The organism is Desulfurobacterium atlanticum (assembly GCF_900188395.1).
GTDB classification, from domain to species: domain Bacteria; phylum Aquificota; class Aquificia; order Desulfurobacteriales; family Desulfurobacteriaceae; genus Desulfurobacterium_A; species Desulfurobacterium_A atlanticum.
In genome coordinates this window covers 1-50,095 of sequence record NZ_FZOB01000013.1, presented here as the reverse complement: position 1 = coordinate 50,095, position 50,095 = coordinate 1, and the positions used below count along the sequence as shown (strand labels likewise).

Genomic DNA, 50,095 nt, shown 5'->3' with positions numbered 1-50,095 from the left:
CGTGGTATAGGTTTATATTTAGCTGCATGGTTGTCCTCCTGGTAGTGGTTTTGGTTTTCTGAAAATTTGAATGTTTAGTGCTCTTAATATTTTAACTACCAGGTGGGCAGCCTTTTTCCTTTGGTGTGGGTGGGGAGTATGTGTATACCTATGCAGGAAACACTCTCCTTTTGTAGTTGACTTTTCCTCTTTCTTCAATATAATTTCAACCTTGCCTGAACCGTTAAACAGAACTATGGAGGTTTTAGATATGGCTGGAATGGACGAACTTATGCAGGCGGTTAAGGAGAAGTACACCGCAAAAGTCCCGCTTCCTGATTTCAGGCCTGGAGACACAGTAAGAGTTTACGTAAAAGTAAAAGAGGGAGACAAGGAGAGAATCCAGGCTTTTGAAGGTGTTGTTATCAGGAAAAGAGGAAACGGAACAGACGGAACATTTACCGTAAGGAAAGTTTCCTACGGTATTGGTGTTGAAAGAATCTTTCCTTTCAATGCTACTGTTATTGACAAAGTGGAAGTTCTCAAGAGAGGTATAGTAAGAAGAGCAAGGCTATACTACCTAAGAGAGCGTAAAGGTAAAGCTGCAAGAATTAAAGAGAAGAAAGAGTGGATGACCAAAAAGAAATAATTTTTTTTGAAAAGAAACTGTGGCAGTCGGGAATAAAGCTAATAGCTGGTATAGATGAAGCCGGACGGGGTCCTTTAGCAGGCCCCGTTGTTGCTGCCGCAGTTATCTTTCCCAAAAACAGCACACCGTTTCTTAACAGAGACTCTAAAAAAATCACAGAAAAGCAGAGAGAAAAACTTTTTAAAAGAATAATCCACGAAGCAGTTTCAGTTGGTATAGGATTTGCGGACAGCATAGAAATAGACGAAATAAATATTTTAAACGCTACAAAATTAGCAGTAAAAAGGGCAATAAACTCCCTCAAACAAAAGCCTGAATTTCTAATCACTGACGCTCTTAACATTGAGGAATTTTCAGATAAACAGTTAACCCTTATAAAAGGGGATGAAAAAAGTTTCTCCTGCGCAGCTGCAAGTATAGTTGCAAAAGTAACAAGAGATTACATTATGAAATCCCTTGATTCTATCTTTCCAGACTATAATCTTAAAAAACATAAAGGTTATCCAACAAAAGAGCACATTTCGCTTATAATTAAAAATGGAATTTCACCCATCCACAGGAGGAGCTTTGGGAGGGTTAAAGAATGTCAAATCTGGAATAGAAGGGGAGAGGAAAGCTTTCCGTTATCTCTTGAAGAAAGGCTACTATATTATAGAGAAAAATTTCAGGAGCTTATCGGGGGAGATTGACATAATAGCCTTTGACCCAATATCCAGAACAATTATATTTGTTGAAGTCAAACTCCGAAAAGAAAATTCTCAAGTATCCCCAGAAGAAAGTATAACACCTGCAAAAATAAAAAAGATAAAAAGAACAGCTATAGAATTCCTTCAGAAAAAGCAGATAAAATACAATGCAATCAGATTTGACTTTATAGGTATAACTACCGAAAATGGAAAAGAAATTATAAATCATATAGAAAATGCCTTTTAGAAGTTGATATAATTGGGGGAACATTTATATTTAACAGGTAAACATTTTCGGAGGTTGTAAATTTGGCAAAGACAAGGGTATATCAGCTTGCTAAAGAGCTTGGCATGAGTTCAAAGGAGCTGATAGAAAAACTTAAAAATGAGCTTGATATTCAGGTTAAAAATGCCCAATCAGGGCTTGATGAAAAGCAGGTGATGCTTGTAAAGGAATTTATAAAGCCACCTGAAAGGAAAATAGAAAAGAAACCTGAAAAGACAAAAAAAGAAGAAATAAAAAAAGAAGAGGTTAAAACAGAAAAACCACAAACGCAAGTGGAAACTTTGTCAAAAAAAGAAGACGCTGAAAAAGAAAAGAAAGAGCTTCCACCTCTAAAACCAAATGTTCCTGCTGAAAAAAGTTCAGAAAGAAAGCGGGATAAAAAACCGAGGAAAAGTGAAAGCGCAAAAGATAGAAGAAAGAAAGATATAAGAATTTTATCTCCTGAAGAACTCGCAAAAAGAAGGAAAAGAAGACGACCTATCAGGAAAAGAGAAGAGAAAGAAGAAAGATCTCTCAGAGATAGAGAAAACAAAAAGCACATTCACAGAGATAGAAAGCCACGCCCTGCTCCAAAACCAAAAGAGGAAGAAAAAATCACAAGAGAGCAACTTGAAAAACTTGTTGCATCCACTAAAGAACAGAGAGAAAAAGAGAAACCTAAAACTGAAGAAGCCATAATCGCCGAAAGAAAGAGGGAAGAGAAGGAGAAAGAAAGCGAAAAGCATTTTATGGAGCTTATGCGTAAAATAGAAGAGAAAAATAGAGCAAAAGCAAAGAAACGTAAAAAGAAAAAGAAAAAAGAAGAAGTGGTTGAAGAGGTTCCTTTTGAAGAACTTTCTGAAGAAGAGCAGCTTCAAAGGCTTATTGAAGAGGAAGAAAAAGCCAAAACTGTAATTGTTCCTGAGGTTATCTCTGTTAGAGAGCTTGCAGAAAAAATGGGAGAAGACCCAAATAAATTGATTTCTGACCTTATTGCCCTTGGGAAATTTGTAACCATAAATCAGGCAATAGACTTTGAAACTGTAAGCAAGCTTGTTGAAAAATATGGAAAAGTTGCAAAACTTGAAGGAGCAGAAGAGGAATCTGAAGCTCTCCTTGAAAAAGAACTTGAAGAAACTGAAGACAGACCTGAAGACCTTAAGCCAAGACCTCCTGTTGTTACAGTAATGGGACATGTTGATCACGGAAAAACAACTCTTCTTGACTATATAAGAAACACAAAAGTTGCAGAGCGTGAAGCAGGCGGAATAACTCAGCATATAGGTGCATCTGTTGTAGAAGTGGAAACTTCAGAAGGAAAGAAAAAAATCACATTTCTTGACACACCAGGGCACGAAGCGTTTACCGCAATGAGGGCAAGAGGTGCTCAGATTACAGATATAGCAATTCTTGTTGTTGCAGCAGATGACGGAGTAATGCCTCAAACTATTGAAGCGATAAACCACGCACAAGCTGCTGGTGTCCCAATAATCGTTGCAATAAACAAAATAGATAAACCGGGAGCAAATCCTGACAGAGTAAAGCAGGAATTAACACAACACGGACTTATACCTGAAGATTGGGGTGGAACAACAATAATGGTTCCTGTATCTGCTAAAACAGGAGAAGGAGTAGATGAACTGCTTGAAATGATAGCACTTCAAGCAGAATTAATGGAGCTGAAAGCGAATCCTAATAAGAAAGCAAGAGGTGTTGTTCTTGAAGCAAAACTTGATAAGCAGAGAGGGCCTGTTGCAACGTTATTGATACAGTCAGGAACGCTCAAAGTCGGCGACCCAATAGTAGCAGGTCTTTACTCTGGAAAAATAAGAGCAATGTTTGACGATAAAGGAAAACCTGTAAAAGAAGCCGGCCCTTCAATGGCAGTTGAAATTTTAGGTCTTGAAGATGTTCCACTTGCAGGAGATAAATTCTACGTTGTAAAAGATGAAAAAACCGCACGGAAAATAGCCGAGAAACGTCAGGAACTTGCAAGGGAATCTGCTCTTGAGAAAGAGAAAAGGGTATCTCTTGAAGATCTTTTTGCTCAGATTAAAGAAGGGGAAGTTAAAGAGCTTAACGTAGTATTGAAAGCTGACGCTCAAGGCTCTATAGAAGCTATAAGGAAATCCCTTGAAGAGCTCTCAACAGATGAAGTAAAAGTTAAAATCATACACGCCGGAGTTGGACCGATAACAGAAAACGATGTTCTTCTTGCAGCAGCATCAAACGCAATCATTGTAGGGTTTAATGTAAGACCTGACTCTGCTGCAAGGAAAGCGGCAGAGAGAGAAAAAGTTGATATGAGAACATATAGAGTAATTTACGATATAGTTGATGAAATTAAAAAAGCTATGCAGGGTCTTCTTGAGCCTGAAGAGAAAGAGGTTTACCTTGGCAGTGCTGAAGTAAGAGCTACTTTTAAAGTGCCAAAAGTTGGAACAGTTGCAGGATGCTATGTTAAGGACGGTGTTATTAGAAGAAATGCAAATGTAAGGCTTGTAAGAGATGGTGTAATAATCTATGATGGTAAAATAGCATCATTAAAAAGGTTTAAAGATGATGTGAGAGAAGTTCAGGCAGGATATGAGTGCGGTATCGGACTTGAAAACTTTAACGATATAAAAGTTGGCGATACAATAGAATGCTACACTGTTGAAAAGGTTGAAAGGAACATATAGGAAGGGGGATTTTACTCCCCCTTTTTTTATGATTAGATGCTTATGGATAGATTGTTAAAGTTTCACATACACCATTTTCATTAAGGTAGCTGATAAGTTCATCCTCAAAGTTCTCAAACGTTCCAGTATAGATAACTGAGCCGTTATACTTAAGGTCAAACAGGATGTTATTTTCATCAGTATTATTATCAGCATCCCAAGTAGCAACAATAGTGCCATCTGCTATTTTTATATAACCTGTTACCGTGCCGTTTTCATAATCCTGGCTCCAAAGCTCATAGTCCATCATAACAGGAGCATTTATAAATGGAGGCCACTCAACTTTGTAAGAATACTCTTGAGAATAAGTGGAGTTGTCTTCTTTTATAGTTGCAGTTACATCTGTAAGAGTCGCTGCTATATCTGTCTCGTTAAAGCAGGGTAAAGGAGTGGTATAGTTATCATCTGGCAGATAACGATACTCTATCTTATCAGCTTTAATGTTATAAGTATCACCATACCAGGTTCCACTATCATCATAACTAGATTCAGCAGATACTGTCGCTCCGTAGAGTGTGTTTTTATAATCATAAAGGTAAGAAAATCCATCGGATAAACTGATATTAACAGATGAGATTGTTCTGTTAGCTGTTTGATAAGAACCTGAAAGTCGTCCAGAAATGAAACTCAAGCCATAGTCAGAACAGTTATCAAAGTTAAAAGTGAAAGTTCTGTTATCAGTATCTACTGTGTAGTTTCCACAAATGTTGCTATCAGAACTATACAAGTTGTTGTCATTAAAAATACCTTCTATTTTCATAGTTAAATAGTAAGAAATAAGACTTGTCAAATTTTCCAGATTATAAAGTCTGTTAGTGCTAAGAGCCTTATAAAAAGCTATCTTAGCGCTTTGCTCGTCTTTGATAACGTCTTTAAGGTAAACTGTTGACGTATCGGTAGTTGTATCTGTTGTTGTGTCTCCACCGCCACAACCTGCAACCATAAAAGATGAAATCCCTGCTACAAGAACAAGCGACATCAACTTTCTCATTTTTGCCTCCCCTTTAAAAAGATTTTCTAATGAGTTAGTATAACAAATAAAAATTTTAAAAAATTTTGAAAGATTCTTCGGTTGTAATATACTTTTCTTCCCTTTTGCCATCAACAAAATTTTCAACCATGGCATCTTCCTTTATTTTGGAATAAATTGAAAATTAGAAAATTTTTATATCAGTTAATTTTTAAATTGAAAAGGAGGGAGAATGTTCTACAGGAAAAATACTCGGCTCATTCTGTTTTTTTTATTTGCATTTCTATCAACACTCTTTTTATCTACATCATCTTTTGCCTATACCGAAAGATGGGCAAACTACTGTAGTATTGTGAAAAACATACCAACACCAATTTACAATAGTAGTGAACATTTCGGATGGAAACCGAGAATAAGGCAAATCGGTGATGCTATGCCTCCTCCCGGTGGAAACGGAGGAGCTTTCTATCTGCATCCTGTATCAACTACCGAACCAGCTCATCTGAAATGTAGATTCCCGGCAAATACTAAAGCTGTAAAGCTTAAAGTGGCAGGTAATAGAAACGGCGATTGGATCATGATCCTTAAGGTGAATGGAGAAACTGTTAAAACAGCCACTATAAATGGGAGAAAATGGCATACTTTTACTATTCCTGTTAACTCTCGAAATAAACCGGTAATTGTGGATCTATTTGTTAAAGCTAACGGCTGGTATTATGAGTATGCTTTTATTGATGAAATAAAACCTACTCCTGCCAGACCGCAACAACTAAAAGAAAGAAAACATACCGAAAGATGGGTAAACTACTGTAGTATTGTGAAAAACATACCAACACCAATTTACAATAGTAGTGAACACTTCGGATGGAAACCGAGAATAAGGCAAATCGGTGATGCTATGCCTCCTCCCGGCGGAAACGGAGGAGCTTTCTATCTGCATCCTGTATCAACTACCGAACCAGCTCATTTGAAATGTAGATTCCCGGCAAATACCAAAGCTATAAAGCTTAAAGTGGCAGGTAACAGAAACGGCAATTGGGTTATGATCCTTAAGGTGAATGGAAAAGAAAAAATAAAAAGTTTAATTAACGGACTTGGTTGGCACACCTTTACTATACCAATTAGATCTTCCGGGGGCTATGTTAACATCGATTTGCTGGTAAAAGCTAACGGCTGGTATTATGAATATGCTTTTGTTGATGAAATAAAGCCCGTTTTTTTAAACAGCCAATAAAATTACTAAGGGGGAAATTTCCCCCTTCCCAACATAAACCCCTACTCTCCAATTGTTCCTATCACATTAACCTTAGCACCTGGTTCAACTTCTGCATAAGATATAACTGCAATATTTGCTGCATAAGGCTCAATTACCTTTCTAACAAACCTTCTAACCGCAGGAGATGTAAGAACAACAGGAATTGCCTGTTTTCTCAAAAAACTCTCTCTAAATTTTGTTATATCACCTATAAGTTTTTGAACAAAAGAAGGCTCAAGAGGTGGTAAATATCCATCATTCTGCTTCACTTTTTCAAGAATGTAACTTTCCGCTTTTGGCGTTAATGTAACAACCGTAAGCTCTCCATCCACACTGTAAAGATTTGTTATCAACCTTGCAAGAGATTGTCTGACAAACTCTGTTAATATATCAGGGTCTGCTGTTTTCCCTATATTATCTGCAAGAGATTCAAGAATGGTCATTAAATCTTTAATCGGAATTCCCTCTTTAAGAAGATTTTGAAGAACTCTGTGAACAACTCCAAGAGGGACCTGTTCAGGAACAATATCCTTAACAATAGAATATTTTTTGGCAAGTGCATCTATAAGCTCTTTGGTTTCCACCCTTCCAAGAATTTCATGGGCATGCTTTTTAATCACTTCTGAAAGATGGGTGATTATCACAGTCGGAATATCAACCACCGTATAGCCAAGAAGCCTTGCCTTGTCTTTTAACTGAGGAGATATCCAGTAAGCTTTAAGACCAAACGCCGGCTCTACGGTTTCTTTACCTTCTATTTTTCCTTTTGAAGTTCCCGTATCTATTGCAAGAAGATGATTTGGCTCAACATTACCCCTTGCCACTTCAACATCTCTTATTAAAATCCGATACTCTCCCGGTTTAAGTTCCAGATTATCCTTTATGTGGACAAGCGGAACAACTATACCAAGCTCTTTTGCTAACTGTTTTCTGAGAGATTTTATCCTTTTAACAATCTCTCCCTTCTCTTTATCTTCAACATACGGGATAAGAGCATAACCTATCTCCATTGAAAGAGTATCAGGCGGTCTTATAAGCTCTTCTTCTTTTGTCTCCTCTTTCTGAGCAGTTTTAAGAAGCTCTTTTGCTTTCTCCTCAGCTTCAAGTCTCTCTTTCTCTTTTGTCGCTTCATAAACCATGTAAGCTACAATCGCTATTAAAGAAGCAACAAGAAGAAACGGTAAGGTTGGCATTCCAGGAACAATACCCATAACAGCAAGTGTTCCGGCTGCCATAAAAAGAGCTTTATGATAACCTGTTAACTGTTTGAAAATCTCTGTTCCAAGGTCTGTTTCTGCTGCAGCCCTTGTTACCATTAAACCGGCAGCAGTAGAAGTTATAAGAGATGGAATCTGCCCTACAAGACCATCACCGACGGTTAATATAGTAAAAGTTTTCGCCGCATCAGCAATACTCATATGGTGTTGAAATACACCTATAGCAAGACCACCAATAATATTTATCAAAGTGATAATTATCCCGGCTACCGCATCTCCCCTTATAAACTTTGAAGCACCATCCATTGCTCCGTAAAAATCTGCTTCTCTTGCTATTTCCTGACGTCTTTTCTGTGCTTCCTGTTCACTTATTAAACCGGCATTAAGATCAGCATCTATGGCCATCTGCTTTCCCGGCATAGCATCAAGGGTAAATCTTGCAGCCACTTCAGAAATTCTTTCTGTTCCTTTAGTAATAACAATGAAGTTTATAACAACAAGAATGAGAAAAATAATTATTCCAACAATATAGTTTCCACCTACAACAAACTGCCCAAAAGCTTCTATAACCTTACCGGCTGCCGAAGGTCCTTCATTTCCATGAAGGAGAATTCGCCTTGTAGTAGCTATGTTAAGAGACAGGCGAAATAGTGTGGCTATAAGCAGTAAAGAAGGAAAAGAGGAAAGCTCTAAAGGGTGGTTGATATAAATTGTGGTCATTAAAATTAACAGGGAAAGGGTAATACTGAAAGTAAGTAAAATATCAAGAACCATCGGAGGAATCGGAAGAACCATAGAAGCAAGAATCGCAAGAAGAAGAAGGACAAAAAGAATATCGGAATACTTGTAAAGCTTATTTACATAAAGTAGCAGAGTTTCTTTCATAAATCCTCTGCCTTTCCGTAAGCTTTTAAAGCCTGTTCAATATAATCTGATAAACCAAGCCTATCTGAAGATGCAAGCGTCTTTGCAACTGTCATATCAAACATATCAAGATACATTTTATCTGAGAAAGATGAAAAAAGGCCACTTTCAGGAATCCCCTTTCTCATCTCTTTCAAAAGGATTCTCAAAAATGTAGCTTCAAACTCTTTGGCTACATCCTTTTCATTCTTTATGCTTTCTATCCCTTTAACATCCCAGTAAGGAATAAGTTTAATATTTTCCATAGCACACTCCAAAATCACATAACAACTATTTTAGCATGAAGTTTACCGGCAGCTTTTATCGCCTGAATAATAGCTATCAAATCTCTCGGAGAAACTCCAAGGTCATTAAGTGCCTTAACAAGATCTCTTAAATTTGCAGATTGAACACCGAAAATCCTTCCTTTCTCCTCTTTAACGGTTATAGTTACATTCTCTGTAACTGTTGTATTTCCACCTGAAAGTGGCGGTGGCTGAGAAACTTCAGGCTTTTTCATAACAGACACATAAATATTGCCGTGAGCAACATAAACAGGCGGATCTATCTTTATATCTCCGCTCATTATAACTGTTCCTGTCCTTTCATATATAACAACAACAGGTTCTGGTTTTGTTTCTATTGGAAGATTAAGAATCTGAGAGATAAAACTAACCTTATCCACTCCTGCAGGGAAAAGAACCTTTACCGTTGAAGAATCAACAGCATAAGCAACACCCTTACCAAACTGACTATTGATAGCATCAGCTATCGTTGACGCAAGCGTAAAAGAAGGATGTTTTAAAGTTAGCACAATCTCATTCTCATTTGCCAGTGAAAAAGGCAACCCTCTCTCAACTATCCCGCCTGACGGAATAATACCGGTAGTTGGAAAATTCTTCTTCACCTTTCCACCTTTGTTAGATTCAGAATATCCTCCACCTGTGGAAACAGGACCCTGAGCAAAAGCGTAAATCTTTCCGTCAGGACCAAGAAGGGGTGTTCTTATTAAAATTCCGTTTGATAAATCTTTCGCATCCCCTATAGAAGCCACATTAACATCAAAAGTCATCCCTGGCTTTGCGAAAGGAGGAAGTTTTGCAGTAACTATAACAGCAGCAGCATTTTTCGTTTTTACCTTTTTAGGGTCAACATAAATTCCCATCTTTCTTAACATATTTGAAACACTCTGAAGTGTAAAAACACTTGAAGAACCATCACCTGTTCCATCAAGTCCCACAACTATCCCATAACCGGTAAGAAAGTTTGGTCTTACTCCTTCTATATTAACCTCTGTTCCTATCTTTGTTAAAACCGCCTCTGCATTTGAAACAAAAATAAAAAACAGCAACACAAAAAAACAGAAAAATCTTTTAACCATAAAACACCTCAAAACGGCCATATCTTCATAAGAAATCTTGCAAGCCAGCCGGGCCTTTGACTTTCAGCCCAGAAACCTTTGCCGTTATATTCTACATACATATCGGAAATCTTAGAAGAAGATATAGAGTTATCCTGCTCTATATCTGTAGGGCTTATCATTCCTGAAATTTTTAAAATCTGAACATCATCATTAATCCTTATAACCTTCTCTCCTTCTATATAAAGGTTTCCATTAGGATAAACTTTTGTTACCCGTGCAGTAATAGTTGCAATAAGTTTTGTATTTCTTTTAGTTGCACCCTGACCGGAAAAACTGCTTTGAGGATTAGCCTGAAATCCAAGCAAAGGATTAAGACTATCTCCAGGTATTTTCTTCCCAAGAATAGTAGGAGATTGAAGGTCAATACCCATCTGCGTTTGCTTGCCTACAGAATTTGAAGAGCTTCCTTCACCTGAAAGAGACTCAACAACCTTTATCGTGATAATATCCCCAACCTGATGAGCTTTCGGGTCTGAAAACAGATTGTCATAACCTGTGTAAAGAGACCCTTTGGAAACAGGCTTTGCAACCTCAACCGGAGGTGGAGGCGGAGGTTTAACAACAACCTCTTTTCTCCTTTGAGATGAACTACATCCTGAGAAAAAAAATAGAAAAACTACTAATGCATAAATTTCACAACGCCATTTCCTACAACTTTGCATAGTATCTTTTTCCCTGTAGATATATTTTTCACCTCTATTATATCCCCTAAGGCTCCATTTTGAAGAGCCAATCCCATCATCTCTATTCTTATTGCTCCACTTTCATAAACCACTTTAACAGGAGTGTTCTTAAAAACTTTATAATCAGGTTCAACATCAGTAAATTTTATGATTCTCTCACTCTTTATGAGCCTTTTCGCCCTTTTCCCAGAAACTTCATTAATAGACGAAAAAGCGTTTCCTGCCTTAAATTCTGAAACCCTTTTAAGTTTTAACAGATCTTTCGTAATAAGCTCTCCCGGCAAAATATCTTTTGCAGCAACAACAACGTTCTTTAACTTTACAACTCTTACACTAACAGGAACAACTTCTTCCTTGCCGTTAAAATATCCGAAAACCTTAAACCTTAAATAATACCTATCGGAAGATTCAAGAGATACTTTAAATTTAGATTTCTCATCCACCTGTAAATTTGGAGCACTAACTCTTAAAACTTTATACTCAGGATACTGCTTTTCAACGTAAGTTTTCATGAAATCTTTTAAAGTTTTGCCACAGGCAACAGATACAAACAAAACAGTAAAAAATAGCGTTTTAAAGAAAATACGCAAAACAACCCCTTCTAAAAGTCATTCTAAGCCTTAAGTCCACTGACAACCCTTAACATCTCATCAGCAGTAGTTATCCCTTTTGAGTTTATTTCATAAGCTCTTTGAGCAACTATAAGATTAACCATCTCTTCAACTATATTAACATTTGAAGCTTCCAAGAACCCCTGAGCAAGCCTGCCAAATCCATCAGTATTCGGATCACCTTCCACAGGTTCACCTGAAGCATCAGTAACAGCATAAAGATTTCCACCTAAAGATTTAAGACCTGCCGGGTTAATAAATTTATAAAGCTTTATTTTTCCGACTTCTTCTACCGTTTGCTGACCGCCACTGTTTCTTATAACATACACGCTCCCACCAGGACTTATAGAAACGTTTATCACAGTTTCAGGTGAAGAAATCTGAATATTCGGACTTAACCTATAGCCTTCAGGTGTTACAAGATAACCTTCACTGTCAACCTGGAAATTGCCGGCTCTTGTGTATGCTTCTCCACCGCCTGGAAGTTCTATCTTAAAGAAACCTCCTCCCTGAATGGCTATGTCAAACTGTTTATCAGTCTTTATTAAACTACCCTGTGTGAAAATCTTACTTGTATCAGAAAGTTTAACTCCAAGCCCTATTTGTATCCCTGAAGGAATCATAGTTTCGTCAGAACTCATAGTGCCCGGATCTCTTATTGTCTGATATATCAAATCTTCAAAATTTGCCCTTGAACGCTTAAATCCAACAGTATTAACGTTCGCTATGTTATTTGAAATAACATCAAGATTTGTTTGCTGAGCTTCCATTCCTGAAGCTGAAGTCCAAAGTGCACGAATCATCATACGCCCCCTTTATTAAACTTTCCCGATTTCCACACTTTTCATATTCATTCTATCAAGACCTCTTATCAAATTACCGTAAATTTCAAACCGTCTTTGTGTTTCTATAAGATTGACCATCTCTTTTATCGGCTCAACGTTTGAGCTCTCCAAAAATCCCGTAAGCACTTTATACTCTGCAGGTTTAACATCGCCAGCAGGCACATAATAACTATTTCCCACAGGTTCAACACTTTCATAATCCTCTATACCAAGAACAGCTACCTCAATAGCTCCCTGTAAAACCCTACCGTCAGAAGAAACATTGAAAGGCTGATTTGTATCAATTATTATTGGATTGTTTTCTTTTGAAAGAACTTTATTCCCATTTGCATCAACAAGATATCCATCTTTATCTATATGAAAATGGCCATTCCTTGTAAGCAAAATTCCCGACTTTGTCTCAACCTTAAAAAAACCTTTTCCTGAAATTGCAAAATCAAGTGGAGAATCTGTTTTCTGAAGAGAACCTTGAGAAAGGACAGGAAGAGTTTCTCTAAAGCGGGGAAATGTTAGAAGCTTACCTGATTCCCCTCTATTAACAGGAATATCCTGATACATCTCAACTTCAAGAAGCTTTTTAAAACCAGGAGTATTTACATTCGCAATGTTGTTAGAAACAGTATCAAGCTGCTCAAGTGCTCTTTTTCCACCACTTGCCAGCATATATATAGACTGAATATCAACAGCCATTTTTAATCCTCACTTTTTATAAGCAGAGAAGATTTTCTCTATTTTCTCCTTCAAAGTTTCCGCGGTAAACGGTTTTACCACATAGTTGTTAACTCCCGCTTTTATAGCAGCAAGAACGTTCTCTTTTTTAGCTTCTGCCGTAACCATCAAAACAGGTAAGTGTTTCAATTTCGGATCTTTCCTTATCTCCTGAACAAGTTCAAGTCCTGTCATATTTGGCATATTCCAGTCTGTTAAAACAAAATCGTAATCTCCCTGCCTTAACTTTTGCAGGGCAACCTTTCCATCCTCAGCTTCATCTATGTTCTTAAAGCCAAGCTGCATAAGAAGAGATTTTTCTATTCTTCTCATTGTAGCCATATCGTCAACTATCAAAATTTTTATATTCGGATCAGGTAGAGGCATCTACATTCCTCCTTATAGCATATTTGTGAACCAACTTTAACAGATCCGGAGCATCAAACTTAACAAGATGAGCATCTGCTCCAACAAACTTACTCTTACTCATATTCGCCTGGTCACTAAGTGAAGTATTAATTATAACAGGTATTTTGGAAAGTTCAGGATTCTCCTTCACCTTTTTAGTAAAGGTTAAACCGTCCATACCGGGCATTTCAATATCTGAAATTATAAGCTGAACGTAATCTGTAATATCCTGTCCTGTAGCTTTTGCTTCCTTAAGCCACTCGTAAAGTATCTCAAGCCCTTCTATACCGTTTGTTGCCTCCACAACCGTATGTCCATCTTCTGTAAGAATCTTTTTCATAATCCTTCTTGCGACAGAACTATCATCAAGAATAAGAATTTTAAAATGCTCATCAGAAGTTATTCCAAGCTTTCTTTTCTGAATTTCGGAAACTTCTATTATCTTTATCATTCCAAGTTCATCAAGAATACCCTCAAAATCAAGCAAGAGTAGGAGCTTCCCATCCTCTATATCAATAACACCAACTATCTTACCGCCAAATCTATTGTTCATACTGTCTGGAGGAGTTTTTATCTCATTCCATCTTAAACGGCGAATTCTTTTAGCTTCATGTATGGTTATACCTACTGTTTCTCTTAAAAATTCCATTACAATTGTATATTTTTCCTCAGCCGCAGGCTCAATCTTCATCCAGCGGGCAAGAGAAATAAGAGGAATATTTTTCTCCCTTACCTTTGCGATACCAAGCACCTCAGGAATTGACTTTGGCGTTTTCGCAAGTCGTTGAGGGGTAAATATAACCTCTTTAACCTTGGCAACATTCACTCCAAGAGCCCATTCATAAACAGAACCATCATCAAGCTTCTCATACATTCTAAAATCAACTATCTCAAGCTCGTTGGCTCCTGTTTCAAGAATTTTTGGCAAAAGCTCTTTCTTTTTAGGCATTAACTGTTGCCTCCATCAGATGAGTTAAGAAAAGTTTTTATACAGACCACAACTTTAGTGGTTATCTCATTCGCCACTTTTATGAGTTTTTCTGCTTTTTCAAGAGTTTCTTCAAAATCTTTCGCCTGAAGTGCAACAGCTATCTCTTTTGTTTCAACAAGCAGGTCTTCAAGTAACTCTTCTATCTCTGTTACAACAGAAGTCAGTTCAGGATAATCTTTAGTAAGTCTGTGGAAAACATGAGTTGTAGCTCCTATCCTGTTCATCAGCGAAGAGGTATTTGAAATAAATAACGTATCTGCAGGTAATCCCATAACAAACACTTTTCTTATGTTATCCTCAACAGATTCTATAATATCAAGCACTTCTTTTACAATATCTATCATATCTTTCGCATCGCCAAGGTCAACCATATCAAATGTGGCAAGCACTTTTTTAATTTCCGACTTGGTTCTTTCAGAATTCTTAATAACATCATCCATAGATTCACCAAGCGACTTAACAATAGAAGCTGAATCTTTAATTTTTTCAACTATTATCTTAATATGCTTCTCTTCTTCCTCTACAGCATCAAAAAGACCATTAATTATATCAAGGGTATTTTCAGCTGCTCCTTTTATATTTGAGTAAACTTCTCTGTTTTTGCTAAACATCTCCATCCCATCATTAACAGCTTTTGTAGCTTCTTCAGTAATCTTTGTTGTCTTAGCCATCTTTTCACGCATATTTTTAACAACTTCTTTTATCTCAACAGCAGACTTATTGGTTCTCTCTGCAAGCTTTCTAACCTCATCAGCAACAACTGCAAAACCCCTTCCTGCCTCCCCTGCTCTTGCTGCTTCTATCGCAGCGTTAAGAGCAAGAAGATTCGTCTGCTCGGTAATAGACGTAATAACTTCAACCACCTGATCTATCTGTTCTGTCTGCTCCTTAAGGTCACTTACAACCTCCTGCAAATTACCTGTAATTGAGTAGATATATTTCATCTGCTCTATAGAAGAAAGCGTTTTCTTCTCAGCCTCTTCAAGAAACTCAAGAATCTTATTATAGTTAACTTTCAATTTACCAGATATTTCAACAAGTTCCCTTATCTGCTCTTTTATGAAATTGGCAGCTTTAGATTCTTCCTCTGAAGTTTTTATCACCTGCTGTATAGAACGTAAAGCGGCTGATATTGAAACCGCAGTATCTATAGCCTGAAACAGACTCTCTTTAGCAGCCTTAAGATTTGAAATTATCATCTGCTGTGTCGTTCTTATCTTCTCTTTAACTTCTCTCTCAGCAGTTGCATCTTTCCATGTGGCAAGATATCCCCTTACAGAGCCATCTTTATTAAGAATAAGGTGTCTGTAAGAAGCCATTACATAAGGACCTACAGGAATATCTGCATTTTTAAGATGCTCACCCGGTCTTAAAGCTTTAAGAAGGGATTTAACCCTTTCAGGATCTTTGTGCATTACATGAATGGATGTTCCTATAATATTATCTGGATTTACACCCCACTGCTTTATAAAGATATCTTTCCACTTTGAAGCAAGCTCCAAAGCTCTTCTATTTGCAAGGATAATTTCGTTTCCTGCTTTACCGGGTTTAAATTCAGGTGAAGCAAGGAAGAAAGCTTCTTCCATAAAACAATCAACTATCTGTTTATACATGTAAAGATCGTTATCTATCTCCTCTTTCTCTTTTCTAAGCTGTTCTATCTCCTGTTCAAGAGCTCTTTTCTCACTCTCAACTAAAGATTTTACTTTTTCTACCTCATCCAGCGCCTCTTTCTTCTCTCTTTCACAGCTTTCAAGCTGCTCTTTTAACCTTTCTATCTCTTTTTCAAGGTTTGAAATTGTCTTTTTTAAAAAAACCACAGACTCTCCGTTTCCGCTTCCTCTACTGCCAAACATTTAACTCTCCTCCCGGGAAAAGATTGTTTTGGTATTTAAGATTATAAGAAGTTTATTATCTTCAAGTTGAACAACCCCTTTAATATGCTTTATTTCTATCCCTATTGTTCCTGTTGGTTCAGGTAAAACATCATCCTCAAAAAACTTTATAGAACCAACTATCTCATCAACTATTATACCCACTTCTCCAAATTCTGTATCAAGAATGATTATTTTGTTCCGTGAATAAATATCTTCGGGCAATTCTTCAGGAATTCCCAACTTTTTCTTCACAGTTGTTACAGGAACTATCTTTCCCCTTAGATTCATAACACCAAGAACAAACTCAGGGGATTTAGGAACAGGAGTTATATCCTTATCGGTTGTTATCTCTATAATCTCCTCTATAGGAATACCAACAAGCTCCCTTCCAAGCTCAAAACCTATAACCTGTATCTCTTTTGAAACTGTAGCTCCTACTATCTCTTCTATCTCAAGCTCTTTTTTCTTCCCATCCTCTATTTGCATCACAGCACTCCTAAAAGCTGTTTTTTAATATCACTTAGTAAAGAGTTGATATCAAGTATTAAAATAACTCTTCCATCACCTGCGATAGTGGCACCAGCTATACCCGGAACATCTTCAAGAAGCTCACCCATAGACTTAATAACTATCTCTTCCTCACCGTAAAGTTTATCCACCGCAACAGCTATAAACTTCTCTCCCACCTTAACAACTACAACAAACTTTTTATCTTCCGACTCCTCAATACCCAATAACTCATTAAGACTAAATAGTGGTAAAACCTCATCCCTTAAAACAAGACTTTTGAACCTACCAACACTTTTTACCTTATCCTCCTCATACTTAACTATCTCTATAATTGCATGAAGAGGAATTGAGAATATTTGATTGTTTACACCTATAATAAGCGTTCTTATAATTGCCACAGTTAACGGAAGTTTTAGGATTATTGTTGTTCCTTTACCTTCCTCACTGTCTATCTCTATTGTTCCCCTTAAAGAGTAGATAACAGAAGCAACAACATCCATACCTACACCACGACCGGAAAGCTCTGTAACCTGGTCTTTAGTAGAAAATCCCGGCATCAAGATAAGGCTGTAAGCGTCTTTATCACTCATCTGCCTTGCCTGATCAGGAGTTATAAGCCCCTTTTCTATGGCTTTCTGCTTAACTTTCTCAACGTTTATTCCTCTTCCATCATCAGAAATACCGATGATTATGTGATCACCCTCATGGTAAGCAAAAAGTTTTATCGTTCCAACTTCAGGTTTGCCCATCATCACTCTTTCTTCAGGTGTTTCAAGTCCGTGGTCAAGAGAGTTTCTAACAAGGTGAATAAGAGGGTCTTCAAGTTTATCAAGAATTGATTTATCAAGTTCTGTGTCTTCACCTTCTATAACAAGATTAACCTTCTTACCAAGTTTTTTGGACAAATCCCGAACAATACGGGGAAATTTTGAAAATATCTTTTTAATAGGTTGCATTCTAAGCTTCATTACTGCAACCTGAAGATCACTTACAGTTCTGTCCATACTTATAACAGTTTCATTAAGCTGCTCTATAGTTTCAGAACGCACTTCTTTCTCAAGCTGAGAAATAAGTCTCATAATTCTGTTTCTATCAAGAACTATCTCCCCAACAAGATTCATAAGATTCTCAATTCTTTCTACATCAATTCTTATAACATCACTGCTTTTTTTCTTCTCTTTGGATACTGATTTGGCCTGGCTTTTTGAGGTTTGCTCCTTGGAAGTTTTGGTAGTTGAAACTTCTTGAGTATCCTGCTGAGGTTTATTTTGTAAACTTTCAGATTTAGTAGTTTCCACTTTTCCAGATCCAAAATCTGTTTTTTCCTCTTCAACCTCAATCAAGTCTTTTATTTCTTTTCCCTCCTCTATCAGTTTCTCTATCACAGGAATAATATCCATAGGCCTTTCTTCTGGAGGCATAAGAATTATCTCTTCAAGAAGGCCAGCAAGATCTTTATCAGGATACTTCTCTATAAGTTTTCGCAACTCTTCAGGCACATCCGCCTTGAATTTTATCTTTTTATTCTGAGCTTTCTCTTCATTTTCAGAATTTGTATCTTCAGAATTTTCAGAACTTTCAGATACACTTTCTTGACTTGAGTTTGCCGTTCCATCCCCCTCAAGAATAGAATCAAGTTTTTTAAGAATGTCATCTATATCTTCAGGATCAGGTATCTCTGTTTCCTCTTTAAGCATATCCAAAGCTTCTTTTAACCTGTCAAGTCCTTCAAACAGTATATCAAGCTGGTCCGAGGTGATTTTAAGCTCACCGTTCCTTACCTTATTAAATATATCTTCCATTCTATGAGCAAGCTCTACAATAGTGGTAAGATTAAGAAATCCTGCTCCACCTTTAAGAGTATGCATTCCTCTAAAGATACGGTTTATCAAATCACTATCTTCAGGAGAATTTTCAAGGTCTATTAAATCCTGGTCAAGGTTATCAAGAATTTCTGATGCTTCAACAAGAAACTCCTCAAATATCTCCTGCATATCAGGTGGAATATTTATTTTCATAATAGCTACTCCTCACCAAGTCTTTTAACACAATCTTCCAGAATTTCAACTTTCTCTTTAACCTTCTTAGATGCCTCTTTAACACCTTCGGCACTTCCCTCAAGAGCAGCGACATAAAGATTTATCTTTTCCGTTAAAGCTTCCTGCTCAGAAACAACTCTAACAACATTCCTTGTGCTTTCCTTAACAGTCTCTATACCTTCTTTTATATTTTCACTTTCCTCTTTTTCACTCTCTATAATTTTAGCTATATCTTCTATCATACTGTTTGTTTCTTCCAGTTTGCCTTTAATACTATCTATAGCTTTTAGGGCAACCTGCGAGGATTCCTTGCCTTTTTTAGATAAATTCTGGGTCTCTTTTGCCACATCCACCGTTTCCTGAACAACATTTTTAATCTCATCAATAAATTTACTTATCTCTTTAGCAGCAGTTGACGAGAGCTTAGCAAGTTTTCTAACCTCATCAGCAACAACTGCAAAGCCTTTCCCTGCCTCTCCTGCCCTTGCTGCCTCTATTGCAGCGTTAAGAGACAGTAGATTTGTTTTCTGTGTTATGTTTAAAATTGTCTGAAGAATTGAATCTACTTCATCCGCTTTCTTCTTCACCTCATATATTCTGTTTATAGCTCTGTTTGTTGACTCACTCATCGCATCAATGATATCTATAGTGCCAGTAATCTTATGAGTGTTCTCCATAATATCCTGAATGTTTTGCGCAGATGCTTCTTTTATTCGCTCTATACTTTCAGATAAAACAGTTATATCATCAAAAAGTTTCTGCAAGGATTCTATCATTCTATTTATATTCTCTTCCTCTTTCCCCGCCTCCTCTTTTATTTTGTTGAAATTTTCAATAAAAGAATCTACCTGGTTTTTAAGTTTTTCTATTTTTGTCATACTGTAGCATATATTGGCTGAAAGCTCTCTATAAACTTCAGATAGATCCCTGACCAATGATTTCTGCTCTTCCACCCCTATACTGAGTGATTTTTCATAAAAGATACAGTTCTCCCTTTTATTCAAACCGTTAAATATAGCAATAGCCATCTCTCTACACCCGGGATAACCGCAGGCTGTGCAGTTTTTAATATCCTCTTTGGAAAATTTATGCATTTTTCTGAATATGTCGTAAATCTGCTCCTCTGTAGGAATCTTTATTTCGGAAGTGAAATTATCGTGAAGATTTTTAAAGCTCCTTTCATAAAGACCGGGTCTCCAGTATTCTTCTAAAATATCATCTATCGCCTTTTCAGGAGGTTTCTCTTTATAAAGTTTCTTTAAATTTTCAATCTGCCTTTTAAACCTTTCTTTTATATAGTTTTCAGCTTCATCAAGGGTGAATCTCTCTTCTGTTGTTGTTGCAGGTCCCCCAACACACCCCCACTCACAGTTTAAACAGTCAACAAGAAGTGGCTGAACACCCTTTTCAACAGATTTTTTATAGGAATCAAGATACTTGTAAACAATTTTCGGAGCTTCTATCTTACGCGTTTTCTCTCTTATCCCGGGCATAAATCTTTCCGCCGTTTTTAAAAGCCCTCCCGGTTCTGGAAAAAATACCGCTCTTTCTGCCGGTGGATTATCATACTCAACTTCTGGAAACAGTTTTAAATCAATAAGGCTTCTCTCAAAAAACTTTCTAATCGAGTAAAAAGTAACATTGTAATCAGCAAGACCAACTTCATCAAACTCTCTTCGTTTAGCTACACACGGAGATATAACAACAACCTTACAGTTTCTATATTCTGGCAAAAACTCTTTTACCCACTTAACAGTGCAGAGCATCGGACTTAAAACAGGAGAAAGATACTTTAAAAGCTCCGGTCTATAAAGCTCTATGTATGTTACAAGTGCAGGGCACGGTGAAGCTATAACAGTATCAGGATTTTTCTCTTTTATATACTCTATGTAGGTTTTAGTGCAAAGCTCTGCACCAAAGCTAACATCAAAAACAGCTTTTACCCCTATAGATTTAAGCCAGCCGTTAAGCCTTAAATAATCTTCTGGAAACTCAGCAGCTACAGCAGGCGCCACTATAGCAACCATAGGAACACCTGCCTTCAAATCCCTTACAAACTTATCAAAGTCATCTTTTGGATAACGGGCTCCGTGCTCACAAACCTTTATACACTCTCCGCACCCAACGCAAAGGTCAGAATTTATCTCTGGATGGTCACCAGAAACATCGTGACAGTATTTGGCAACACACGCTCTTAAACATGCATTACAGTCAACGCACTTGGAACTATCTACACCAACTACTGAAGAAAGTTTCTGATTCATAATACAACTCTCCCTAATTAGCTAAATAGCTTATCCACATCAGACTGTGAAACCACCCTCCCCTCATCAAGCCGCCACTGCATATCAATTTCATTATCGCCGGTAAGTAGAAATTTTTTAACCCTATCAAGTCTCTGTGAAACCACATCCTGCTTCCCGGCTGCCGCAACTATATCCTGAAGATACTTTGCCACAATATCCCTGCTCTCTTCCGGAAGCTCATAAAGAATGTTCCTGAGCTCTTTAACCGCTTCAAGAATCTCAAATACCATCTTATCCCCTTCTTCCCTTGCTTTCTCAAGCTGTTTAACGGCAAGTTCCATCTCTTTCTCCATAAACTCCCCCTTTGCTTTTAATAATCCAAACATTTATAATTTACCACAACACAACATTAAATAAAAGTTTGATATTTCCCGGAGAAATTAGTTATGAAAGAGATAAAAACAGAAAAAGCTCCATTACCTGTTGGGCCTTACTCTCAGGCAGTAACTGTAAACGACTTTCTATTTATATCAGGACAAATAGGCATAGACCCTGAAACAGGAAAACTTAGGGAAGGAATAGAAAAACAAACAGAGCAGATTTTAAAAAATATTGAAGAGATACTTAAAGCCGCAGGGACTGAAAAAGATAAAATCGTAAAAACAACCATATTCGTAAAAGATATAAAAAATTTTCAGAAAGTTAACGCCATCTATAAAAAGTTTTTTGAAAATTCATCTGTTTTCCCAGCCCGCTCCACAGTTGAAGTTTCAAACCTTCCACTAAACGCAGAGATAGAGATAGAATGTGTGGCAATTCTTTAAAAGGCACTCTTTATGTAGTAGCAACACCTATAGGGAATCTTAAAGATATAACATTAAGAGCTATCGAAATCCTTAAAAATTCTGACATTATTGCTGCTGAAGATACAAGAAGAACAAGAGAACTGCTTTCAGCACTTGGAATAAAAGGGAAAAGGCTCATCTCCTGCCACGAACATAACGAAAAAGAGATAACCGAAAAAATACTAAATTATCTGAGAGAAGGTTTATCGGTGTCTCTTGTCTCTGATGCAGGAACACCAACTATAAGCGACCCCGGATATAAAGTGGTAAGAGCGGTAAGGGAAGAAGGATTTAACGTTACACCCATCCCGGGAGCATCAGCTGTTATAGCCGCTCTTTCAGCTTCAGGATTTCCTACTGACAGATTTCTCTTTTACGGATTTCTACCTAAAAAGAGGAAAAAACGGCAGGAAACATTAAAAGAGATTCTCTACATGCCGTGGACAGTAGCGGTATATGAATCACCACACAGAATAGAAGAAACACTAAAGGAAATAGCCACGCTGATGCCAGAAAAGAGACTTGGAATTTACAGGGAGATAACAAAACTTTACGAAGAGTTTCTGGAAGGAACAGCCGGTGAATTGATTGAGAAAGTAAAACCTAAAGGAGAGTTTGTTCTTCTGTTTTATCCTTTTAAAGAAGAAAACAAAGAGGAAAATATAGAAGAATTAATTCTGTCTTTTAAAAAGGAAGGGCTATCTCTAAAGGAAGCTGTAAAGAAAACCTGCCAGATAACAGGCAGAAAAAGAAACGAAATCTACCAAAAAGCGCTGGAAATATACAAAAAATAGAGAGAAAACCCGGAGGTTTCCTCTCTACAGTTTTACTTTATTGAAGGTTCACATGGCCTTAGTTCACCGTTCTTATATTCATAAGCTTTTATTTTGCAGGGACCGCCTATGTATCTTTCAACATCAACAAAAGAAGCATACTCAACCTTAAACCACTTAACCGTAAGCTCAAAAGCAACCATAGGGTCAAAATCTTTACAACTGTAAGCGTCAAGGCTGAAAAACTTCTCTTCAGGCCATGTGTGAATTGTGCAATGGCTCTCAAGCCATATTGAAACACCTGACACACCGCTGTCTTCTGTTGCTCTTCTTTTTAATACCTCTTCCATAAACTGCAAAGTGGCACTTTTAACATTCTCTTCAGAAAGCTTTTTAACAAACTGCTCAAGCTCGGATTGAGCAAAAGGAAAACGTGCCACAATAGGAGGATAAACAAGAGTCATATCAAGCTGTCTCGCCATCTCCTCCATATAGTCATATATAGGCTGTATTGCGTTTATCCTTCTAATATCTGAAACAACAGCATCCATCATTATATGTCTTCCGACAAATTCCATCTTCAAACCTCCACTATTAGATTAACAAACGCTAAATCTATTCTCAGAAACTCTGACAGCAAGATAGATTTTAAATCTTTAGAAAAAAGTTTTCCACAAACAAAATGTATAATCACCTTAAAAAGGAGCTGCCCCATGAAAAAGGCAATTTTTCTTGACAGAGACAATACACTGATTGAAGATGAAGGATACATCCATGAACCTGAGAAGGTTAAGCTACTGCCAACTGTAGGTGAAGGATTAAAACTCCTTAAAGAGAAAGGATTTCTTTTAATCGTTGTCTCCAACCAGTCAGGAATAGGAAGAGGATATTTTAAAGAAGAAGATTTCCACGCTGTCAATAAAAAGCTCAACAGTCTGCTTAAAGAAAACTTTAACGTTGAAATTGATGACTTTTTCTTCTGTCCTCACAAGCCTGATGACAACTGCCTGTGCAGGAAACCAAAAACGCTGCTTTTTAAAAAAGCCGCAGAAAAGTGGAAAATAAACATATCAGAAAGTTTTATGATAGGTGACAAAGAGATAGATGTGGAAGCTGGAAAAAATGCAGGATGTAAAAGAAGTTTCCTTGCAAAGGATAAACTCTTTATAGAGATTGTAAAGGAGATTTTAGAAAAGATATGAAAAAACTGCTTATAGTTACAGGAGAGCTTTCAGGTTTTAATTACGCAAGGGAAATTGTTAAACGGCTAAGGGGAAAATATAAAATAACCGGAGTTTTTCTTGATGATATTGATGGTGCAGAAACTCTTTTTAGTGCAAAAAATATAACCGCTTTCGGGCTTTTTGAAGCGATAACCAAACTTCCGGCAATAAGAAAAGGGCTAAAAACAATTGAAAACTACCTTAAATCTGGAAAACCTGACGCAGTCCTTCTTATAGATTTTCCGGGATTCAATTTAAAGGTTGCTGAAATTGCAAAGTCTCAAGGTATAAAAGTTCTTTATTTTATCTCTCCAAAATTCTGGGCATGGAACTACAAAAGAGGAGAAAAAATTGTAAAATTTGTAAACAGAATGTTTGTAATCTTTCCTTTTGAGGTAGAGCTTTATAGAAAGCTTGGATTTGATGCCACTTATGTAGGTAATCCTCTTGTTGAGATGGTTAAACCTTCAAAGGGAGAAAGGGAGTTTCTTGAAACATTAAGATTAAAAAACAACCCGATACTCCTAATGCCTGGAAGCAGACCCTCAGAAATCAGATACCTTCTAAAACCGCTCCTTCTAACAGCAAAAGAGATTAAAAAGCAGTTTCCTTACATAGAGTTCGTTCTTCCTGTTGCTGAAAGCTTATCCTTTGAAAGCATCAAAAATCTCACTCAAAACGTCTTTAACAACGTAAAACTTGTTAAAGGTGAAGAAGCTTACAACTGTATGTTCTATTCACAATTTGGAATAATAGCCTCAGGAACTGCAAGCCTTGAAGCAGCAATAGCAGGTCTTCCTCATATAGTTGTTTATAAACTGCACCCTTTAACGTTTATGGTGGCAAAAAGGGTTGTTAAACTTCCATTTATCTCTCTTCCCAACATCATAGCCGGTGAAAAAGTGGTGAGAGAAGTTTTACAAAAAGATGTAAATCCTGCCAATCTTACAGAAATATTTACATCAAACTTCAAACAAAAAGAGAAAATAAAAGAAAAACTTAAAATGAAAGTAAAACCAAAACTTAAAGGAAACGCCATAGAAAATCTCTGTTTGGAAATAGAAAAAGAACTTAAGTAAGATATAATTAAAATCTATAAAATCGCTAAAAGGAGTAAGTTATGGCATACAACGTTGCTGTTGTCGGTGCAACAGGTGCTGTGGGAAAAGAGATGATAAAAATCCTTGAAGAGAGAAATTTCCCGGTTAAAAATCTCAAACTTCTTGCATCTGCCCGGTCTGCAGGGAAAAAACTTCTATTCAAAGGTGAAGAGATAACCGTTGAAGAACTAAAACCTGAATCTTTTGAAGGTATTGATATAGCGCTCTTTTCAGCAGGAGGAGACAGAAGCAAACAGTTTGCACCAGAAGCTGTAAAAAGAGGAGCCGTTGTAATAGACAACAGCTCAGCATTCAGAATGGATAAGGATGTCCCTCTTGTTGTGCCGGAAGTAAACCCTGAAGATGTTAAATGGCACAAAGGAATAATAGCAAACCCTAACTGCTCAACAATTCAGATGGTTGTTGTTTTAAAACCTTTGTATGATTTATCAAAAATTAAAAGGGTAGTTGTTTCAACATACCAGGCTGTTTCAGGAGCCGGAGCTGAAGCGATAGAAGAACTTAAAAAGCAAACAGGAGCCATCTTAAATGAAAAAGAACCGCCAGCACCACACAAAATACCAAAACAGATAGCGTTTAACTGTGTTCCACAGATAGATGTATTCTTTGAAGACGGCTACACAAAAGAGGAACACAAAATGGTTAATGAAACAAAAAAGATAATGCATGATGAAAGCATAAAAGTATCAGCTACCTGCGTGAGAGTGCCTGTTTTCATCGGCCATTCTGAAAGTGTTAATGTTGAATTTGAAAAACCAGTTTCTGTAGAAACAGCAATGGAAGCTCTCAAAAAAGCTCCTGGAGTATCTGTAGTTGACGACTTTAAAAATGGCATCTATCCTACACCTGTTGACGTCGCGGGAAAAGATGATGTTTTGGTCGGACGAATAAGAAAAGATGATACAATAGATAACGGCTTGAACCTGTGGATTGTAGGAGATAATTTAAGGAAAGGAGCAGCTTTAAACGCTGTTCAAATAGCAGAAATCTTGATACAGGAAAACCTTATTTAAGGAATAGAAAAATGAAAGATATTCTGAAAAAGATAGCCAGAGAGAGTGAAGAGATTTTAGCACTTGCAATTGTTGATGAAGAGGGGCTTATTATCTCTCAATACTCAAAACCGAATATAAACTTTGATATTGAGGAGATGGCAAGCCTTATAATCACTCCTTCCATGCGTCTTGCCGAAGCTCTTTCAGATGTTAACAGCGAAGAAAAACTTGAAGAGATGGTTGTTTTTCTTACAAACACCATTGTAATACTATATAAACTGGCTTATGAAACTTACCTTGTGGCAGCTCTTAAGAAAACTCCTCTTTACGGAAAAGTTAGATTTATAGTCAGGAAAAATCTTGTAACACTTAAAGAAACCCTTTAAAGGAGGGAAACATGGCAAAGCTAAAATATCTCGGCCATGCAACATTCTATCTTGAAGGAGAAGAAATCAAAGCTATCATAGACCCGTTTCTCTCTCAGAATCCCTGGAACATAGCAAAGCCAGAAGACTTTACAGACCTTAACTACATATTTGTAACCCACGGACACGGAGACCACTTAGGTGATGCAGTTGAAATAGCAAAAAGAACCGGAGCAACCATAGTTTCAATCTTTGAAGTTGCAAACTACTGCAATAAAAAAGGAGCAAATATCCATCCAATGCACATAGGCGGAACATATAACTTCCCTTTTGGAAAGGTGAAGTTAACTCCTGCAGCCCACGGAAGTGCAATTGTTGAAGGGGATGAACTCCTTTACGGTGGAAATCCATGCGGAGTTATAATAGAAGTTGAAGGAAAGAAAGTTTATCACGCTGGAGATACCGGTCTTATAGCAGACATGGAACTTCTTGGTAAGTATGAAAATATAGATATAGCCCTCCTTCCGATAGGCGGAAACTTCACAATGGATCCTGAAGATGCAGCTATTGCCGCGTCAATGATAAAACCTAAAATTGCCATTCCAATGCACTACAAAACATGGCCAATAATTGATAAAGAACCGGAAGAGTTCAAAAAGTTTGCCGAAGAAAAAGGTGTAAATGTTAAAATTGTAAAACCAGGTGAGGAGATAACTTTTTAAATGAAAAAAATAGGAGTAGCTTTATCGGGAGGTTTCCTGCGTGGTATTGCCCACGCAGGATTTCTAAAGGGTCTTGAGCAGAAAGGTATATCTCCTGCCGTTATATCTGGAGCAAGTGCAGGAGCAATAGTCGGAGCTTTGTATGCCCACGGTTTCAGCCCTGAAAAAATAGGCCAAATAGCCCGAGAGCTAAACTGGAAAAAACTTGCAACCCCATCTTTTAAAGGGGGACTGTTTAAACTTACAAAGCTCAAAACTAAACTTGAAGAGTTTATAGGCGATGTTGACATAAAAGACTTAAAAATTCCTTTTGCTCTAACGGTTGTTGAGCTAAAAACATTGAAAACAAAGTTTGTGACAGAGGGAAAAGCTTCAGACTGGATAGTTGCATCCTGCTCCATTCCCCCGCTTTTTGCTCCGTGGAAGATAGACGGTAACTACTATATTGACGGTGGAATAAGAAACTCAATGCCTGCAGAATTTCCGAAAGCTGCAGGTTGTGACATAGTTATCGGTTCAAGTGTTCATTTCGTTGACACCAGATACGATCCTGAATCTCTAACCGATGTTGCATTAAGGGTTGGAATGGCTCAGTGTATTGAAAATGAAACATACAGAGCACCTTTCTGCGATATTGTTGTAAACCATTACCTTCCCGGTTCTCCATTTGATTTTAACAACGTTGAAAACTTTTTTAAAACAGGTTATGAAAACGGGATAAAAGTAGCTGAGGAGGTTAAAAAGTGGCTTTAAAAACCCTTCACGCTTTTGTTTCTGGAAGGGTGCAGGGAGTTGGATTCAGAGCGTTTGTAAAAAGAAAAGCGGATATGCTTGGAGTTAAAGGATTTGTCAGAAATCTCTCCGACGGACGGGTTGAAGTTGTTGCTGAAGGAGAAGAGGAAAAACTGAATAAATTACTTGATTTTCTCCATCAGGGACCTTCACTATCAAAAGTTAAAAGTGTAGAATATTCCTACTCCGACTATAGAGGCGTTTATGAAAATTTCGAAATTTCTTATTAATCTCCTTTTTCTACTTGTATTTCTTGCCCACTCAGCTGCTGCACAGGTTACATATACAGTTAAAAGGGGAGATTCTCTCCTTAAAATAGCAAAAAAGTTTAATGTTACAACTACAGACATTATTATTAAAAACAGATTAAAACCACCATACACTATCTATCCAGGACAGAAACTAAAAATTCCTGTAAATGAAAAGATTTATACTGTAAAAAGAGGAGATTCTCTTGAGAAGATAGCAAAGCGATTCGGTGTTTCAGTAAAAGAACTGATAAAACTAAACAGGTTAAGGAAACCTTACCGTATATATCCAGGCCAAAAACTGAAAATCCCTGTAAAGAGAATTTCCAGTAATAAAACTACATCAAAGAAAAAAAGAGAAACAGAGATAATCACATACCGTGTCAGAAAAGGAGACTCTATTAAAAAGATAGCAAGAAAGTTTGGTATCTCTGAAAAGGAAGTAATAAAACTTAACAAATTGAAAAGACCTTACAGAATCTATGTGGGGCAAAAACTGAAAATCCCCGTTTCAAAGGAAACTTATCTAAAAAATGCTCAAACGACAAAGCAAAATTCAAGCAAAACATCTCCACCAAAATATTCAATGCTGAGAAAAGTTCCCATCTACAAATATTACCGGGTAAGACCTGGAGATTCTATAGGAAAAATAGCAAGGAAATTTGGCGTTTCTGTTAAAAGTATAATAAGAACAAACCGCCTTAAAAAACCTTACATCATAAGACCGGGGCAACGTTTAAAAATTCTTATTGGTTACAAAGACCGTCTTGCCCTTAACAGACCCATAGAGTTTAAAATGCCACTTGACGGTCAGATTGACACTACAATAAGAGAAAAAGGTTATAAAGGCATATTTATAATCGCCCCTCCAGGAGAACCTGTTAAAGCTTCAGAAGTTGGTATCGTTAAATTTGCTGGCAAGGATGATAGATTACTGAAAAAATACGGAAATGTTGTTATTCTTGAACATCCACAAGGATACACAACCATTTACGCTTCTCTTGACAAAATCAACGTAAAACCCGGACAGCTTGTTCACAGAGGAGAGGTTATAGGAACTTCTGGAGTTTCAGGCGACTGGGGTAGAAGCGGATTATACTTTGAGATAAGCAGAATCCACAACAAAAAAGCTTATCCTCTAAATCCACTTGAAGTTTTAAGGTGATGTTAAAAGCTGTCAAATACATTTTTATTATTTTAAGTCTTATTCTGATTGCAGCCCACTTTCTCAGAGCCGGTATTCCATCACTTGCTTTTCTTTTTACTTTTCTTTCAGTATTTCTTTTCATCAAACATCCTATCTCAACACTTATTATCAGAATCGCCATCCTGTCAGGTATAGCAGCTTATATAGGCACAGCCTTTAAAATTATTTCTCTACGGAAACAGCTCGGCCTTCCATATCAGAAAGCCGCCTTTATAATGGCAGGAGTAATAGGTTTTATAACCATATCCTTTATTCTTACATTTAAAAAAGAAAAACAGCAGCAACCTTAAATCTGTTAGCACACTCTTTGCCATAAAGTCTGTTAAATTCAAAATCAACATTTAAATGTCTGTTAAGAAAAAACACCTGATTTATAGAAAATTCAACCTCAGGAAAATTTAAAGATTTTCTGAAAGAAAAGTATCTGTTTAAAGAAAAAAGTGTTTTTCCATAGCTAAATGGATAATAGATTGCTCCAGCGGACGGATAAAAAAGAGCAAAAAAACCATCCTCATAAAAACCTGCATCCTGATTAAGCAGAAAATAAACCGTAGCATTCTCCATCGGTTTTAAAGACAATCCTGCACCACCTGAAACGGAAAAAGCGAAAAAACCTGAAGAACCATCAGGATATCTTTTAAATCCGATAAAAAACCTTTTTGTAATCTGCGGAACAAGATATGTAAACTCTCTGAAAGCATTTATCTCATACAATCCAAGCTTATAAAACCTGAGTTTCTTTGTAGAGACACCTATCTCCATCTCTCCAAACTTTACACTTTCCTCTTTGAAGTTGTATCTGTTATCATCAAGAATGTCGTTTAAAACAGGAAAAAATTTTAAATGGAGAAATTTTTCTCCATCAAAATCCTCTATAAAACCTGCAGAAATGTGATTTTCAAAAGGGGCGTTTAAAAGAGAAGATTTTGTCAAAAACTTTTTAAAAACCGTTTCACAAACTTCATCGTTTATATCTTTCTCTTTCAACCTGTAGCACCTGTAAATTTCGGCCAAGAATCTTCCTCTGGCATCCAGATTTTGGTAATTTCCATCTTTTATCTTTAAAACCGTTTTTAATCCCACTTCCCGCTGAAGAGTTCCCATCACGCTTTTTACATCCTGAAAAAACTCTTCATCAGATAAAAGCCTTTCCTTTTCAGCCAACCTGACCACTTTTAAAGGAGTAACTATTAAAGGTTTTTCTTTCAAAAGAGAAGGATTGGCAACAGAAAGAAGATAGTAAACAACCGTAGCACAGTTATAGAAAACATAGTTGTATTTTAGTTTTGCACTTTTTAACTCATAAATATGATAAAGAAGAAGTTTTTGCCTGTAATCTGACAACTTTAACCTGTATCTCCACACACCTCTTCCATCAACCCACAAATACTCATCAAGCTGAGTATTAAAAGGTTCAAGAAAAAACCCTGCATCTATCCCGGTAAAAAGGCTATCCCATCCAAGCTTTAACGGACTTGAAGAATCTATAAGGGCAAGAAAGGAAACCGCATAATCCTCTTTTCCTTCAAACTCAATAAAAAGATGTCCCATCATTTTCGTAACGTCTGTCACATCCTTTGAAACATAACCAAGATAAAGTTTCTCTCCTTCAAGGAGCTGGATAAAATTGTTTAAACCTGTGCACCTATTTATTCCTGCATCAACATCCATTCCCGTTTCTTTTAAAATAAAAAGCCATCTGGCAGGAAAGCTGCAAACTGCTGGATTAGTTGAATTGGCAGTAGAAAGAATAAGATTAACTGTTTTTTCAAGCTCCCTTTTTAAAGAAAACTTATCAGAAGAAAGGATAAAATCCGTATCGTTTATGAAAGAACCGTGACCGTTATAGTGTAAAAGAGCTTTCCACTCAGGCTTTTTGTAAATTTTCTTTTCTAAAGCCACAGAAAGCAGAGTATTTTCTGCAAAAGAGACGGCTGGAAAGAGGAAGAGAAATAAGATGAAAAGGCAGATAGCTCTCATTTTTCCTTTCTAAAAAAAGAAAAAACTAAAATACCCAAAGATATACCTATGCAGTCTGCAACAACATCGTTAAATTCACACGACCGTCCCGGCACAAAAAGCTGAGAAATCTCTATCAAAATACCGTAAAAAAGCAGTCCCAAAAAAATATAAACATTTTTATAAAGGAACTTTCCTAAAAAAGAAAGATAAAAGAAACCTGCAATGTGGTTTAACTTGTCATTTGTCCTGGGCATAGCTTCTGCAGGAGCAATAGATAAAAGGTAAATAACTGCAAGTGATACGAAAAACAGGAAAGCTATATATTTCCTATACTTTTTCAAGTTTTTCTCTCCTCTCCATAAGCTCTTTTGCCGCTTTTAGAGAACCCTGAGAAACTTCACCTGATATCATAACAGCTATTTCCCTTTCAACATCTCCACTTTCAAGTTTTCTTACCGTAATTTTTCCGTCACTTCCCTTTTCAACCTTAAAAACAGCATCTGCAAGTGCAACAACTACAGGAGAATGGGTCACTGCCACTACTTGAGTATTACGAGAAATTTTCAATAGTTTCTCTGCAACCTTTGAAAGAACCTTCCCTGACATCCCTGTATCTATTTCGTCAAACACAAGAACACCTGACTCTTTTCCACTTTCTGAAAGTATTGACAAAAGCAGTCTTGAAAGTTCCCCACCGGATATAGCTTCCCCTACGGGTTGTAAAGGAAACTTTGGATTACCGGAAAACAGAAAAGAAACCCTATCCATTCCGGTAAAAGAAAATTCTGTTTTTTCAACTACAATTTTAAATTTAGAGTGCTTTAGCTCAAGCTCCTCAAGATGCTCTTTTATCCTATTCTCAAGAAGCTTTGCTCCCTTTTTTCTTGCCGAAGATAACTTCTCTCCCAACTCTTCAAGGGTTTTTCTCAAATTTTCAACATCTTTTTCAGCCGTCTCAAGTTCAAAATCTATATTCTCCAGCTCTTCAAGTTCCTTTTTCACCTTTTCATAAAAAAACTTTACATCTTCCCATGAAGGACCGTATTTCTCCCGCAGCTTCCTCAATTTATACAGCTTTTCCTCTATCTCATCCACCGACTCTTCAACATCAGGAATCTGTAAACTTCTCTCAACTTCAAAAACAAAATCCTCAAGCTGATAGTAAACCTCAGAAAGTCTGGACGAAAGCTCCTCAATACCGAGGGATTCAATCTCTCTTAAAACTCTTCCTATCTTGTTTGAAGCAGAATCCTCACCTTCATAAAGCTCAATTTTTACAATTGCTTGTATCTGTTTTATCTTTTCTGCCTGAGAAAGAATCTTTGAAAGGTTTAAAAGCTCTTCCTCTATCTCTTCTCCCCACTCAACACTTTCAAATTCATTTAATTGAAACCTCAAAATATCTATCTTTCTTTCCCTATCAGAAAGCTGTCGCTTAAGTTCATCAAGTCTTGAAACAGCATCTTTATACTTTGAATAAATCTCTCTATACTCTGAAAGTAACTTCCAGTTTTCACAAAAAGAATCAAGAACCTTAAGCTGAACAGAAGGTCTAAGAAGAGAAATGGTTTCATGTTGAGACTGAAAAGTGATAAGTGGTGAAATTTTTTCCTTAATAAACTGCCGAGGAACCCTTTTTCCGTTCAAAAAGAATCGGGAACGTCCACCTTTTATTTCACGGCGAACGATAATCTCCTCCTCACCGTCAAGAAACACAGCTTCAACAACCGTTCCTTCCTCCTTTATACCTTTACCCTTATCACCTTCAAGAAAACTTATAGTTCCAAGGAGAATTGATTTTCCCGCACCTGTTTCACCAACAATTACATTAAGCCCTTTTTCAAACAGAAGCTCGGCACTTTCTATTCCAGAAAAATTGGTAATTGAAAGCTCTGAAAGTATCACTCAAGAAACCTCTCAATCTGCTTTAAAACTTCCACCCTTCCTTCATTTGTCTTTGCAGAAAACTTTATTATGGGAAACTGTTTGGGAAGGTCAAGTCCTTCCCTTATTCTTTTCTCAACAGTTGCTTTTTCAGACTGCTTCTTCAGTTTATCAATTTTAGTAGCCACAACAGCAAATGGAATTCCGTAATAAACAAGCCAATCCTTCATCATCCTGTCCTTATCTGTAGGACCAACCTTTGAATCAACAAGAAGAAAAACACCCTTAAGCTTATCTCTATTTTTCAAATAGCCCTCTATAAGAGAACGCCACCTCTCCTGTTCTGTCTTTGATATTTTTGCAAATCCATAACCTGGAAGGTCAACTATAAAAAACTTATCGTTCACAAAGTAAAAATTAACCGAACGGGTCTTTCCGGGGGAAGAACTCACCTTGGCAAGCTTATAGTTTTTCACAATAGAATTTAAAAGAGAAGATTTACCCACATTTGAACGGCCTACAAAGGCAACCTCCTTATAGGGCGTTTCAGAAAGCTCCTCCGGTTTAAAGACAGTTTTATATAACTGCGCTTTTTTTATATTTATCATCCCTGAAGCAACCGCTCTACCGCTGTTTTATATCTCATCTCATCACCTGGAGCAAAACCTACTCCGTAGTAGCAAACATTTCCGCTCTTATCAAGGAAAAATGTCTGTGGAATTATATCGCTTCCCGTGAAAAATCCTGGATAGTTCATCCATGTTTTACCGTCAACAACAACCACCGGATATTTTATCCCCTTACTCTCCACAAACTTTTTAAGCCTTGGAGGAGGTGTTCCCTCGTAATCGGTATTCATCCCTATAACAACCACTTTACCTTTATATTTCTCATACAGCTCGTTAAGGTAAGGAATCTCTTTCAGGCAGGTGGGACAGAACTCTCCAAAAAACTGAAGAATTACCACTTTACCTTTAAAATCGGAAAGAGAAACCTTTTTCCCATCAACAGAAACAAGTTCAAAATTGTATCCTGGAACACATTTTGGCTTCTGGGATTCTACCGCTTTCTCCTCAACATGTGGCTTTTCCACCGTAGCACTTTTCTCTTCCTTTTTTCCGCATCCGGAAAGAGCCACAGCAAAAATCAGAGAAGCTAAAAGCAGTTTTCTTTTCATTCCTTCTCCTCTAAATATTTTGATGCAGACATGGCAGCTACAGCTCCATCTGCTGTCGCTGTTACAACCTGTTTTAAAGGTTTCCTTCTCACATCTCCCGCGGCAAAAAGACCGGGAGTTGCTGTTTTCATCTCATCATCTGTTATAACATAACCTCTATCATCAAGTTCTACAAGATGGGCAATCGGTTCAGTATTAGGTTCATGACCTATAAAAATAAACACTCCGTCAACATTAAGCTTACTAATCTCTCCAGAAACTGCATCTTTAAGGTCTATAGATTCAACAAACTGCTCACCCTTTATAGAATCAACCGTCTTATTCATCACAGGCTCTATTTTTTCGTTCTCTTTTACCCTGTCCTGAAGTATAGGAACCGCCCTAAACTTATCCCTGCGATGGATAAGATAAACTTTTCTTGCAAACTTTGTAAGGAAAAGCGCTTCCTCAAGAGCCGAATCTCCTCCACCTATTACGGCAACATCTCTATCCTTAAAAAGAGCACCATCACATACGGCACAGTAAGAAACGCCTCTGCCTAAAAACTCTGCTTCTCCTGGAACTCCAAGCTTTTTAGGAGTAGAACCTGCTGCCCATATAACCGTTTTTGATTTTAAACTGCCACCTGATTCCATATCAAGGACAAACAGGTCTCCATCAAGGGAAACCTTTGAAACAGAATAGCCAGTCTCTATAACCGCTCCAAACTTTTCTGCCTGCTTTTTCATCCTGTCAGAAAGCTCAAATCCAGCCATCGGCTCTGGAAAACCAGGATAGTTTTCTATCATCTCTGTAACAAGAAGCTGTCCACCTGGAAACATCGCATCAATAACCAGAGTAGAAAGATTGCTTCTACCTGTATAAATAGCAGAAGCAAGGCCACCAGGCCCTGCTCCCACAACAATTACATCCCACACTTTATCAAACATCTATTACTCTCCTAAATATCTTTCTATCGTTTGCTCAAAAGCAGCTTTTGGCTGAAGCCCAACTTTAACATCAACAGGTTCTCCGTTTACAAAAAGCATAACAGTTGGAATACCTCTAATACCATACTGCATGGCAAGCATAGGAAGGTCATCTGTATTAACCTTAAAAACTTTCACCTTCCCAGCGTATTGTTCTGAAAGCTCCTCTATTGTTGGTGCAAGCATTCTACATGGACCACACCACGGAGCCCAGAAATCCACAAGCACGGGAACATCAGAAGACAAAACTTCCCTTTCAAATTCTTCCACTGTTTGAATCTCTCTTGCCATCTTACTTTTCCTCCTCTTTAAGTATATTCAGTATTTTTACCACCCTTTCATCCTTAATCCTGTAACAGGTTCTAACTCCCTCTTTTTTGTAGCAGATAACCCCTGCATTTTTCAAAACATTTATGTGCTGAGAAGCTGTAGGTTGAGGTATATCAAGCTCCTCCCATATATCTTTCACACACTTCTCACCCTCAGCAAGATACTCAACTATTTGAAGCCTTGTAGGATGTGAAAGAGCTTTCATAATTTCACTAATCTTCTGATAATCCATCTCTCTCTCCAATTTTACACTCCTTTCTCTTTAACTTTGTTAGCTTCTTTCATCACATCATTAATATATGATTATTCCAGCATAACTGACAACCTCTTTGTAATTATTTGTAACATCTCCAGAGGTTCTATACATTACAAGCTCTGCATTTTCAGCTCCTAAAAGTTTTGCTGCTATAATACCAACTGTAGCCGGAATTACGCCACACATAGAAATGTTATACGTGACTACCCTCTCATAAAGCTCGTAAGGGTTAAGATTTAAAATCGCGTCAATCGCCAGCGAATCAAGTTCCTTAGCCTTATCTGCAGGAACATAATGAGAAAAATCTGTACTTATCACAATAAGACCATCCTCATCAGCAATGGCATTGGCAAGCACTTTACCTGCCTGTTCACAAACAGTATAGTCTAAAAAGCTAAAAACAACAGGAACTATTGACAGAGATTCTCTAAAACCTGAACAATATTGAAGGAAAGGCACCTGAACTTCAAGAGAATGCTCATATATGTGAGCGTTCACATCCGGCTCATAAGGGGGATACGAAACAAGCCTGGATACAATCTCCGAATTAACAGGCACTTCGCCAAAAGGCGTAACCCAGACTCCATCTGGGAAAACAGACACTTTTTTCCCAAGACCTGTATGGTTTGGACCTATAATAATGTTATTATCAGGTATTTCAACTCTGCTGTATGTAGCACCTGCAACCTTACCAGAATAGATATATCCAGCATGTGGAACAATAACAGCCTTAGCTTTTACCTTCGGTGCCGGCTCGCACATAGAATCCAACATAAGTTTTAAATCTTCTGGTAACGCAGGATAAAACTGACCTGCCACCGCTGGATAACGTACCATTACTTCCCCCTTTAAAATAAAGTTGTTAATTTAATCTGCATTATTAAATATAACCCTGAAATCTGAGGGTGTTTGAAAATTGCCAAAATCAAGAAAAAAGCCTATCCTCTCCGGTATGAAAGCGAAAAGACTAAATTTCCACAAAGTACTCAACCTATCAAAAACATACATGAACCGGAGAGGACAGGCTGTACTGGTATATTTATATCCTTTTAGAACCAAAAGAGGAAGACCCAAGAAATACCCTGACGAGATAATTCTTACCCTTCTTTTCCTCCAAGTAGCCTGGAACCTATCATTCAGAGACCTTGAATATTTGGCAGTTCAGATATTTGGAAGAGAGAATATTCCTGATTTTTCAACCTATTATTACCGACTCAAGCAACTACCTTCCATTCTCCTTATAGATTTTCTGAACTTTGTTTCCCGAAGACTCTTAGGGAAGTATCATAAGGAACTAAGATTTCTGATAATAGATGGAACTGGTTTCAAATACAATGAGATTTATCCATTGAAAATTCTAAGAGGCAAAGAGATAAAGGAGGTAAAAAGCCACGTTAAAGTTGTTGTATTAAGCGTTCATCTAAAAGATGGAAAAAGGTTCATTCTTACTGCATTACCTGGAAAGAGTTACGCTTCGGAAGTGAAACTTGGAGAGAAAATAGTTAGGTGGTTAAACGAAAGGGGATTTATATGGAGAGCTTTGAAAGGAAAGCCATTTTTAGGAGACAAAGCTTATGACAGCATTAAGTTTATTGAGCTTGTTCTGTTAGCAGGCTTAAAACCTTACATAAAGATGAAAGAAACATTAAGGAAGGGAATTAAATCTGAGATTAGGCTTAAATGCAAAAAGCTTTTAGAATCTGATGAAATTTACAGGTTTAGAGGACTGATAGAGAGTATTTTTTGAGAAGTTAAGCAGGATGTTGGTAGTTACGAGAGAACAAAGAGCTTTCATATAGCTCAACTGTTTGTTTTAGCTAAGTTTATCCTCTTTAACATGGGAGTTTTGTTCTTTGTCTGGATGATTTTTCAAACACTTTCCCCTGAAATCTCAATTTTGCTTGATTTATAAGGTATAATTATTTGTTCAGATTTAGTCAGGAGAATCGTCAGTATGTTCAAATTCAAAACAAAAAATCTTCACTTTATAGGTATCGGCGGGATTGGAATATCAGGACTTGCATACCTTTTTAAGAAAGAGGGATATAACGTAACGGGCTCAGATATAAAAGAGAGCGATACAACAGAATTTCTAAAGAAGGAAAACATTAAAATTTATATAGGCCACCGAAAAGAAAATGTGGAAAACAGCGATGTTGTAATTCACACAACCGCCGCTAAAGAGACAAATCCTGAAATAGTTGCTGCAAAGGAGAAAGGTATTCCGGTAATTCCAAGATGTGACGCTCTTTCAGAACTGATGCGGTTTAAAGAAGGAATTTCTGTAGCTGGAACCCACGGAAAGACAACCACAAGCTCCATGATAGCAAAAGTTCTCTTTGACGCAGAACTTGACCCAACAATTCTTGTTGGAGGAAAACTTGATTTTTTAGAAGGTAAAAATGCACACTATGGAAAAAGCTCACTGATGGTAGCCGAAACAGATGAAAGCGACGGAACATTTTTAAAAATTCTTCCATCTATAAGTGTAATAACCAACATAGATAGCGACCATCTTGATTTCTACAAAACTCTTGAAAATATAAAATCTTCCTTCGTTGAATTTGCAAACAGAACCTCCTTTTACGGAAAGGTTTTCCTGTGTGGTGAATGCAAAAATGTGATGGAAATTCTTCCAAAAATCTACAAAAAAAAGGTAATTTACGGTTTTAATCCGGAATTTGAGTTTTCTGCAAAAAATATAAAATCGGTAAACGGAAAAACCAAAGCCGAAATACTTTACAAAGGGAAAACACTTGGAACACTAACCCTTACCATCCCCGGTAAGCACAATATACTTAACGCTCTTGCCGCCGTAGCCCTTGGACTTGAAGCAGGAATTCCTTTTGAAAAAATAACCTGTTCACTTGAAAACTTTAAAAATGCAAAGAGAAGAATGGAGCTTAAAGGCTGCTGTAACAATATTCTTATATTTGATGATTACGGACATCATCCCACAGAAATAGAAGCAACCTATCAGGGATTAAAGGAAACATTTCCCGAGAGAAAAATATATGTGGTATTCCAGCCTCACAGATACACCCGAACAAAAGCACTCTGGAAAGAGTTTATAAAAACTCTTAAGAAAATAGACAACCTTACAATCACAGCCATCTACTCTGCAGGAGAAGAACCTATAGAAGGTATCTGCGGAGAGATGCTCGCAAAATTAAGCGGTGCAGAGTATGGAAAAAACTTTGAGGAGATAGAATCCCGACTACTCAAAAAGCTAAAGCCAGGAGACATAGTTTTAACAATGGGAGCCGGAAACATATATAAACTTGGAGAAAAAATTCTCTCTAAACTTCAAACTGCAGAATCAAAAACCCTGTAATAAAGTTTTGTAACAGCAACATAGGAAACAGGAATTGTAATAATAAACCCAAGCCCCAGTGGAATTGCTCCTATTATATTCACAATAACAATCACAAGGATAAAAAGAAAATACTGCAACCAATTTTTATGCACCGTTTTTCTACTTGTCTCAAGAGCCTCCCACGGAGACAAACCTTTATCAATCATAAGAAAAGAAGAAAACATATATCCTACTGAAAGATAAATTCCCGGAATAACAAGAAGTAGAAAACCTATAGCGATAAGTATATTTTTTAAAATAGACATCACAACGTAATTTACTCCAAGTCCCATATTCTCAAAAAGAGCGAAAACATCCATTATTTCCGGTTTTCCCCTTTTACAAACCTCAAAACGGCATAGGTAAATCCGCCGCCCAAAAGAATGGAAAATATGGTTGAAATGGTCCACCCTATAAGACCAAGACGAACTGCATAAAGAATCTCAGCAAGTACCTGAACAGCAATCATCGTTATCCCGTAAATGGAAGCTACCGTATAAAAAGGCTTCCAGTTTCCTTTCAAGTCCTGCCACGACTCTTTCAAAAGCTCTACAGCATTGATGTTCATAGTTTTCCTCCTCCTTTTAAGATTTTTATTCCGCAGGATTTTACCATTAAAATGCAAAGAGATTTTAAAAACGACTATCATTTACACCATTTTGTCTATTTCGCATTAAATTTACTCACAACATAAGGAGAAAAAGATGGTTCAGGATAAATTAAATTTATGCATAAAAGTCCTTGGAAAGTATATAAAAGGTAAAGAAACTGTAATCAGAACGGCCTTTTTAACAATCCTTTCGGAAGGGCATCTTTTAGTTGAAGATATTCCCGGCGTTGGAAAAACAACTCTTGCCCTTGGAATAGCAAAAATTTTAAATTTATCATTTGGAAGAATTCAGTGCACTTCAGACCTTATGCCATCAGATATAACAGGCGTTTCCATATTTAATCAAAAAACAAAAGAGTTTGAGTTTAAAAAGGGACCTGTGTTCAACAATATAGTTCTGATAGATGAGATAAACCGTGCAATGCCAAAAACCCAGAGTGCACTTCTTGAAGCTATGGAAGAACGGCAGGTTACAGTTGACGGTAAAACCTACAAACTTCCAGAGCCATTTTTTGTCATAGCCACCCAGAATCCCCTTGAACAGATAGGTGCATTTCCCCTTCCTGAATCACAACTTGACCGCTTCACAGCAAAAACAGCCATAGGATACCCTGACAGGGAATCTGAAATAGCGATAGTTATAGGTAAAGATACCCGGGAAGAGATAGAAACCCTTTCTCCCATCCTTTCAAAGGAAGAGCTTTTAGAAGGAGTGAAAAAAACAAAAGCTATATATATGTCTGAAAAAATCGGGAAATATATCGTTGATATAGGGTGGAAAACAAGAAACAGTAAATTTCTTGAATCTGGACTTTCTGTAAGAGGAACCTTAACCCTTGGAAAAATGGCAAGGGCAAACGCATTTTTAAAAGGAAGAGATTATGTTATTCCTGAAGATGTTTTAGAGGTTGCTCTTTACGTTATTCCCCACAGGGTAGTGCCAAAAGAGGAATACAGTTCCATTCCCAGAGAGGAGGTAATAAAATCAATACTTTCAGAAGTAGAACCTCCCGTTTAAAAGTTACACTGACAGGCTGGTTCTTCATAGCAATAACCATTTTTCTTGGTATCGCAGCGGTAAATACCGGTAATAATCTGCTATACATAATAGTTTCTTTTCTTCTTACAATTCTTGGGATTTCTGGAACAGCAGGGAGAAAAAATATGTCAAAGCTTTCACTAAAAATTGAACCTATAACAGAAGTGTTTGCGAAAAGACCAACACTTTTTAAGCTAACAGTAAAAAACGAAAAAAAGTTTTTCCCATCTTTCCTTATAAAAACTGAAATAGGTCAGAGCACCGCTCTGATACCTGTAGTAGATAATAAAAGTGAAAGCAGTACATTTACAGAACTGACTTTTCCTGAAAGAGGAAGATTACAAGAGATAAAAGCCAGAATTGTTTCTCCATTTCCCTTCGGATTTTTCTACATTGAAAAAGAAACGGTTATAAACGCCGACTTTATCGTATATCCTACACCGCTAAAAACCGAATATCCAAAAAGTGAAGAAGGAAAAAAAGGCGATGAAAAAAAAGCAATCGGAAGCGGCAGAGAGGAGATAAAAAAAATAAGAGAATACGTTTCTGGTGATGAAATAAAGAACATTCACTGGAAAGTTTCGGCAAGAAAAGGAACCCTGTTCACAAAAGAGTTTGAAGGGAAAAACACAGCTAAACCATTAATAATTGAACTTGAAAAACTCACAGGCACTCTTGAAGAGAAGCTGTCAAAAGCAACCTATCTTGCAATAAAAAACAGCAGAACAAAAGGAGTTGGACTAAAAAGCGGTAATGTTTTAATAAAACCTGACAAAAACCCCATAACCCTTAAAAAAATCCTTAAATACCTTGCTCTTTACAAAAAAGAGGAAGCAGAATGAGAAAAATACCTGTTCGCATTATCGTATTTATCCTATCAGTTGTAGCATCCATAATAGGAAGTGCAACTATTTTACCTTTTATAAACCCAATCTTATCTGCTATCTTCATCCTTTCACTAATTGCAGCAGTATATCAGGAAAAAACTGGAAAACAGTTTGAAAACAGAACCGTTTTAAACATAGTATCTATTCTTGGATCCGTGTTTTTTCTTTCAAAACTATCACTAAATAACCTTATAACCCCTATTGCAGAAACACTCACATTTCTTCTATCGGTAAAACTGATTGAAAAGAAAGATGTAAGGGATTTCTACCAGATATTTGCCCTTTCTCTCTTCCTCTTTACAGCATCTTCAATATTTCTTTTAAACATAAAATTTCTCTTTCTGTTCATCCTTGAAGCTATAATCATCATAACAGGCACAGTGCTTTTAACATTTCTAAAAGAGAACAGAAAACTCAAACTCTCAACAAAAGAACTTACAAAAATACTGAGTTTCAGCATCATATTTATAACCGTAGCTATCCCCCTTACCATCTTCTTTTTTATAATACTTCCCAGAACTCAGGCTCCACTCTTTAACCTTATACCCCAACAGAAAAGAGTTATCACAGGATTTTCAAACAGCATAAACCTCGGTGGTGTCAGTGAAATTCAAGAATCAAATACCATTTTTATGAGAGTTTCCGTAAAAAAACTTGAAAAACCGCCTTATTTTAGAAGTATTACCTTTGAAAAATTCTTTAAAAACCGCTGGATACACATTAAAACAGAAAGAAAAAAAATAACCATTAAAGGAGAAAAAATATATCAAACCGTAATTCTTGAACCTTACGGTGATAAATACCTGCCGCTCATCAACATACCCTACCAGATTTCACAGATAAAAGCAAAACGGGAAGGAAGCTTCTTCGTATATCCAAAACCTGTAACAAAAAGAGTCCGATACACGGGAGTATCTGTATTAACAAATGAAATAGAAGAACCTTTAACAGAAAAAGAGAAAAAACTTTATCTTTCCCTACCGCCAATGCCTGAAATTGAAAAATTTGTTAAAGAAAGATTTAAAAACACCCCTGAAAATCAACTACCCCAAGAAATTCTTAAACTTTTTCAAAAAGAGTATAGGTACACTCTTAAAGGATTACCTGTTTCCCTTAAGGATTTCCTTTTAAATGTGAAAAAGGGAAACTGTGAATACTTTGCAAGTGCCGCCGCGGTAATTTTCAGACTAAAGGGAATCCCTGCCCGGCTTGTAGGAGGATTTTATTCAGGAGAGTATAACCCTTACGGAAACTACTATCTGATAATGGGCAAAAACGCTCATGTATGGGTTGAGTATTACAGAAACGGAAAGTGGCATCACTTTGAACCAACATTTGCAGCCGGACAGGAAACTATTCAGGGAACAGGAGAACAAACAGCACAGGCAGTAGCACAAAAAAAGAAAAGTTTAAAAGAGAAATTGTTCCTCCTTATGGATACACTAAACTACTATTTCATAAGCACCGTTATAAACTACGATTTCACAACCCAGATAAAAACGTTCTCAAAACTTAGAACCAGCTTTTCCACATTTAAGAAACTGCCAGACCTAAACGTTAAAAGCCTGCTCTCAAAAGAGGAAACCATTTACACTGCAACACTTCTTCTACTTTTTGTTACACTGATAATCCTTATGAAAAACAGAAAAACGGTTGTGGAAGAGTTTTATGAAACTTTAGAAAAGAAAGGCTACGTAAGACAAGGAAACGAACCCCTTGAAACTTTTGTAAAAAGAATTGATGATAAAAATTTAAGAGAAAAAGCGTTAGAGTTTGTTAGAATCTATCAGGAAAGTTTTTACAGGGATGAACCTATCTGCTGTAAAACCCTTGAAAACCTGAGAAATATAATAAAGGAGATAAAAAAGGGAGGAGAAGATGGACCAGCTTCTTAAAAGCATGGATTTTGATTTCTGGGCAAGCGGAGAAAGCAAAATCTCCGCCGAAAAGTTTTTTCCAATGTGGAAAGAAGGAAAAGCGATAATGATTGATGTAAGAGACGAAAAGGAAACCGCTCTCATTCCACTTGGAAAGTTCGGAATAAACATCCCTATCAATCAACTTCCTGATAGGTTAAGTGAGCTACCAGAGGACAAACTTCTATGTCTCTTCTGTGCTGGAAAATTGAAGGCTGCAATGGCCTATATCTATCTTAAAAGTAAAGGATTTGATAACGTAAAAATCCTTGCAGCAACCCTTGAGGAGTTTGTAAGCTTTATTAAGCCAGGGAAAATAAAAAAAATGGGACTTGAGTAAGGGATAATCCCTTACTCCTTTATAAGACTATAAAGCAGTTTTATCTCTTCTGGCCAAAGTAGCGGTTCTATCGTTTCAAGAACCATAGGAATGTTATTAAACCGCTCATCATTCATTAAAAAGCGGAAAGGCTCAATTCCAAGATTACCTTTACCTATTGAGTGGTGACGGTCAACACGACTTCCAAGCTCAGATTTAGCATCGTTTAAATGAACCCCTTTAAGATACTTAAATCCAACAATCTCTTCAAATTCAGCCATCGTTTTCTCATAAGCTTCTCTTGTGCGAATATCATACCCTGCCGCAAAAAGATGACAGGTATCAAGACACACTCCTATACGACTTTTATCTTCAACCTTATCAATTATAAAAGCAAGATGCTCAAAGCGATAACCAACATTGCTGCCCTGGCCGGCTGTATTTTCTATAACAAGAGTAACTCCGTCTGTAACATCAAGAGTTCTGTTGATAGAATCAGCCACAATATTAAGACACTCTTCCTCAGAAACCATTTTAAGATGGCTACCTGGATGGAAGTTAAGATACTTTAAGCCAAGAAGCTCACACCTTCTAACCTCATCAATAAAAGCATCAAGCGATTTCTGCCTTTTTTCTTTATCAGGATGACCCAGGTTTATAAGATAGCTGTCGTGGGGAAGTATATATTCTATTGGAATACCGGATTCTTCAAGATTCAGATGGAACCTTTCAACCTCTTCAGGTGGAATCGGTTTTGCATACCATCTTCTTTGATTTTTAGTAAAAAGAGCAAAAGCCTTCGCTCCTATATTTTTTGCATTTAAGGGAGCGTTTGAAACTCCCCCTGCAGCACTAACATGAGCACCGATAAACTTCATCTAATTAACTCTCCAGATGGTAAATTTTTTTATAGAAAAAGAACAAACAGGTAACAGCAAAATAGATTAACATTATAGTTACAAGCTCTTCTAAATTACTAAAAGCAAGATAGACAAGTATTGTAGCCACAGTAATACACATTAGAATAAGTCCTAAAATAGCCACATCAATACGCGCTTTCGTTTTATCTTTCAATCTTATATTTGCAAGAGAAACCCCTATGGAAACAAGGAGAAAAGTTATACTTGAAAACTCAGCAATAACACTTAAAGTTCCTGCTGCTGTAAAAAGGATAGCAAAAAACGTCATAACTGCAAGTGCTATAAAAGGAACTCCCGCTCTATCTCTCTTACCAAGAAAAGGTGGCATTATTTTCTCTTCCGCCATCTCTGCCATCATCCTTGAAGCTCCAAAAAGAGTAGAATTAACGGCAGAACTTGTAGCCATCAGAGCAGCAAGGGATATTAAAACCTTACCAAAACTGCCAAGTATCGGTTCTGCAACAGCTGCAAGAGCATATTCTTTCGCTCTTATAAGCTGGTCATAAGAGAGAGCTCCAACAGCAACAACTGCAAGAGTAATGTAAATCAAACCTGTTATAAGAATTGAACCATAAATTCCCCGGGGAATATTTTTATCAGGATTATCCGTTTCTCTAACAGCATTTGTAATAAGCTGGAAACCTTCATAGGCAACAAAAATTACAGCCGCACCAAGGAAAACTGGAGAAACACCTTTGTTTAAAAAAGGAACAAACCTATCCTTATCAACATTTAAAAGCCCTATAAACGCAAAACCCGCCAGTATTGCTATCTTGGTATAAACAATAATGTCCTCAGTAAGCCCAGAAGTCCTTACCCCTTTAAGGTTTATAAAAAAGAAAAAGAGCAGCATTCCCACCGAAAGAACGATTCTTAAAAATAAAGAATCGGAAAGCCCAAAAAGGTCAGCTCCGTAAGCACCGAAAGTAAACGCATAAAGTGCAAGCGTCCCTACATATCCTATAATAACAATCCAGCCTTCAACAGCAGCTATAGAAGGCTTATCAGGAAAAGCTTTCTTAAGATAGGTGTAACTTGCTCCATCATCTCTGAAAGTAAGTGCCAACTTAACATAGTGATAACCAGCTGCAAGAGCTATAAGCATATCTATAAAGAAGGATAAAGGAGCACCATTTCCTGCAAAGCCAACAGCTACGCCAAGAACTGAGAATATCCCTCCACCTATCATTCCACCTACACCAATGGCGATTAACTCTTTTAACCCTAACTTTTCCTCTCTCACCATCATTAAACCTCTAACACTTTTTCGCCGGACAGATATGACGAAAATCACACCATCTGCAGTTTGTGGAAGAAGGAGAAGGAACAAGCTGTGAGAAACTTTTATCCGCCAGTTCCATTTCTATCATTTCAATTATTGGCAGAAGTTTAAGCTGAAAATGCTTTACATCAGTATCAGTAAAAATAATCCGTTGAACCGTCCCATAACGAACATTATGCACTTCAAGAGCAAGTTTTTTAAATTGAGGGAATTTTGCTTTAGCAAGAAGCGCATACCATCTAAGCTGAGTTTTCAGTTTGTTTGAAAACTCCCTGCTTCTGTTGGTTTTATGGTCAACAATATAGAGAGTATCGTCAAGGGCAAAAACAAAATCAAGCTTGCCCCTTATAAAGGCTTCCTCTCCGTTAAAATCTATCGGTTCAAACCGCCTATTTATACATAAATCAACTTCTGAAAAGAAAAACTTTATTTTTTCTATCCTTCTTATCTGGCTATTAACATAGTTCAGGATATTGGGGAAAAACGGTTTTAGCTTCTCATAAGAAATTCCCGGTTCAAATTTTCTGAACTTCTCAAAAAAGTAGTTTAAAATCTCAAAATTTAACGGTCTGCACCTTTTAAAAGCAGTTTCTATAGCATTTTCAAGAATAAAATGAACGCCACTTCCAAGAACAAAGAAGTCAGCTCGCTCTGCCGGCTCTTTTTTATCCACGTAACTCCAGTAAAAATCGTAAGCACACTTTTTGGCTTTCTGAACTTTGGAGAAAGACCACGGCCTTAGATGAGATAAATCTATTATTTTTTCACTTTCTATCTTTTTCATAAAAGCAATTTTACCACTATTTGCTACTGCTGTTCTTATTATTCTTTATCTCTATCATAATACTAACAATTTCTTTTACCTTTTCAGGAGAAACATAGTTCATAATCTGGCCAGCATAACGCTCTTTCATATTCAAAAAGATATAAGCTGCCTCTGTCATATTATCCATCGCAGAAATTTTCTGACCGGCAAGTTCTGGATCCATTTTTGAAAATATTTTTGCAAGCTTTTTATACCTTTCATTTTGAACAGCTTTTATCTCCTCTTCAAAAGCTTTCCTCTCCTGTGCAAGTTTTTTACGTTCCTCAACTATCTTTTTTAAAATTTGCTCTTTCTTAGCTATAAGTTTGTTTATTTCTTCCCTCAATGTCAAAAGTCGCTGAAGTTCCTTTTTAATTTCCGATTTTTCCACTTCCTGAGCAGCAGAAAAGTTAGGCATTCCAGCTACTATCATCACCATCAGCATAAACCCGGCTAAAAACCTCATCTGCAAGTCTCCCTTCCTGAACAAGCTGATTTATTAGTTCATTTCTCTTCTTCTTTTCCAAAAACTTCTCAACAGCTTTTTTCTCTCCATTTAACCTTGCAAGTTTCTGCTTTTGAATCTGAATTTTATGCAGTAATTGCTTTTTCTCTACATTTTTCTTCTCTATCTCTTCAAGAATAAAGTTACAATAATTAAGAAGTAGAGAAATTTCCATACCATTCTTAACTCTGGTAAGCTGCTGCTTCTTCACAGAATACTCTTTTCTCAAACTCTCAATTTTTGTTTCAACCTCATCAAGCTCAGAAAGAAACTCTTTAAGGATAAATTCCTCTTTCTTTATTTGATACTCTGTATGCTTCAGAAATAAGTGGAGTGCCTTCATTCTCTACTTCTCACATAAAGTTCAGCAAGTCTTTTCTGCTCTTTCTTAACAAATTTATAAATGAACTGCTGATCAGATTCCTTAACATCCCTAAATTCCACCCCAACACACAACATCTTTTCCTTTAAATCTTCATTAACAACTACCCCATTTAAAGAAAATGGCCTCCCTTCAAGGAAGAACTCAAGCTTTACTTCAGATAAAACAGATATTTGAGGTCTTTCATCACCATAAGGGAAGCAGATCCTTGCACCACCCATACTTATATCTTTTAATCTTCCTTCATACCAATTCCAACCATTTTCAGTTAAAACGCCTAATTTACAAAGAATGTCCACTTCAACTCTCGCATAATTTCTTCTCTGATAACGAACAAGATTAAATGTATGAGGAAGCTTAATCATAAGTCTGTCTTTTTCTTCATAAACCTCTTCAACCGGAACTGAAAACTTATAGATGGCATCCCCTTTTCTCAAAAAAGTAACCGTTATCTTATCCCCTTTTTTAATCCTATTCTTAGGAAAAGAATCAACAAAAGCCCAATACATATACCTTTCATCTTTATCAAAAAGAACTATTTCAGCCAAATATCCCTCTTCAATTTCTACTTTAGCCGGCTGGAATAGCTCTATGTCCTTGGTTGATACAAGAGGTGCAAAATAGGGAACGACATCAAAGCCGAGCTTTTCTCTCATCTGAGAAACAATATTTTCATCAGCAGAAGGATCCTCCTTTAAATACAGGTCAACAACTTTTTCAAAAGCTGCTTTAAACTCCAGAGTTAAAAAGGGATCTCTACCTTCTTTCAAAGAGTACTGCCATAAAATTTCTGCTTCCCTTTCAGTCAAGCCATGCTCGAAAGCCTCTTTCATAAAAGAAAGTTTGTATTTTCTCTTATGATATAGGCTCCTGAAAAAAGCTACAGTAAAAATAAAAAGTACCGCTATAAATATCAGCAAAAAGAAAAGAACAATATAAGAAGTTGATGCCACCGGAAATTTTAAATACTCAAGATATTTCATGTTCTCCTCTAAAGAGAAATAAAGTGTAATTACGCCAATTATTGTATCAAAAATAAAACCTAACAACACAAAACAGTAAAAGTAAATCAGAGGGAGAAAGAAGGAAATGTTAAAATAATGTAAAAAATTAGAGGTAAAAAGATGGAGCAAAATAGTAAAGAACTGATAAAAGAGATACTACTCACAAACGACCGATTCCTCAAAGGAAAAAGCAGGGATTTTTTTAAAGAACATATAAATTCTCAAGCTCCAAAGATTACACTCGTTACCTGTTCAGATTCAAGAGTACAAACAGAAATTTTTACAGAAGATGCAATAAATAAAGTCTTCATTATAAGAAACATTGGAAATCAAATAGAAAACAATTTAGGCTCTGTAGATTACGGCGTTCTACATCTAAAAACACCAATTCTTTTTATCCTTGGCCATACAAACTGTGGAGCTATAAAAACATTTATATCAGGATATGAAAATGAAAATCATAGTATAAGATATGAACTTGACCACCTTCACATTCCTCTAAAGGAAATAACAAAAAATAAAGGAGATATTCAGAAAGCGATAGAAGAAAACATTCACTGGCAAGTTGGAATAGCTGTAAAAAGATATAAAACTTTAATAGAAAACAAAGAATTGAGCGTCTTAGGAGGCATCTACGACTTTGGGAATTATTATAATAAAGGATTCGGAAGAATAGTTATAATTAATATTAACGGAGAAAAAGAGAGAGAATCAATAAAAGAAAACTTAACAAAGCAAGATATTCCCGCTGAGCTATTAGAAAAAATAACAATTTAAATTATATTAAGGGGGGAATTCCCACTTTTTCCAAGAGTCTTCTATTAAAAATTCTAAGAAAAGAGTCTCTTACAGCTTTTATACCAAATAAGATAATTTTCAGCAGCTTTTATTAAATCTTTTTTAGCAAATCTAAGCTCTTTCTTAAATCTTCTTCTTTCTCTTTTGGTACCGTTGAAGGCAAGAATCTTTGGAGTTTCTGTAAACTTATTTTTGACTGTTTCAAATATTGATTTTAAAGAACCTTGAATTTTTACTGTTTCCTCGCCAGCTTTTACCCACAATTCCATTTTCACCTCCTCCTTTCAAGAAAAGGTTATGGAATATGGTTCTTTTTTCAGAAATAAAAAAAGCCTGGCACCGCCCTACTTTCCCACCCCGTCTCCAGGGCAGTATCATCGGCGCTGGCGGGCTTAACTTCCGTGTTCGGAATGGGAACGG

The 50,095-nt window shown here is 36.8% G+C and carries 56 protein-coding genes, 1 rRNA gene and 1 pseudogene; 23 read left to right on the top strand and 35 right to left on the bottom strand.

What is annotated here, in order from left to right; all coding sequences use genetic code 11:
- Positions 1–259: 259 nt before the first annotated feature.
- The 4 genes from rplS (at position 260) to infB (ending at position 4,260) form a co-directional block, all read left to right on the top strand.
- Positions 260–628, top strand: coding sequence for a 50S ribosomal protein L19 (rplS, locus tag CHB58_RS07990; protein WP_089323584.1), 369 nt, complete (start codon positions 260–262; stop codon positions 626–628).
- The gene (locus CHB58_RS07985; protein ID WP_089323578.1) at positions 607–1,317 is read left to right on the top strand and encodes a ribonuclease HII; all 711 of its coding nucleotides are present in this window, start codon (positions 607–609) and stop codon (positions 1,315–1,317) included. Before rplS ends, CHB58_RS07985 begins: the two co-directional genes overlap by 22 nt.
- Positions 1,259–1,561 (top strand): YraN family protein, encoded by a 303-nt coding sequence (locus CHB58_RS07980; RefSeq protein ID WP_219350101.1) that lies wholly within the window; start codon positions 1,259–1,261, stop codon positions 1,559–1,561. The genes CHB58_RS07985 and CHB58_RS07980 overlap by 59 nt, the downstream gene beginning before the upstream one ends.
- Before the next feature lie 62 nt (positions 1,562–1,623).
- Complete coding sequence (infB, locus tag CHB58_RS07975; protein ID WP_089323577.1) at positions 1,624–4,260, top strand: translation initiation factor IF-2; 2,637 nt, start codon at positions 1,624–1,626, stop codon at positions 4,258–4,260.
- 40 nt (positions 4,261–4,300) lie between these two features.
- On the opposite strand, the gene CHB58_RS07970 is transcribed toward infB, so the two are convergent.
- Positions 4,301–5,290 (bottom strand): hypothetical protein, encoded by a 990-nt coding sequence (locus CHB58_RS07970; protein WP_143341015.1) that lies wholly within the window; start codon positions 5,288–5,290, stop codon positions 4,301–4,303.
- Positions 5,291–5,501: 211 nt separating this feature from the next.
- Here CHB58_RS07970 and CHB58_RS07965 point away from each other — a divergent pair, with 211 nt between their 5' ends.
- The gene (locus CHB58_RS07965) at positions 5,502–6,503 is read left to right on the top strand and encodes a hypothetical protein (protein WP_089323575.1); all 1,002 of its coding nucleotides are present in this window, start codon (positions 5,502–5,504) and stop codon (positions 6,501–6,503) included.
- Positions 6,504–6,544: 41 nt separating this feature from the next.
- Here the strand turns inward: CHB58_RS07965 and flhA are convergent, their stop codons facing one another.
- The 14 genes from flhA to CHB58_RS07895 are packed head-to-tail and all read right to left on the bottom strand — an operon-like array spanning position 6,545 to position 21,338.
- Positions 6,545–8,626, bottom strand: a complete 2,082-nt coding sequence (flhA, locus tag CHB58_RS07960; RefSeq protein WP_089323574.1) for a flagellar biosynthesis protein FlhA — start codon at positions 8,624–8,626, stop codon at positions 6,545–6,547.
- Positions 8,623–8,910 (bottom strand): rod-binding protein, encoded by a 288-nt coding sequence (locus CHB58_RS07955; RefSeq protein WP_089323573.1) that lies wholly within the window; start codon positions 8,908–8,910, stop codon positions 8,623–8,625. Before CHB58_RS07955 ends, flhA begins: the two co-directional genes overlap by 4 nt.
- 14 nt (positions 8,911–8,924) lie before the next feature.
- The gene (locus CHB58_RS07950) at positions 8,925–10,025 is read right to left on the bottom strand and encodes a flagellar basal body P-ring protein FlgI (protein ID WP_219350100.1); all 1,101 of its coding nucleotides are present in this window, start codon (positions 10,023–10,025) and stop codon (positions 8,925–8,927) included.
- 8 nt (positions 10,026–10,033) lie between these two features.
- A complete protein-coding gene (locus CHB58_RS07945) occupies positions 10,034–10,729 on the bottom strand; it encodes a flagellar basal body L-ring protein FlgH (RefSeq protein ID WP_089323571.1) in 696 nt (231 codons plus the stop codon).
- Positions 10,687–11,340 (bottom strand): flagellar basal body P-ring formation chaperone FlgA, encoded by a 654-nt coding sequence (gene flgA, locus CHB58_RS07940; RefSeq protein ID WP_089323570.1) that lies wholly within the window; start codon positions 11,338–11,340, stop codon positions 10,687–10,689. Before flgA ends, CHB58_RS07945 begins: the two co-directional genes overlap by 43 nt.
- Before the next feature lie 23 nt (positions 11,341–11,363).
- Positions 11,364–12,164, bottom strand: coding sequence for a flagellar basal-body rod protein FlgG (gene flgG / locus CHB58_RS07935; RefSeq protein ID WP_089323569.1), 801 nt, complete (start codon positions 12,162–12,164; stop codon positions 11,364–11,366).
- 15 nt (positions 12,165–12,179) lie between these two features.
- On the bottom strand, positions 12,180–12,896 hold the full coding sequence (locus tag CHB58_RS07930) for a flagellar hook-basal body protein (RefSeq protein WP_089323568.1): 717 nt from the start codon (positions 12,894–12,896) through the stop codon (positions 12,180–12,182).
- A gap of 9 nt (positions 12,897–12,905) precedes the next feature.
- Entirely contained in the window at positions 12,906–13,301 is a 396-nt protein-coding gene (locus tag CHB58_RS07925; RefSeq protein WP_089323567.1) for a chemotaxis response regulator CheY, read from the bottom strand.
- The gene (locus CHB58_RS07920) at positions 13,288–14,271 is read right to left on the bottom strand and encodes a chemotaxis protein (RefSeq protein ID WP_089323566.1); all 984 of its coding nucleotides are present in this window, start codon (positions 14,269–14,271) and stop codon (positions 13,288–13,290) included. The genes CHB58_RS07925 and CHB58_RS07920 overlap by 14 nt, the downstream gene beginning before the upstream one ends.
- Positions 14,271–16,169, bottom strand: a complete 1,899-nt coding sequence (locus CHB58_RS07915; protein WP_089323565.1) for a methyl-accepting chemotaxis protein — start codon at positions 16,167–16,169, stop codon at positions 14,271–14,273. The genes CHB58_RS07920 and CHB58_RS07915 overlap by 1 nt, the downstream gene beginning before the upstream one ends.
- Entirely contained in the window at positions 16,170–16,676 is a 507-nt protein-coding gene (locus tag CHB58_RS07910) for a chemotaxis protein CheW (protein WP_089323564.1), read from the bottom strand.
- Complete coding sequence (locus tag CHB58_RS07905; protein ID WP_089323563.1) at positions 16,676–18,718, bottom strand: chemotaxis protein CheA; 2,043 nt, start codon at positions 18,716–18,718, stop codon at positions 16,676–16,678. The genes CHB58_RS07910 and CHB58_RS07905 overlap by 1 nt, the downstream gene beginning before the upstream one ends.
- 5 nt (positions 18,719–18,723) lie before the next feature.
- Positions 18,724–21,003, bottom strand: coding sequence for a [Fe-Fe] hydrogenase large subunit C-terminal domain-containing protein (locus CHB58_RS07900; protein ID WP_089323562.1), 2,280 nt, complete (start codon positions 21,001–21,003; stop codon positions 18,724–18,726).
- Between the two features lie 17 nt (positions 21,004–21,020).
- Complete coding sequence (locus tag CHB58_RS07895) at positions 21,021–21,338, bottom strand: hypothetical protein (RefSeq protein ID WP_089323561.1); 318 nt, start codon at positions 21,336–21,338, stop codon at positions 21,021–21,023.
- Positions 21,339–21,431: 93 nt separating this feature from the next.
- On the opposite strand from CHB58_RS07895, the gene CHB58_RS07890 reads away from it, so the two are divergent.
- A complete protein-coding gene (locus CHB58_RS07890; protein ID WP_089323560.1) occupies positions 21,432–21,809 on the top strand; it encodes a RidA family protein in 378 nt (125 codons plus the stop codon).
- Positions 21,791–22,624: a 16S rRNA (cytidine(1402)-2'-O)-methyltransferase gene (gene rsmI, locus CHB58_RS07885; protein ID WP_089323559.1), complete on the top strand. Its 834-nt coding sequence runs from the start codon at positions 21,791–21,793 to the stop codon at positions 22,622–22,624. The genes CHB58_RS07890 and rsmI overlap by 19 nt, the downstream gene beginning before the upstream one ends.
- A gap of 32 nt (positions 22,625–22,656) precedes the next feature.
- Here rsmI and CHB58_RS07880 read toward each other — a convergent pair whose 3' ends face one another.
- Entirely contained in the window at positions 22,657–23,181 is a 525-nt protein-coding gene (locus CHB58_RS07880; RefSeq protein ID WP_089323558.1) for an S-adenosylmethionine decarboxylase family protein, read from the bottom strand.
- 135 nt (positions 23,182–23,316) lie between these two features.
- Between CHB58_RS07880 and CHB58_RS07875 the strand changes: the two genes are divergently transcribed.
- Genes CHB58_RS07875 through CHB58_RS07835 form a run of 9 tightly spaced genes read left to right on the top strand, consistent with a single transcriptional unit; the run spans position 23,317 to position 29,566 of the window.
- Positions 23,317–23,805, top strand: coding sequence for a D-glycero-alpha-D-manno-heptose-1,7-bisphosphate 7-phosphatase (locus tag CHB58_RS07875; protein ID WP_089323557.1), 489 nt, complete (start codon positions 23,317–23,319; stop codon positions 23,803–23,805).
- On the top strand, positions 23,802–24,905 hold the full coding sequence (gene lpxB, locus CHB58_RS07870) for a lipid-A-disaccharide synthase (RefSeq protein WP_089323556.1): 1,104 nt from the start codon (positions 23,802–23,804) through the stop codon (positions 24,903–24,905). The genes CHB58_RS07875 and lpxB overlap by 4 nt, the downstream gene beginning before the upstream one ends.
- A gap of 41 nt (positions 24,906–24,946) precedes the next feature.
- Entirely contained in the window at positions 24,947–25,960 is a 1,014-nt protein-coding gene (locus CHB58_RS07865; RefSeq protein ID WP_089323555.1) for an aspartate-semialdehyde dehydrogenase, read from the top strand.
- Between the two features lie 11 nt (positions 25,961–25,971).
- Complete coding sequence (locus tag CHB58_RS07860) at positions 25,972–26,328, top strand: roadblock/LC7 domain-containing protein (protein WP_089323554.1); 357 nt, start codon at positions 25,972–25,974, stop codon at positions 26,326–26,328.
- A gap of 11 nt (positions 26,329–26,339) precedes the next feature.
- Positions 26,340–27,029, top strand: a complete 690-nt coding sequence (locus CHB58_RS07855; RefSeq protein ID WP_089323553.1) for a metal-dependent hydrolase — start codon at positions 26,340–26,342, stop codon at positions 27,027–27,029.
- Complete coding sequence (locus CHB58_RS07850; protein ID WP_089323552.1) at positions 27,030–27,782, top strand: patatin-like phospholipase family protein; 753 nt, start codon at positions 27,030–27,032, stop codon at positions 27,780–27,782.
- Positions 27,773–28,051 (top strand): acylphosphatase, encoded by a 279-nt coding sequence (locus CHB58_RS07845; RefSeq protein ID WP_089323551.1) that lies wholly within the window; start codon positions 27,773–27,775, stop codon positions 28,049–28,051. The genes CHB58_RS07850 and CHB58_RS07845 overlap by 10 nt, the downstream gene beginning before the upstream one ends.
- The gene (locus CHB58_RS07840) at positions 28,026–29,234 is read left to right on the top strand and encodes a LysM peptidoglycan-binding domain-containing protein (RefSeq protein WP_180706459.1); all 1,209 of its coding nucleotides are present in this window, start codon (positions 28,026–28,028) and stop codon (positions 29,232–29,234) included. The genes CHB58_RS07845 and CHB58_RS07840 overlap by 26 nt, the downstream gene beginning before the upstream one ends.
- Positions 29,231–29,566: a hypothetical protein gene (locus CHB58_RS07835; protein ID WP_219350099.1), complete on the top strand. Its 336-nt coding sequence runs from the start codon at positions 29,231–29,233 to the stop codon at positions 29,564–29,566. Before CHB58_RS07840 ends, CHB58_RS07835 begins: the two co-directional genes overlap by 4 nt.
- On the opposite strand, the gene CHB58_RS07830 is transcribed toward CHB58_RS07835, so the two are convergent.
- The 9 genes from CHB58_RS07830 to amrB are packed head-to-tail and all read right to left on the bottom strand — an operon-like array spanning position 29,538 to position 36,690.
- A complete protein-coding gene (locus CHB58_RS07830; protein WP_089323549.1) occupies positions 29,538–31,256 on the bottom strand; it encodes a lipoprotein N-acyltransferase Lnb domain-containing protein in 1,719 nt (572 codons plus the stop codon). The two genes, CHB58_RS07835 and CHB58_RS07830, sit on opposite strands and share 29 nt — an antisense overlap.
- Entirely contained in the window at positions 31,253–31,579 is a 327-nt protein-coding gene (locus CHB58_RS07825; protein ID WP_089323548.1) for a VanZ family protein, read from the bottom strand. The genes CHB58_RS07830 and CHB58_RS07825 overlap by 4 nt, the downstream gene beginning before the upstream one ends.
- On the bottom strand, positions 31,566–33,143 hold the full coding sequence (locus CHB58_RS07820) for a DNA repair protein RecN (RefSeq protein ID WP_245807371.1): 1,578 nt from the start codon (positions 33,141–33,143) through the stop codon (positions 31,566–31,568). Before CHB58_RS07820 ends, CHB58_RS07825 begins: the two co-directional genes overlap by 14 nt.
- Entirely contained in the window at positions 33,140–33,730 is a 591-nt protein-coding gene (gene yihA / locus CHB58_RS07815; protein ID WP_245807370.1) for a ribosome biogenesis GTP-binding protein YihA/YsxC, read from the bottom strand. Before yihA ends, CHB58_RS07820 begins: the two co-directional genes overlap by 4 nt.
- Positions 33,727–34,299, bottom strand: coding sequence for a TlpA family protein disulfide reductase (locus CHB58_RS07810; protein WP_089323547.1), 573 nt, complete (start codon positions 34,297–34,299; stop codon positions 33,727–33,729). Before CHB58_RS07810 ends, yihA begins: the two co-directional genes overlap by 4 nt.
- The gene (gene trxB, locus CHB58_RS07805; RefSeq protein ID WP_180706458.1) at positions 34,296–35,228 is read right to left on the bottom strand and encodes a thioredoxin-disulfide reductase; all 933 of its coding nucleotides are present in this window, start codon (positions 35,226–35,228) and stop codon (positions 34,296–34,298) included. The genes CHB58_RS07810 and trxB overlap by 4 nt, the downstream gene beginning before the upstream one ends.
- Positions 35,229–35,231: 3 nt before the next feature.
- A complete protein-coding gene (gene trxA / locus CHB58_RS07800) occupies positions 35,232–35,558 on the bottom strand; it encodes a thioredoxin (protein WP_089323546.1) in 327 nt (108 codons plus the stop codon).
- 1 nt (position 35,559) lies between these two features.
- A complete protein-coding gene (locus CHB58_RS07795) occupies positions 35,560–35,829 on the bottom strand; it encodes an ArsR/SmtB family transcription factor (protein WP_089323579.1) in 270 nt (89 codons plus the stop codon).
- Positions 35,830–35,889: 60 nt separating this feature from the next.
- Positions 35,890–36,690, bottom strand: coding sequence for an AmmeMemoRadiSam system protein B (amrB, locus tag CHB58_RS07790; RefSeq protein WP_089323545.1), 801 nt, complete (start codon positions 36,688–36,690; stop codon positions 35,890–35,892).
- A gap of 79 nt (positions 36,691–36,769) precedes the next feature.
- On the opposite strand from amrB, the pseudogene CHB58_RS07785 reads away from it, so the two are divergent.
- A pseudogene (locus CHB58_RS07785) lies at positions 36,770–37,765 on the top strand (IS5 family transposase).
- A gap of 42 nt (positions 37,766–37,807) precedes the next feature.
- Positions 37,808–39,187 (top strand): UDP-N-acetylmuramate--L-alanine ligase, encoded by a 1,380-nt coding sequence (gene murC, locus CHB58_RS07780; protein ID WP_089323544.1) that lies wholly within the window; start codon positions 37,808–37,810, stop codon positions 39,185–39,187.
- Here the strand turns inward: murC and CHB58_RS07775 are convergent.
- Both CHB58_RS07775 and CHB58_RS07770 read right to left on the bottom strand, forming a co-directional pair.
- Positions 39,160–39,528 (bottom strand): hypothetical protein, encoded by a 369-nt coding sequence (locus CHB58_RS07775; protein ID WP_089323543.1) that lies wholly within the window; start codon positions 39,526–39,528, stop codon positions 39,160–39,162. The two genes, murC and CHB58_RS07775, sit on opposite strands and share 28 nt — an antisense overlap.
- Positions 39,528–39,776, bottom strand: coding sequence for a hypothetical protein (locus CHB58_RS07770; RefSeq protein WP_089323542.1), 249 nt, complete (start codon positions 39,774–39,776; stop codon positions 39,528–39,530). Before CHB58_RS07770 ends, CHB58_RS07775 begins: the two co-directional genes overlap by 1 nt.
- A 136-nt stretch (positions 39,777–39,912) precedes the next feature.
- On the opposite strand from CHB58_RS07770, the gene CHB58_RS07765 reads away from it, so the two are divergent.
- The 4 genes from CHB58_RS07765 (at position 39,913) to CHB58_RS07750 (ending at position 44,000) form a co-directional block, all read left to right on the top strand.
- On the top strand, positions 39,913–40,836 hold the full coding sequence (locus tag CHB58_RS07765) for an AAA family ATPase (protein ID WP_089323541.1): 924 nt from the start codon (positions 39,913–39,915) through the stop codon (positions 40,834–40,836).
- Positions 40,837–40,982: 146 nt separating this feature from the next.
- On the top strand, positions 40,983–41,699 hold the full coding sequence (locus CHB58_RS07760) for a DUF58 domain-containing protein (RefSeq protein WP_089323540.1): 717 nt from the start codon (positions 40,983–40,985) through the stop codon (positions 41,697–41,699).
- Positions 41,696–43,639 (top strand): transglutaminase TgpA family protein, encoded by a 1,944-nt coding sequence (locus CHB58_RS07755; protein WP_089323539.1) that lies wholly within the window; start codon positions 41,696–41,698, stop codon positions 43,637–43,639. Before CHB58_RS07760 ends, CHB58_RS07755 begins: the two co-directional genes overlap by 4 nt.
- Entirely contained in the window at positions 43,623–44,000 is a 378-nt protein-coding gene (locus CHB58_RS07750) for a rhodanese-like domain-containing protein (protein WP_089323538.1), read from the top strand. Before CHB58_RS07755 ends, CHB58_RS07750 begins: the two co-directional genes overlap by 17 nt.
- Before the next feature lie 11 nt (positions 44,001–44,011).
- Here the strand turns inward: CHB58_RS07750 and nfo are convergent, their stop codons facing one another.
- Genes nfo through CHB58_RS07720 form a run of 6 tightly spaced genes read right to left on the bottom strand, consistent with a single transcriptional unit; the run spans position 44,012 to position 48,856 of the window.
- On the bottom strand, positions 44,012–44,857 hold the full coding sequence (gene nfo, locus CHB58_RS07745) for a deoxyribonuclease IV (RefSeq protein WP_089323537.1): 846 nt from the start codon (positions 44,855–44,857) through the stop codon (positions 44,012–44,014).
- A gap of 4 nt (positions 44,858–44,861) precedes the next feature.
- Positions 44,862–46,148, bottom strand: a complete 1,287-nt coding sequence (locus CHB58_RS07740; protein ID WP_089323536.1) for an APC family permease — start codon at positions 46,146–46,148, stop codon at positions 44,862–44,864.
- Positions 46,149–46,155: 7 nt separating this feature from the next.
- Positions 46,156–46,965 carry a RecB family exonuclease gene (locus CHB58_RS07735; protein WP_089323535.1) on the bottom strand — a complete coding sequence of 270 codons (810 nt, stop codon included), beginning with the start codon at positions 46,963–46,965 and terminating at the stop codon, positions 46,156–46,158.
- 16 nt (positions 46,966–46,981) lie between these two features.
- The gene (locus CHB58_RS07730; protein WP_245807369.1) at positions 46,982–47,452 is read right to left on the bottom strand and encodes a MotE family protein; all 471 of its coding nucleotides are present in this window, start codon (positions 47,450–47,452) and stop codon (positions 46,982–46,984) included.
- Positions 47,397–47,834, bottom strand: coding sequence for a flagellar export protein FliJ (locus tag CHB58_RS07725; protein WP_089323533.1), 438 nt, complete (start codon positions 47,832–47,834; stop codon positions 47,397–47,399). The genes CHB58_RS07730 and CHB58_RS07725 overlap by 56 nt, the downstream gene beginning before the upstream one ends.
- Entirely contained in the window at positions 47,831–48,856 is a 1,026-nt protein-coding gene (locus tag CHB58_RS07720) for a flagellar brake protein (protein ID WP_089323532.1), read from the bottom strand. The genes CHB58_RS07725 and CHB58_RS07720 overlap by 4 nt, the downstream gene beginning before the upstream one ends.
- Positions 48,857–48,997: 141 nt before the next feature.
- Between CHB58_RS07720 and CHB58_RS07715 the strand changes: the two genes are divergently transcribed.
- Positions 48,998–49,654 carry a carbonic anhydrase gene (locus CHB58_RS07715; RefSeq protein ID WP_089323531.1) on the top strand — a complete coding sequence of 219 codons (657 nt, stop codon included), beginning with the start codon at positions 48,998–49,000 and terminating at the stop codon, positions 49,652–49,654.
- A 53-nt stretch (positions 49,655–49,707) separates the two neighbouring features.
- Here the strand turns inward: CHB58_RS07715 and CHB58_RS07710 are convergent, their stop codons facing one another.
- The gene (locus CHB58_RS07710; RefSeq protein WP_089323530.1) at positions 49,708–49,944 is read right to left on the bottom strand and encodes a hypothetical protein; all 237 of its coding nucleotides are present in this window, start codon (positions 49,942–49,944) and stop codon (positions 49,708–49,710) included.
- Positions 49,945–50,006: 62 nt separating this feature from the next.
- Positions 50,007–50,095, bottom strand: a 5S ribosomal RNA gene (gene rrf / locus CHB58_RS07705); the annotation flags it as partial.

Bases quoted from the DNA above. Each gene is read 5' to 3' on its own strand.
- CHB58_RS07715 (WP_089323531.1), top strand. From the start codon at position 48,998: ATGGAGCAAAATAGTAAAGAACTGATAAAAGAGATACTACTCACAAAC.
- CHB58_RS07750 (WP_089323538.1), top strand. From the start codon at position 43,623: ATGGACCAGCTTCTTAAAAGCATGGATTTTGATTTCTGGGCAAGCGGA.
- CHB58_RS07905 (WP_089323563.1), bottom strand. From the start codon at position 18,718: ATGAAAATAAATATTCCACCTGATATGCAGGAGATATTTGAGGAGTTT.
- CHB58_RS07740 (WP_089323536.1), bottom strand. From the start codon at position 46,148: ATGATGGTGAGAGAGGAAAAGTTAGGGTTAAAAGAGTTAATCGCCATT.
- CHB58_RS07855 (WP_089323553.1), top strand. From the start codon at position 26,340: ATGGCAAAGCTAAAATATCTCGGCCATGCAACATTCTATCTTGAAGGA.
- CHB58_RS07965 (WP_089323575.1), top strand. From the start codon at position 5,502: ATGTTCTACAGGAAAAATACTCGGCTCATTCTGTTTTTTTTATTTGCA.
- CHB58_RS07830 (WP_089323549.1), bottom strand. From the start codon at position 31,256: ATGAGAGCTATCTGCCTTTTCATCTTATTTCTCTTCCTCTTTCCAGCC.
- trxA (WP_089323546.1), bottom strand. From the start codon at position 35,558: ATGGCAAGAGAGATTCAAACAGTGGAAGAATTTGAAAGGGAAGTTTTG.
- CHB58_RS07970 (WP_143341015.1), bottom strand. From the start codon at position 5,290: ATGAGAAAGTTGATGTCGCTTGTTCTTGTAGCAGGGATTTCATCTTTT.
- CHB58_RS07915 (WP_089323565.1), bottom strand. From the start codon at position 16,169: ATGTTTGGCAGTAGAGGAAGCGGAAACGGAGAGTCTGTGGTTTTTTTA.
- rsmI (WP_089323559.1), top strand. From the start codon at position 21,791: ATGTGTGGCAATTCTTTAAAAGGCACTCTTTATGTAGTAGCAACACCT.
- rplS (WP_089323584.1), top strand. From the start codon at position 260: ATGGACGAACTTATGCAGGCGGTTAAGGAGAAGTACACCGCAAAAGTC.
- amrB (WP_089323545.1), bottom strand. From the start codon at position 36,690: ATGGTACGTTATCCAGCGGTGGCAGGTCAGTTTTATCCTGCGTTACCA.
- nfo (WP_089323537.1), bottom strand. From the start codon at position 44,857: ATGAAGTTTATCGGTGCTCATGTTAGTGCTGCAGGGGGAGTTTCAAAC.
- CHB58_RS07875 (WP_089323557.1), top strand. From the start codon at position 23,317: ATGAAAAAGGCAATTTTTCTTGACAGAGACAATACACTGATTGAAGAT.
- yihA (WP_245807370.1), bottom strand. From the start codon at position 33,730: ATGATAAATATAAAAAAAGCGCAGTTATATAAAACTGTCTTTAAACCG.
- CHB58_RS07910 (WP_089323564.1), bottom strand. From the start codon at position 16,676: ATGCAAATAGAGGATGGGAAGAAAAAAGAGCTTGAGATAGAAGAGATA.
- CHB58_RS07950 (WP_219350100.1), bottom strand. From the start codon at position 10,025: ATGGTTAAAAGATTTTTCTGTTTTTTTGTGTTGCTGTTTTTTATTTTT.
- CHB58_RS07945 (WP_089323571.1), bottom strand. From the start codon at position 10,729: ATGCAAAGTTGTAGGAAATGGCGTTGTGAAATTTATGCATTAGTAGTT.
- CHB58_RS07895 (WP_089323561.1), bottom strand. From the start codon at position 21,338: ATGGAGAAAGAGATGGAACTTGCCGTTAAACAGCTTGAGAAAGCAAGG.
- CHB58_RS07760 (WP_089323540.1), top strand. From the start codon at position 40,983: ATGTCAAAGCTTTCACTAAAAATTGAACCTATAACAGAAGTGTTTGCG.
- CHB58_RS07850 (WP_089323552.1), top strand. From the start codon at position 27,030: ATGAAAAAAATAGGAGTAGCTTTATCGGGAGGTTTCCTGCGTGGTATT.
- flgG (WP_089323569.1), bottom strand. From the start codon at position 12,164: ATGATTCGTGCACTTTGGACTTCAGCTTCAGGAATGGAAGCTCAGCAA.
- CHB58_RS07925 (WP_089323567.1), bottom strand. From the start codon at position 13,301: ATGCCTCTACCTGATCCGAATATAAAAATTTTGATAGTTGACGATATG.
- CHB58_RS07880 (WP_089323558.1), bottom strand. From the start codon at position 23,181: ATGGAATTTGTCGGAAGACATATAATGATGGATGCTGTTGTTTCAGAT.
- CHB58_RS07725 (WP_089323533.1), bottom strand. From the start codon at position 47,834: ATGAAGGCACTCCACTTATTTCTGAAGCATACAGAGTATCAAATAAAG.
- CHB58_RS07900 (WP_089323562.1), bottom strand. From the start codon at position 21,003: ATGAATCAGAAACTTTCTTCAGTAGTTGGTGTAGATAGTTCCAAGTGC.
- CHB58_RS07765 (WP_089323541.1), top strand. From the start codon at position 39,913: ATGGTTCAGGATAAATTAAATTTATGCATAAAAGTCCTTGGAAAGTAT.
- CHB58_RS07795 (WP_089323579.1), bottom strand. From the start codon at position 35,829: ATGGATTATCAGAAGATTAGTGAAATTATGAAAGCTCTTTCACATCCT.
- CHB58_RS07865 (WP_089323555.1), top strand. From the start codon at position 24,947: ATGGCATACAACGTTGCTGTTGTCGGTGCAACAGGTGCTGTGGGAAAA.
- CHB58_RS07735 (WP_089323535.1), bottom strand. From the start codon at position 46,965: ATGAAAAAGATAGAAAGTGAAAAAATAATAGATTTATCTCATCTAAGG.
- CHB58_RS07930 (WP_089323568.1), bottom strand. From the start codon at position 12,896: ATGGCTGTTGATATTCAGTCTATATATATGCTGGCAAGTGGTGGAAAA.
- CHB58_RS07920 (WP_089323566.1), bottom strand. From the start codon at position 14,271: ATGCCTAAAAAGAAAGAGCTTTTGCCAAAAATTCTTGAAACAGGAGCC.
- CHB58_RS07710 (WP_089323530.1), bottom strand. From the start codon at position 49,944: ATGGAATTGTGGGTAAAAGCTGGCGAGGAAACAGTAAAAATTCAAGGT.
- murC (WP_089323544.1), top strand. From the start codon at position 37,808: ATGTTCAAATTCAAAACAAAAAATCTTCACTTTATAGGTATCGGCGGG.
- CHB58_RS07860 (WP_089323554.1), top strand. From the start codon at position 25,972: ATGAAAGATATTCTGAAAAAGATAGCCAGAGAGAGTGAAGAGATTTTA.
- flhA (WP_089323574.1), bottom strand. From the start codon at position 8,626: ATGAAAGAAACTCTGCTACTTTATGTAAATAAGCTTTACAAGTATTCC.
- CHB58_RS07890 (WP_089323560.1), top strand. From the start codon at position 21,432: ATGAAAGAGATAAAAACAGAAAAAGCTCCATTACCTGTTGGGCCTTAC.
- CHB58_RS07755 (WP_089323539.1), top strand. From the start codon at position 41,696: ATGAGAAAAATACCTGTTCGCATTATCGTATTTATCCTATCAGTTGTA.
- trxB (WP_180706458.1), bottom strand. From the start codon at position 35,228: ATGTTTGATAAAGTGTGGGATGTAATTGTTGTGGGAGCAGGGCCTGGT.
- CHB58_RS07840 (WP_180706459.1), top strand. From the start codon at position 28,026: ATGAAAATTTCGAAATTTCTTATTAATCTCCTTTTTCTACTTGTATTT.
- CHB58_RS07955 (WP_089323573.1), bottom strand. From the start codon at position 8,910: ATGGAAAATATTAAACTTATTCCTTACTGGGATGTTAAAGGGATAGAA.
- CHB58_RS07720 (WP_089323532.1), bottom strand. From the start codon at position 48,856: ATGAAATATCTTGAGTATTTAAAATTTCCGGTGGCATCAACTTCTTAT.
- CHB58_RS07810 (WP_089323547.1), bottom strand. From the start codon at position 34,299: ATGAAAAGAAAACTGCTTTTAGCTTCTCTGATTTTTGCTGTGGCTCTT.
- CHB58_RS07730 (WP_245807369.1), bottom strand. From the start codon at position 47,452: ATGAGGTTTTTAGCCGGGTTTATGCTGATGGTGATGATAGTAGCTGGA.
- CHB58_RS07775 (WP_089323543.1), bottom strand. From the start codon at position 39,528: ATGGATGTTTTCGCTCTTTTTGAGAATATGGGACTTGGAGTAAATTAC.
- CHB58_RS07770 (WP_089323542.1), bottom strand. From the start codon at position 39,776: ATGAACATCAATGCTGTAGAGCTTTTGAAAGAGTCGTGGCAGGACTTG.
- lpxB (WP_089323556.1), top strand. From the start codon at position 23,802: ATGAAAAAACTGCTTATAGTTACAGGAGAGCTTTCAGGTTTTAATTAC.